Genomic DNA, 56,955 nt, shown 5'->3' with positions numbered 1-56,955 from the left:
GCTCGCCCTGCATCAGTACACCGACACCTGGCACTGGCGCGAGGCGCTCTCGGCCGCGGCCTGATCGCAAACTTTCGCGGCCACGCAGCTGGAGGATGGCCGTATGTCAACGGATCTCGCCGCATTCGTTCGTGGCCTGCCCGAGGCGGAGATCCGAATTCGCATGACCTATCGACCGGTTGGCGGCGACACGCCCGACTATGTCGACACCCGTTGAATGAACCGACTGGTCGGGCTGTTTGCTGGCGGCAAACATTCGGTTCGCAGCGCACCGAGGCCGTTCAACCGCGTGGTCATCGCGCCGCGGGACGGCGTCCGCGAGTACTAAATCGTCGTTAAATCGAAACCTGCGATGCGTGTGTCGCGCGCGGCGCGCCGCGACACAACCCAGCGACGGCAAATTGACAGTTTCGCTGGCAACGGTACATCGACTATGAATGTCTGGTGCCGTTCCCACGCGTGATCATTTGTCCGCCGTTGAATCTCTCCCGCGGGGAGTCGATTTGACCATCGAACATCCCATCGAGGACGAGGTCGGACAGCTCGCGCGGCGGGTCGAGCGGGCCCGAGGACGACTGGCCTATCAGTTCGATCCTGCGCTCACCGAGGCGCTGTCCGAGGACGAGCTGATCGCCGAACGTGAGCTCGCCGAGAAGATTCGCGGCGAGGATCGCGCGCAGCGATGGAAACAGGTTCAGGCCGCGGCCGCCGCGGCCGACCGCGCAAGGCATACCACCGAAGCGATCGAGAAGGCCGATATCAGAGATCTACTGGTAGCCCGCAAGGCAATTGCGGCGCAGCGGCGGGAGTCGAGCCCGCATGCCAAGCTGGCGTCGCTGTACCGGCATCGAGGATGGTCACTGCGCGCGCTGGCGGGTGTGGTGGCGGCGGGCATGCTGTGGTCCGCGGTCAATGTGCAGCACAACATCGCACCGGGCGGGCCGGGCGATCCGCTGTACTGGTTCAGCTATCTCATCGAGGCGATGATCAGCGTCTGCCTGATCATCATCATGGTCGGCACCAATAAGGTCGCCGAATGGGGTGTCATCGATAACCGCCGACAGGTCGCCGCGGCCGAAATCGCCCTGCTGACACTGACGGTCACCCTCAACACCTACCCGTACCTGCGCGACGGGGAATGGTATGAGACCGGTGTGCACGCGGTCGCGCCGGTCATGATCGGTGTCGCCCTACTCATCCATGATGCCGCGAGCGCCCGCTACGGCCTGGCCATCTACCGGGCCACCGAGCAGGTTCGCGAGTTACCCGATCCGGCCGAGCAGATCCGGGAAAAGCTCCCGACGATCACCACCTACCGCGCGAATGCGCTCGCGGCCCTGGTGGCGTCGGAATCGGGTAAGGAGTCCGCGGAGTCGGCCCAGGTGTCCCGAGCAGCCACCACGAACCAGGACGTGGAGCTGGAAGTCGAAGCGATCGTGGAGGCCGAAGAGGCCGAGGTCGAGGAGCCGGCCGAAACGGCTGAAGGGGAAGACGCTGCCGCACAGGGTGATCCGGCCACCGTGGCCGAGATCGATCCCGATACGCGCCGAGCGGCAAGCAACAGCAATGGCCGCGCCGGGGCCGAGAACGGCAGTGCGCCGGGCAATTCGGCGCCGACGGCACCGGAGCAGCGGGCGACGCCCGCCAAGCCCGAGAGCCGCCCCGTGGTCGCCAAGGAACCGGTCGCGCCGGTGGTCGCGAAGAACAACCCCTTCGCTCCGCCATCCGACCAATCGGGCGCCGCGGCCGAGACCGCGCCCGTGCCCAAGGTGGAGAGCCGCCCGGCGAGCCCGCAACCTGCCAAGGCAGCCGCCCGCAAGGCGGCGCCGGCCGTCGCCGAGTCCGCTCCCGTCTCGGATGGCAAGCCATCGGTGGTGTCGGCGTTGCGCAGGAACAGTTCGTCCTCGGCGGTATCGCGCAAGACCAGCTCGCTCGAGGGGCGCAAGGACAGCAGGTCGACCGAGAACACCCGGGGCAAGGGCAACGCGCCCGCCGATCCGGATCCGCACCTTCAGGTCGTTCGCACACCCGATATCCACGACACCGGACAGTTCCGCATCGCCGAGATGCTCGAACAAGAACTTGCCGAACTACAGGCGGAGCGCAGGCGGGCCAGGGCGAGCAGACAACGATGATCTCGGCGCTTGCGAGCCCGGGAGACTTCGGGGCATGATGCAGGCTCGGGTCATTAGGTACGTTAATAACTGGCGGCCGCTGCGTGTATCAGGTGTGGGAACGAAGGGATGGATCGGTCCAGTGATGAGGTCTTACCACTCAGCAGGATCCAGAACCATCAGTTCCGCGTCGGCGCTATCGCTTTCATAGCGAAGCGGTGCGAGACACCCGGAAGCTGGAGTTTCCGCGCACGGGCCCAGCGATATACATCCTCGCCGGGAGCGCCCTGCTGTCGGTGATCCTGCTGTTCACCACCATCGATCCCTTCCTGGACAAGGGCGGGTTCCTGGTCGGCGGGCTGGACGTGCACATCTATCGGGACGGTGCGTTCCGGATCGTGCACGATATCCCGCTGTATACCGAGCCGACCATGCGCGGGCTGCTGTACACCTACACGCCGTTCTCCACCATCGCGTTCGTGCCGATCTATTTGGTCCCGTGGGGGTACGTCACCAACACCTGGCTGGTGTTCAACCTGGGCGTGCTCATCGGCTGTGTGCTGCTCAGCTGGCGGCTGCTCGGGTACCGGATCACCACTCGGCTGGTCGTGATCAGTGTCCTGCTGGCGGTCACCTGCGTGTTCATCGAACCCGTCCGCCAAACGCTCTACTTCGGGCAGATCAACCTGGTGTTGATGCTGCTGATCCTGTTGGACGCGCTGCGCGACGACTACGGGAAGGTGCGCGGCATCGGCGTCGGACTCGCGGCGGGGATCAAACTCACCCCGATCTACTTCGTGGCGTACTTCGTGGCTCTGCGCCAATGGCGTTCGGCGATCACCGCATGCGTCACCTTCCTCGCCTCCATCGCCTTCGCCTGGGTCATCCTGCCCGCCGATTCGCGGGAGTACTGGACCTCGACGTTCTTCCAGTCCAATCGGATTGCGGTGGATACCCACCCGGCCAACCAATCCATTCGCGGTGTCATCGCGCATCTGCTGGATCGGCCGGCGCCGATGTGGCTGTGGCTGCTCGTCGCGGGGTCGATCGCGATCGCCAGCCTGGTCGTCACCACGGCGCTGTATCGGCGCGGTGAGCGGCTGCTGTCGATCACACTGGCCGGGCTGACCGCCTGTGCGGTATCGCCGTTCTCCTGGGGACACCATTGGGTGTGGTTCGTGCCGCTGCTGGTCTATCTGGTGCACAAGGCGCGGGACAGTTGGCGCTGGTGGGTCGCGGCGGCGGTGCTGTTCGCCGCGACCGCCGCCTGGACCTATCACTGGAGCAGAACCTGGGTGTCGATCGGGGTGTTCCTGCTGCCTCCGTGGTGGCCGATCACCAAGGTGCTGATCAACGGTTACGTCATCGCCTTCCTCGCGGTGCTGATCGGCGCCTGGATCCACCTACGCCGCGACGGCTGGTCGGCGCTCAGCGAGCGATCGGCCGAGCGCTCGATCCGGCTGCCACTGCTACGACGTCGCGACCCCGAATCCTCTTCCTGCCCAACTCCTTATCCGTGACCAGCACCGGAACCCGGTGCGGGAGGCCAGGTTTGCGGAACAAGCCGAAGCTATTGCTGTTCGCCCAGATTTACGCCGCGAGATCGCGACCGCCGAGCTGATGTGGCGCTGGGTCGACTACCTCGCCGACGGCTACGGTATCGACCCAGAGGCGACCTCGGTGCTCGACAGCACCGAGGTCTGGATCGTGCCGGTGGCCGATCCGGACGGTGTGGACATCGTCTCCGCCGCCGAGGGCCGTCCCGGATTCCGGCGCAAGAATGTCGACAACACCGGACCGACCTGCGCGACCGAGGACCCGGGCAACGGTCGCGGAGTGGATCTGGAACGGAACTTTTCCGGGCGGTGGAGTGCGGAGGGCGCCGATGCGGACCCGTGCGCGCAGGATTACCGGGGTGTCGCTGCGGCGTCCCCGACACTGCCACCGGACTGCTCATCGACCTGCACTCCTTCGGAAATTTCGGATCACGGCAGCGGAGACCGCACCCGAGGACGGTGTCCGGCTGCGGAATCTGGCCGCGAAGATTGCACCGGCGGGTTTCACCTCGGGCACCTCCCTGGACACCGTCGGCTATCCGATCTCGGGAACCAGCATCGACCAGGCCTACCGCGCGCTGGGGTGGCGGCGCTGGTCATGGAGATCGGCCCGGAGACGGCGGACTGTGCCGGATTCTTCCCGGAGTACTCATGTGTGGATCGGTTGCTGTGGCCACAGGTCGGGCAGGTGTTCACCGCAGCGGCAGGGGCGGCCGCCGCGCCATACCGCCAATAGGGCAAAGGCTTTGCGTTCTCTTTACCAGCGGATTCCCTTCGCTTTCAGCCTGAAATCGATCCTTGCCGGGCACGTCAAGCGGAGTTACCTTTAGCTCCTGCGCCGCGAAGCAATCCGGTTACCCGAAGATTGCTACACCCGCTCCACGGGAGGTTACTTCGATGTCGCACGAACATATTGCTCGGCCGGGCCGGAGGTATACCGCAATGACGAAGAAGAGGACGCAGCCCGCGCCCATGTTCAAGGTGACGGTGGTCAACGCCATTCACCAAGATGTCGATGGGTACGGCGACAGATGGGTCGCCACACTGGACCACGAGAATATGCGGGTCGACTGGATTGCCGCGGCGGTCGCCAAGGATGCGCGGACGGTCCGGGTCTGGTGCGATGACTGTGGGGCCAGCGTTCACCTGTGCCCCGAAATCCGCGAACACCTTCCGGCGGATGTGCGCAAAGCGCTCGCTGCCGCATGGGAGCACTACCACCCGACGTACCACGCCTAGACGAATTCGAGTACCTGACACAGCGGACGACGCACAGAGCGCGCCGTCGGCGGTCCCGCGTAGGCGAGCCGGAACAGCAGCACCTCGGCATGGTCCGGCCCGGTCTCGAACAGCCGTCGATAGCGGTCGCGCAGCTCCCGGAGTTCGGCCTGTTCGTGCCTGGACAGACCGTTGCCCCCGCCGCGCTCGAGTCGGGCGAAAAGATAGGGCAGCGCCGTCATCGGTTGCAGCGCAATGCCTTCCGCCGTCGCGGTGAGCCACATCCGCTGCATGGCGCGACCGCCACGCAGATAGCTTTCGCGTGACACACCGGGCACCGTCAGCAGCCCCACCGCGGCGGCGCTCGCCACCGTGCCGCGGGAAAGGTCTTCCAGTGCCCGTCCGCCACCGATGTCGGCGAGGCACTGCGCCACGCGCCACTGACTCAGCAGCCGCAGTGCCGCGCGTTCGGCCGCGGTGAGTTCCGCGGTGGCGATATCGAGCCCATAGGGTTTGGCCCGTACCTCCTCGGGCGTCCATCGGTAGCCGCCCATCGCGTCGCGATGCATGGCCCGGTTCAACAGGCCGATCCGGTCGCCCGCCCCGATCAGCGCGCCGATTTCGGCCAATTCCGTTCGCTCGCAGCGCAGTTGCAAGTGGCCGCCGGATTCGGCACAGACCGCAGCCAGCGATTGCGCCACCCCCGCACCGAGCGGGCGACGGGTATCGCGACGCCGATTGGTGATCCGCGCCGTGATCTGCGCGACGAGCGGCGAGGCCTCGAATTCCGGTGCGGCGGACAGTTCGACCGTGCCGACGAGGTGAGTGTCATTCGGCCGCGGCCAGGTTCGGATCTGCGTGCGCAGACCGAGATGTCCGGCCGCCAAGTCGATATTCTCGAATAGCGCGCCGAAGGCGACCCAGGTTGTGCCGTGTGCGAAGTCGAGGCTCGGCAGGTCGCGGGTCGGGTCGTGGCGGCATTCGAGGATGGCGTCGTCGCGATGCCAGGTCAGCGCCCACGGCTGGGCATTGTGCGCGGAGGGCGCCAGCGCGCCCATGGCCGCGATCCACCGCGCCGTCTCGTCGGACACAGTGCCGCGCTCGGCTGGTTCCGGTGGCAGCGGCGGGGCCGCCTGCGCCTCGTCGGCGATCGCGAATAGTGCTGTGGCGGAGACTGGTTCGTGATGGGTTCGGTGCCTCGCGTCGATCAGTTCGGCCGGATCGACGTAGTAGCGTCCCGATCCGACCGGCTCGCCGAGCAGCAGACGCCGCGCCGCATCCGCGACTATTGCGCCGCCGAGTGCCACCCCCGAGGCGAGCTGCGGCCAACTGCCGATCGTCTGCCCGACCTCGGGCAGCGATGCCGCCGCGCGGGTGCTGAGCCGGTCCGCGTCGAGGATTTCGAGGACGAACGGGACCTTGTCCGCCGCGCTGAGATCGCGAAGCTCTTCGGCCCGTACCGAACCGAGCAGACCATGGAAGATGGGCCGATCCGCCTCGACATCGAAGCGTTCGATATCGAGCAGGCCGCGATCGCCGGTCTGCATGATCACCGGAATGCCGTGGACGCGCGCCCGCTCCCGGAGCAGCACCTTGGTCGGCAGATCATCGCATTCCTCGACCAGCAGATCGAGACCACCGCCGCCGAGCAGGAAGTCATCGATGGCCTCCGGGCGAATTCCCCTCGGACACAGTTCTATTCGCAAATACGGATCGATCTCGAACAGCTGCCGGGCAGCGATGACGGTCTTCGCTATGCCGAGGTCGGCGACGCGGGCGCGGATGCGGTTCAGATTCGACAGGCTGAGGCGGTCGAAGTCCGCGATCTTGAACGAACCGCCGATCCCCTCCTGTGCCAGGGTGAGCACCGCGGCGTTGCCGACCGAAAGCCCGACCACACCGATCCGCATGCGTGCGAGCCGTTGCTGTTCCGCCGGAGTGATGCAGTAGCGGTTGCGATCCGTACGCACCTCCCGAAACTCCGTCTCGGGCAACACATGTACGAGATCGCCCGACCACGGATACCACACCCACACGCCGTACTCAGTGGATTCCTTGCCGTTCAGATGCCGATGCGCGCGCCGGTCCACTTCGGCACGCGAACAGGCGGGGTCTCGCGCGGAGATGAGCTGACGCAACTGTTCGCGAACCGTGTCATGTACCCGTTGCACGGTCGTGGCGGCCAAGAGCGCGGATAATGCCGACCGGTCCCGCTCCAGGGCGAGATCGAAATGAATTGGCCGCCATTCAGAAATGTCGCCATTCTTACTCGCGAGCTCACGGAGACCCCGGCCCAACTCGTTGCGCAAAACCCCTCCCGGTAGGTACGTGCGGATCCGTCCTACCAAGGTCTACACCCGACTTGTCGGTAACTAGTTATGTTTGAGCAAGCCGCAATCAGCCGAATGCCGCTGTCCCGAACCGTCACCGCCGATTGGCAGCCCGCCCTGCCCGCTATGCAGATCCCTGCTCGTCGCCACACGTCCAGCCGCGATTCCATCCGCCGTGCAGAGCATTTCCCTCGATCGGCCCAACCAGGACACCGGCCCGTCCGGCACACAGACCGCGATCACCGCATACGAGCAGTTCACACAAACTCTGCCGCCCATAGCGCCCGCTGGCATTGACGTCGCGGCAAGCCGTCTATTCTCCGCCGCAAACATCAGTCCTCCCTACTTGGCTCAGCCTCATGCAAACAGCTGAGCAATGAGCCGAGAATGCGCTGGTGCATGCGCACTCTCGGCGTCTACCTGCTCGAGCGCATGGTGATCGCTTGTCCAAGGAGCTTGTGCTCCGCTCCTGGGGCATCGGCTGGGTGCGGTGCGTCCTGCTGGAAGCCTGATCGCATTCCGGCCGAGGTCGAACCCGGCCCCGACGCATTCGTGGCGGACTGCGTGGGTTGCTCGGCTCAGGACACGCGGGTTGCCATGGTGTCGGCGGGATAGATCATCCGGTCGGGCGGATTGCTGGTGCGCCGGGCGAGGGGGTAGTAGATGGCGGCGGTGAAGGCGATGCCGACGATCCAGGAAATATCGGCGCCGCCGAGCATTTCGGTGACCGGGCCGGTGTAGAGCTTCTGGGCGAGGAATGGGATCTGGGCCAGAATGCCCAGTGTGTAGCAGGTCAGTGCGGCGACGTTCCAGCGTCCGTAGCGCCCGTCGGGATCGTAGAGCGCCGGGATGTCGATGCGCTCGCGTGAGATCAGGTAGTAGTCGATCAGATTGATCGCGCTCCATGGGGTGAACACCATGAGCAGCACCAGCACGAAATTCTTGAAATTGTTGAGGAAATCGGCGCTGGCCCCGACCGCGATCAGCATCGACACCGCGGTGAAGCCGACGATATAGGCGGCTCGGGCGGCCTGTGTGGTGTGCGAGCGACCGTTGAACGCGGTCACCGAGGTCAGGATGGACATGAACCCGCCATAGGCATTGAGACAGTTCACCGTCAGCTTGCCGACCACGATCACCAGGTAGATCAGCAGCGCGATCGCGGACGGGCCGGCGAGATCGCCGATGAACCCGACTTGATTGCCGAGGAACGCCTTTCCGGCCACCGCGGCCACCAGCGCGCCGAGCGTCATCGCCCATTGCGAGCCGAGTACGCTGCCCGCGAAGGTGGACCAGAAGGTGGTCCGCGCACTGGTCGAGCGGGGCAGATAGCGCGAATAGTCGGCGACGTACGGTCCGAAGGTGAGCTGCCAACCCGCGCCGAGGGAGATCGCGAGGACGAAGGTCACGATGTCGAAGGATTTGGCCCCGATATAGGCGCTGACGTCGTATTCGGCGAACAGGCGAATGGTCAGGTAGGTGAAGCCGATAATGCCGACCACGGTGGCGATCCGGCCGATGACGTGGATCAGCCGGTAGCCGGTCACCGCGACCACCGCGGTGAGTGCACCGAAGACGAGGATGCCGACCGTCGAATTGTCCACGTGCAGAATCTTGTTCACGGCCTGACCGGCCAGTACCGTGCCGGTCGCGGCGAAGCCGAGATACATCACGATCACCAGCAGCAGCGGCAGCACGGCGCCCAGGACACCGAATTGGGCTCGGCTGGAGATCATTTGCGGCAGACCGAGTCGCGGGCCCTGCGCGGAATGCAGGGCCATGACGATGCCGCCGAGGATATTGCCCAGGAGCAGGCCGATGATCGCCCAGAGCGCGTCGGCCCCGAAGACCACCGCGAGTGCACCGTCGACGATCGCGGTGATCTGCATATTCGCCCCGAACCACAGGGTGAACTGATTGCGCGGGGTGCCGTGGCGCTCGGCGTCCGGAATCACTTCGATGGTGCGGTGCTCGATCTGGAGTCCGGTGTCGAATTCGTCGTTGTGCGGCATGAATCCGCCTTCCATCAAGAGAAGGGGAGCAGCGGCGACAAGTGCGGTGCGGGGAGGACCCGGTGTGCGCGCTCGGTCTGTGCTCTGGGCCATAGAGGCTGCCCAGATGCATAGTCCTGTATATACAAGTGACTGTCAACCGGAACGGATAAGGTGGCGCGCAGACGCCGCGGTCCGAGCGACGGACCCGGCGGCGGTTTGCGTGACCACAGCGGACCCACGCGGCCGCCGATCAGAGACCGAGAGGTGGTGGCGATGAACCGCCCCGTGGGCGATGCAGACCTGGCGGTCTTGTTCGCGGCGTCCGGACCGGATTCGGCACCGGCGTACGAGCGGATCAAGAACCTCATCCGCACGCAGATCGCCGCCGGGCGCTGGGCCGCAGGCGATCTGCTGCCCTCGGAGCATCAATTGGTCGACGCACTCGGGATCTCGCGTATGACGGTCAACCGCGCGCTGCGCGAACTGGCCGCGGCGGGTGTGGTCGTTCGGATGATGGGCGTCGGCACCTTCGTCGCACCCGCGAAGGTGGCCTCGCCGCTGTTCGAGGTGCGCAATATTGCCGACGAGATCCAGCAGCGCGGCCACCGGCATCGCACCGAGGTGATCTTCCTGCGCAGCGAATCCGTTGATACCGACAATCCACTGCTCGACGACTGGCCAGCGGATACGGTATTCCATTCGCTGCTGGTGCATTTCGACGATGACGTACCGATCCAGTTGGAGGACCGCTACGTCAATCCGGCCGCGGCCCCCGGCTACCTCGACCAGAATTTCGCCGATATCACCCCGAACCGCTATCTCAGCGAGGTCGCGCCACTGGTCCGCGGCGAGCATGTGGTCGAAGCGGTGCAGGGCCGTCGCGAGGACTGCGAACTACTGCGGATCCGACGCACCGAACCCTGTCTACAGATCCGGCGGCGCACTTGGTCCGCCCATACGCTGGTAAGCGTTGCGCGGCTGGTGCACCCCGGCTCGCGCAGCCGTCTCGAGGGCGCATTCGGAGCCTGATCCGCTGGCGGTGAATGCCGCTGGGCCGAGGTTGTCTCAGGTGCCGAAGTTCCGCACGGCATGCGTCACGATCGCGTCGAGGCTCGCGTGATGTGCACCCTTCCAATAGGTTCGGCCGCAGTCGATGCACTGCGCGAAAGCTTCGTAGGTGCGTTCGGTGTCGTCGGGGAGTTGCCCGCGCAGGGTCTGTTTATCGGTCACGCGGAGCAGGCCGTTGCACGCCGTGCAGCGGGTCCATGGCGCGAGCGGTGGTGCGAAACGCGACAGCACATCGTCGAGCTGTTCGGTGGGGCGATGACTGTAAATGTATGCACCCGCGAAGATTTCGCGGCGCCGCAGCAGTCCGCGATCGCGGGAGAGCAGGATGCGGTGTTCGAGCGCCGAGCGCGTGGCCAGTGCCGCATCTCCGATATCCGGCTTCTCGTAGGCGGCGTCGATGCCCAGCAGGCGCAACCGTCGCGCGAGGGTCCCGAGGTGGATATCGAGCAGGAATCTCAGCGGTTCGGCGATGTGCTGGGGGCGGACCACGGCGCGCACCGAGACGGCCTCGCCGTCGGCAGGCAGATGTGCTGAATCGACCGGGCGACCGTCGACCAGCAGCGCTCCCACCTCGGTGAGCGGCACACCGAGCGACTCCACGATGTGCCCGAGGGTCGAGCTGCCATCGATCCGCACGGCCGAGCGACCCGCGCGCTGTGCTGCGGCGACGAACAGCCGCAGTTCGGGCGCGAAATCGACCGTGATCTGCGCAGTGGTCACGCGGTCAGCATGCCAGGGCACGCGGTCCGGCGACCACCTGGTTTCACAATGCCCAGGGTTGGGCGCGGCGGCGAACCGGCGGTTCCGCGTTGGCCATGGCCTCGAGGTCTTCGAGGAATTTGTCGATGCTGTCGGCCGCCACATGGGTGGAGCCGATTTCGTAGCGGACCTTCTCCTCGGTGCTGTCCAGCACCGTGTCGATGAGATCGGCCTTGAGATCGCGGATGAGCTGGGTGCGCATCTGGGCGATCTGGTCGCGGCCCTGGCTGCGAACCCGGGCCACCTCGGCATCGGCGAATTCGCGCATCTTGGCGACGATGCGCTCGGCATCGACGCGCGCGTCCTCGCGGATGTGTTCCAGTTCGGCCTGGGCGTCCGAGACGGCGTTGTCGTAGGCCCGCTTGGCCTCGACGAGACGCTTCGCCGCAGCATCGTTGTCGTCGAGCTGCTTCTGAATATTGTTCTGCGCCTTGGCCATCAGCCGCCCGATTGGCGGTGCGATGTATTTGACCCAGATGAAGACAATGACGGCGAAACCGAACAGCTGGCTGAAGAAGATCGGCCAGTCGAAGGTGATGTGGAAAATGCCGGAGTCTTCGGATGCCGCGGCGAGGATGCTAGTGGTGAGGTTCATTGTCTACGCTCGCTCTGACTGGTGGCCCGCGCTGGAACGGGCGTGCCGATCCTTGATGCCGAGCACGCGATCGGCCAATGTCTCGGCGAGCGGTTCGACAGTCTCACGCAGCTCCGCGGCCACCTGGTCCGCCTGGGCCCGCAGTTCCGTCGCGGACTCCGCGACGATCCTGTCGGCCTCTTCCTGCGCCTCACTTCGCAACTGCTCGAGGATAACTCGGCCCTCGGCCCGTGCTTGATTCCTGATCTCGACCGCTTCACTGCGCGCCTGCGCAACGGCCGCCTGATACTTCGCTTCGGCGTCGGCGAACAAGGCTTTGGCTTCCTTGTTGTCGACCGCGGTCTCCGCGACTCTTTCCTCGCGTTCCGCCAATACCTTGCGTATCGGCGGAACGACGAACAGCCACATGACCCCGAGCACGATCAGGAAGATCAAAAGCTCGACGAAGAATGTGCCGTTGGGAATGAGGAAATTCCCCTCGGCAACAACATCCGTTCGCGGAGTCATACTGCGTTACTTACCGGGAGTAGCGAATACGAAGAGCGCCATGAAGGCCAGATTGATGAAGTACGCCGCCTCGACCAGACCGACGGTCAGGAAGAAGTTACCGCGGAGGCGACCCTCCGCTTCCGGCTGACGGGCAACGCCGTTGATCAGCGCGGCACCGGCAAGGCCGTCACCGATACCCGCGCCGATGGCGCCGCCGCCCATAATGATGCCGCCGCCGATGAGGGCGCCCTGGACGATGGCCGCCGTTGTTGCGTCTGCCATTTTTCACTTCCTGTTCTGTTACCTGAGCTCGATCGGCGGCGCCGATCCGTTGTGTTGTTTCGAGCGACCAGCAAAGCAGTCGCTGGTGGTTAGTGTTCGTTCTCCAGCGACATCGACTGACTGAAGTACAGGACGGTCAGCAGGGAGAAGATGAATGCCTGGATGGCTCCGACGAACAGGTCGAAGAGTTTCCAGATGGCATTCGGACCCCAGCTGATCCAGAACGGGAACAATGCGATCACCGAGACCATAACGCCACCCGCGAACATGTTGCCGAACAATCGCAGCGACAGCGAGAGCGGTTTGGCGACTTCCTCGATGACATTGATGAAGACCATCGGCCCCCAGCCGGTGTGGCCCTTCAGCAACTGCTTGGCATGCCCGCCGATACCGCGGCGGTACACGCCCGCGCCCTGATACATGATGAATACGAACAGGGCGAGCGCGTAGACGAAATTGACATCCGATGCGGGCGGTGCGATCAGTTCGCCGTGTCCGTACTGCACCGGCAGCACCGACAGCCAGTTGGACAGCAGGATGTAGATGAACAGGGTGACGGCCAATGGCAGCGCGAACGGCGCGACCTTCATGCCGATGGCGCTCTCCACCTGGTTGCGCATCCCGACCGTCACGGTCTCGAAGAACAACTGCACGCCGTTGGGCACGCCCGAGGTCAGCTTGGCCCGCAGGTAGAACGCCAAGCCGAGCACGATCGCCGCGGCGAGCGTGGTCGAGATGATTGTGTCGACATTGAAGTCCATGCCCCACAGATGTGCGACCGCGTGTTCGCCGACCTTGATCTTCGGCTCTTCGGCGGGCTGCTCCTGTGCGAGCACCGGAACGGCCGACCGGGCGATGAAGGCGAGTTGATCCGTCATGATTGCTGGCGAAGCTCCTTCACTTCAGGCAAGACGGTGACCAACACCAGAATCACTTGAAAGGCAGCCAAGCCGAAGAAGATTCCGATGCCATGGGGTCTTGCCAGGAAACCCACTACGAGCGAACCGCCGGTTATTCCGGCCAGTCGAACCGCCGAGGAGAGATACAACCCCTGTTTCCTCGGTTTTTCGGCGTCGGCGACCCGGTTGACGGTCAACCGGGTGAGTTGCGCATTCAACCAACCGAGTCCGAGTCCGAGACAGATGAACAGTCCGAGCAGCAACCCATCGAGCAGCCCGGCTGCCGCCAGAGTCAGTACGCCGACGCCTATTGCGAAGACAGTCGCACGGCGCATTCGGAGTGCATTCACATCCACTTCGATACCGTCCTCGGTCATCATCCCACCTCGTAGTGGGGTCGTGATTGATCGATAGCATACACATCAACAACGCCTTTGTGAGGCAACGTTTTTGATCTTTCTCCGGAGGATTTTCGGACCGTGTCCGTTCGGCGACAGTGTCACCCCAGAGTCATCAAGATCAACTAATTACCCTCCTTCACGACAAGATCAACAAGACCGTCCGTTCGGTACTTCTGTCATCCGCTAATTCGCAGCATATTTGGCCGAATGGGCGCGAGGGCGGATACGGGCAGCGTGGGTGTGTCAGGCCGGTGCACCGACCCAGACGGTGAGGGCCTCGGGCAATCCTGCGGCGGCGGGTTCCTCGCTCGCCCATGCGACGTAACCGTCGGGTCGCAGCAGGACGGCGGCCGGGGTCGGGATTTCGCCGACACCGGGCACGGTCCAGTGCGCGCCGCGGCTGTCGGCGCGGACGATGTCGATTCGGTCGTGCCATTGCGGTACCGCGGGAACGTCGTTTCCGTCGAGTACGAGCAGCGCCGGGCGGCCCCCGCGCAGCAGTTCGTGCACTCGGGTCGCGCCCGCCGCGGTCGTGAGATCGGCATCGGGGATGCGGCGGCCGGTAAGCGGGTGCTCGCCCTTGATGTCATAGCGGATATCGAGTGCGGTGATCATGAGGCCGAGGCGATGGCGCACCTGCTCCATATCGATCAGATCGCTCATGATGTCGCGCAGCGCGTCGGTGTGCGGGCCGGGACGGCCGAGCGCGGTTTGGGCGCGGGTGTTGTGCAGGACCCGGGCCGCGATGGGGTGGCGCTCGGTCTCATAGGTGTCGAGCAATTCGTCGGATGCGTTGCCGTGCAAGGTGGCGGCGAGCTTCCAGCCGAGGTTCACCGCGTCCTGGATGCCGAGGTTCTGTCCCTGGCCGCCCGCCGGGTAGTGGATGTGCGCGGCATCCCCGGCCACGAAGACTCGCCCGACGCGGTAGCGGTCGGCCTGGCGGGCGGCGTCGCCGTAGTGCGAGACCCAGCGCGGGCTGTGCATGCCGAAGTCGGTGCCCGCGACCTCGACGAAGCTGGTGCGGAAGTCCTCGAAGCTCAGCTCGGTGCCGCGCTCGAAGACGTGGTCGTGACGCTGCACGACGAGTCGGTACCAGCCGGGCTCGAATTGCACCGCGGAGAAGTCGCCGGCACCGCGTCGATGTCCGAAGAAGGGCTGCGCGGGCGGATCGGCCAGTTCGACATCGGCGAGCATGCCGATCGCGGTCGCATCGGTGCCGACATAGTCGATGCCGGCGAGTTTGCGCACCGCGCTGCGGCCGCCATCGCAACCGACCAGGTAGGCGGCGCGGATCCGGCGCGGATTCGGGCCACCGATCTCCACCTCGACACCCGCCGCATCCTGCCAGAAGTCGACGACCGGTGAGGCCCACTGCACGACCGCGCCGAGTTCGGTTGTGCGCCGGTCGAGTTCGCGTTCGATCACCGACTGCAGCACGGCGAGCATGAAGGGGTAGCGGGTGTTGAAATCGCTGAAGTCCAGGGGTAGGCCGGCGAAGTGTCCGGCCTGCATGATGCGGCCGAGCGGGAGTAGATCGTCGAGCAGGCCGCGCTGATCGAGGATCTCCAAGGTGCGGGCGTGGATGCCGCCCGCCCTGGATTCGCCGGTCCGCGCCGGGAGTCCGTCGACCAGCGTCACATCCACTCCGGCCAAGCGCAGTTCATAGGCCAGCATCAGGCCGGTCGGTCCGGCGCCGGCGATCACTACCTCGGTGGTTTCCATGGCGGTCTCCTTAACAACGTTAAGCGATTTAACGTTGTTAAGGAGACCAGAACATTGTTAAGCTGTCAAGGGATTCGACAGTGGAGGTGACAGTGAAGATCGATGCCAAGGTGATCGCCGAGGCCGCACTCGGGCTGCTCGATGAGGTCGGTCTCGATGGGCTGACCATGCGCAAGGTGGCCGCCGCACTGGATGTGCAGGCGCCCGCGCTGTACTGGCATGTCAAGAACAAGCGCGAACTGCTCGACGCGATGGCGCAGCGGGTCTTCATATCCGCGGTCGACGGCGTCGAGGCGCCGCGACAGGGGGAGGACTGGCAGGACTGGGTGGTGGCGCTGGCCGGACGGATGCGCCGGTCGATGCTGCGCTATCGGGACGGGGCGAAGGTGCTGGCCGGTACCTACGTCAGTGATGAAGCCATGTGGCGCACCGTGGAATTGACACTGCGCACACTCGAGGATGCGGGATTCTCGGTGGTCGACGCCGAGCGGGTCTTCCCGATCCTGCTGCACTATACGGTCGGGTTCGTAATAGAGGAGCAGGCCCAGTCCGGTGCGGAATACGCCGACGGCAATCCCTACGATCTCGCCCGGCTGGCGCACGCCGTCGATACCGACCGCTACCCCCGAACCGCCCGCATGGTCGCCGACCTCTTCGGGGCCGATACCGATGCCGAATTCGACCACGGGCTACGCGTCATCCTGGCCGGAATCCTCGCCACCCGAACCGTTTCCGAAACTTCCTGACCTCGGTCAGCGACCGAATCCCAGCAGACCGTCGGCCAGAGTCGAGATCTGCAAGGCGTCGAGAACCTGTAGCCGGACGTCCGGGCATTCGGTGACGGTGATGTGATCGACGACGGCGCGATCCCGGATGACGGTGTCGTTGAGGCCGCCGTTGCGGGCGGCCCAATCGTGCACGGTGCCATTGAAGCTGATCTTGCCGAGCTGTCTGCCCTGGGTGCGCCACTTGTCGACCTCGGGTCCGATCATCTCGCACAGCTGCCTTGCCGCCGTCGGCGTGATCTCGTCCGTATTCGGCACCTGCGCCGAGCTGCCCGGGGGCGAGAACGTAATGGTGATGTTCGGATGTGCGGTGGGGGTGCCGGGCAGCGGATTGATATCGCCGTCGCCGTCGCAGCCGACGAGCAGGACCGCGGCCAGTATCGCCGCGGCCACCGTGGCGGTGGATCCGAGTGCGGGCATCGGTACTCCTTATTATTTCGCTTCGGGCGTCAGCTCGTAGACGACGTAGGCGGTGCGCACCACCGGCAGTGCGACATTGCGCACGCGAATGCCGCCGGGGGTGGTGCCGCGTTCGATGCCCGCATGCGCGTGCCCGTGGATCGCGAGGTCGGCGCCCCGGTCGTCGATGGTCTCGCCGAGTAGGTAGGAGCCGAGGAACGGGTAGATTTCGCGCGGTTCGCCGTGCAGGGTGTCGCTGATCGGGGAGTAGTGGGTCATGGCCACGGTGATGTCGGTGTGCAGGCCGGCCAGTGCCTCGCCCAGTGTCTCGGCGAGATCGACAGTGTGGGAGGCGAATTCGCGCATGACCCGCTCACCGAAGACGCTCGCGCACTTACCGGCGAAACCACCGCCGAAGCCCTTCGTCCCGGCAATGCCGAGGGTTTGTCCGTCGACCGTGAATTCGGCTGCGGTTCCTTCCAATACGGTGATGCCGTAATCGGTGAGCGTCGCGGTGATCTCATCCTGTGCGTCGCTGTGGTGGTCGTGATTGCCGAGGACCGCGACCACCGGGATACCGAGATCGGCGAATTCCGCGGCGACGACCCGGCCTTCGGCAACGGTGCCGTGCCGGGTGAGATCACCCGCCAGCAGCAGCACATCGGCGCGGTCGGGCAATTGCGCCAGTGCGGGGCGGAATTCGCCGCGCGATTCGACGCCGAGATGTACGTCGCCGATTGCCGCGATCCGCATGCGCCACTCTCCTTTCCGGTCTCAGTCCGCCAGCGCCTCGGTGTCCCGTGGGGCGGCGGGCGGCGTGACGTGCACGTCGTTGTGGATGCGTGCCTGCGGAAGCTGTTCGCGCACCACGGTTTCCATCTGCTGCTTGCGTTCGATGCTGCTCACCTCGCCCACGAGAACGATCACATCGCCGCGGATCGTCACCTGGACGCCGAGTTCGGCGGTGCGCGGATCCTCGGCCAGCGCCCGGCGCAGGTGCGCGACCAGATATTGCGGCCGATCCATCTACTGCCCCTCCTTCGGCTCGATCAGGCCGAGGTCGTCCACCAGTCCGAGAAAGGCTCGGGCGTAGGGCGAACCACCGGTTTCCGCACGCACCCGGTCCCAATCCACCTGCTCGCGCAGATCGCGCGCGACATGCAGCAGCGGGCTCAGATCCAGTCGGTGCGCGTCGAAGACCAGTAATTTGTCGATCATCAGATCGGTCGCACTGATCACCGGCGCTACGGCCGGACCGACACGCATTACGGTGGCCCGATCGAGCAGTTCGTCGGTGACGTCGCGGTTGTTCGGCCGGTATATCAGGTCGATGAGGACGCCGTCGTCATAGACCTTGGTCAGCCAGTCCTCGGGCGGATCCGCGACCCGCAGTCCGCCACGGGCCAATGCGCTGCGGGCGCGGGCGAGATCGGCGGGTTTGATGAGGATATCCACATCGTGTTCCGAGGCGGGCCCGCCGCGCGCGTACACCGCGCACCCGCCCGCGACCGCGAAGCGGATATCGGTATCCGCCAGCGTGTTCACGGCGCGGGTCAGCGCGTGCAGTAGCTCATCGATGGTCGGGACCATATATGCGCCATACCCGCGGTTCGCCCTGCTAATCGCCGCCGCGAGGGCGCTGTCGGGGTGTGCGCGCGATCAGGGTTTGCGCGCTATGGCGCCGACCATCAGGCGCTCGATAGTGGTCAACTTGTCACGCACGATGCGGGTCGGACGCCACCGGGGCAGGTAGACCAGGCCGGGCTCGACCAGGTCATAGCCGAGGAACAGGTCGAGGATCTCGTCCTTGGTGCGGAAGCGGCCGCGGCCGAGGAATTCCAGGAAGGATTTCTCGGTTCGCTTGGCTTGCGGGCCCGAGTCGCAGAAGTGCGTGATGAACAGGTGGCTGCCCGAGGGCACGGCGTTCATATATCCATCGACGACGCCCGCCGGATCTTCGTCATCGCGCAGATAGTGCAGCAAGCCGACGAGCATGACGGCCACCGGCCGGTCGAAGTCGATCATTCGCTGCACATCGGGATGCTCGAGCACGTTATCGGGATTGCGGAGGTCGGCGGTGACGACGACGGTTTGGTCGTTCTCCTGCAGCAGTGCGCGTCCGTGCGCCAGCACGATCGGATCGTTGTCGGCGTAGACGACGTGTGCCCCGGGCTGCAGCGATTGGGCGATCTGGTGGGTGTTCTCCGCGGTCGGCAGGCCAGCGCCGAGGTCGAGGTACTGCTTCAATCCGGCCTCGCGCGCGAGGTAGCGCACGCCGCGACCCAGGATTTCGCGATTCAGTTTCGCCAGATCATCGATATGCGGCGTGGTCGCACGCAGGTGCTCGCAGACTCTTTCGTCGACGGAGTAGTTGTCCTTCCCACCGAGCAGCGCATCGTAGACGCGCGAAATGCTCGGCTTGGTCTGGTCGATCTCGACCGTCGACCGGGAAGCTGTCATATCCACCCCTCCGCGATACCGGATTGCCTTGCGTGCCTCGAAAAGCGTAGTCACACAAGCAGATGCCGTGCGGACAATTCCCGATTCGATACGAATTCGGTCGGCTCAGTGAACCGGTAGTTTGCTGGCCGAAGCGTTCAGTGCGGAGGGCAGGTGGACGCGGCCTGCGCGCATGGCCGACCATGGGGAAATGTCGCTCAGTACGTACGAAGCCGATCTGTTCGAGGGGTTCAGGGGCCGCTTGGAGGCGATCGCCTATCGGCTGCTGGGGTCGGCCAGTGATGCCGAGGACGCGGTGCAGGATGTGTTTCTGCGGTGGCATGCGGCCGACCGGGAACTGATCGAGACGCCTGAGGCGTGGCTGACGAAGGTACTCACCAATATCTGCCTCAATCAGCTCGGCTCCGCCCGGGCGAGGCGGGAAACCTATGTGGGGCAATGGCTTCCGGAACCGGTCCTGGCCGGGGACCGGATGCTCGGTCCGGCCGATACCGTCGAACAGCGCGAGTCGGTTTCCATGGCAATGCTCACCCTCATGGAGCGGCTCTCGCCCAATGAGCGCGTCGTGTATGTGCTGCGCGAGGCGTTCGGGTACGCGCACCGCGAGATCGCGGAGATCCTCGACGTCACCGAGTCGAACTGCCAGCAGATCTACCGGCGTGCCAAGCAGCATGTCAGCACCGGACGGGCCCGCACCGAGGTCGATGCGGTCGCCGCGCGGGAGCTCGTCGAGAAATTTCTCGCCGCGGGTCTCAGCGGTGACACCGAGCCACTGATCCGGCTGCTGACCATTGACGCGGTCAGCATCGCCGACGGCGGTGGTCGGATTCCGGCCCGCAAGGTCCCGATCATCGGTGCGCTCGGTATCGCGCGGTACCTGCGTGATGTGTTCCGGCCGACCGCTGCCAAGCGCGCCTATGTCGCTGGCCGTCCCGTCTTCTATGCCGTCGTCGTCAACGGCGGTCCCGCGGTGCTGGTCGAGGTCGACGGGCGGGTCTTCGGCATCTTCTGCATCGACCCGACCCCGGACGGCGTCGCGGCAATCCATCTCCAGGTCAATCCCGACAAGCTGGAACGCATTGCGCGCCAGTGGGCAGCCAGCGGGCCCCATCGCCCGCTCGCGGCCGAGTGGTGACTCACATCACAAGCTTTTCCTGTCAGGGATCGTGCGGCTGTCCGGTTCAGGTGGTGAGTGCAACCCGATAGGAGCAAGCCATGAAGCACCGCATTGTCGTTCTCGGAGCCGGGTACGGCGGAGCCATCACTGCCAGTCGCCTGGCCAAGCGGCTGCACCGCGACGATATCGAGATCACCTTGGTCAATGCCGACGCCGAATTCGTCGAACGGGTGCGCATGCACCAACTCGCGAGCGGGCAGGAACTGCCGCGTCGCACACTGCGCGACATCTATGCGGGCACCGGCGTGCAGGCCCGGCTGGCACGGGTCACCGCCGTCGATGTCGACCGCAAGACTGTTGATCTGATCACTGAAAACGGCGCTCAGACCATCGGCTACGACACCCTCGTGTACGCGCTCGGAAGCGCCGCCGCCGACGTCGACGTCCCCGGTGCCGCCGAGTACGCCTACAACGTGGCGGGGAAGCAGGCCGCGCTGCGGCTGCGGGAGCGCCTCAGCGAGTTGGCGCCGGGTGCGACGGTGCTGATCGTGGGCGGCGGCCTGACCGCTATCGAAGCGGCCGCCGAGATCGCCGACGCCCACCCGGACCTCGAGGTCGCGATCGCGGCCCGCGGCGGCGTCGGCGACTGGCTCAACGAGAAGGCCCAGCGCTATCTGCGCAGTGCCTTCAACCGGCTCGGTATTGCGATCCATGAGCAGGCCGACATCGCGCGCGTCGAAGCGAACGGCGTGGTGACCGCGGCAGGCGGCGAGATACCGACCCAGGTGACCGTGTGGACTGCGGGTTTCGCCGCGCATCCCATCGCGGCCACCACCACCCTGGAGGTGTCCGATACCGGGCGGATCGTCGTCGACGGCACCATGCGCTCGGTCTCGCATCCAGATGTGTACGCCGTCGGCGACGCCGCGATGGCGGAAGGAGCGGGCGGTCGGGCACTGCGGATGGGCTGTGCCACGGCGACCCCGATGGCGTGGCAGGCCGCTGACGCCCTCGCCGCGCGCTTGACCGGTCGCAAGGTTCCCGAGACCACGATCGGCTATAACTTGCAGTGCATCAGCCTCGGCCGCCGCGACGGAATCATCCAGCGCGTGACCCACGAAGACCAGCCCACATCCACCGTCTTCACAGGCCGTACCGCCGCCCGCATCAAGGAAATGGTCTGCGCGAGCGCCGCCTGGACCGTTTCCCACCCGACCATGCTGGTGCCGAGCCGCCGTCACCACCTCGCGGCGACCGACAAAGTGGGGACCGACTCGGTCACCGCGTGATACGGACCGGCGGCCCCGGCCTCCCTGAGGCCGGCATGTCGGGCACGCGATACGCGAGTGTCGATGGTCGCGGCGTCCGGTGCTCGGAAGTGGGATGAGGACGGGTGATGCCATCCCTCATTCGTCTCGGAGCCACTGGTTGACCAAGGTTATGCAATGACGAAGCACAATGTGCGCCAACGGTTCCCGCTCGCAGGCCGTCAGGTGGCGTCGAACCAGTGGTCGGCGGGGGCGAGGCGGCCGAATGTATCGGAGATTTGGGCGACCAGGGCCCAGGGGCGTTGGGTGTCGGTGGTGGCCTTGCCGTTCGTGAGGATGGCGCCGGACAGGCCGCGTGCCGGGTCGGCCCAGCCGTATTGGGTGGTCAGGCCGCTGCGGCCGAAGTGAGACTGGGTGTTTCGTCCGAATTTGGATCGGCGGGCACCCAGTTCGTAACCCGCGCGGCTTACCCGTCCGGCCAGGCCGGGTAGCCGCGGCGCGGGTTGGATCGCCGCGCGGAGGGTTTCCGGCTTCATGATCCGGATTCCGTCGAGTTCGCCACCGCGGGTGAGGATTTCGTAGAAGCGGGACAGTTCGCAGGCCGTGGTCACGAGGTTGCCCGAGGGCAGTTCGGCGGTCAGGAAGGCCTGGTTCGCGGATTTGGCGGTTGCGCCGTCCACTCGGCCGCCGAGTGCCTTGCGCGCCAAGAAGGTCGACATTCGCGACGGCGCGGGGCCGGTCTTCACGCTGGGCACGACCTTGTCGACATCCTCGGGGCGGACACCGAAGTTGGTCCAGCGGAAGCCGAACGGCTCGAGTACCTGCTCGGCCAGGTGCTCGCGCATCCGCTTGCCGGTGGCCCGCTGCACCAGCAGGCGTTGGATCAGACCGCTGGTCAATGCGTGGTAGACCCGGAACCGGCCCGGGCGCCAACTCGGCACCAGATCGGCGAGCCCCCGCACGGCCAACTCCTCGTCGAGCACCAGCTCGACCCCCTTGTACGGCGGCGTGACAAAGGGCACCCCGGCCGAATGCGACAGCACATCGCCGATCGTGATCGCCTCCTTGCCATGGGCCGCGAACTCCGGAATGTACTTGCACACAGGATCATTCAGCTCGAAGGCGCCCTGCTCGATGAGCATGAACATCAGCGCGGCGGACACCCCTTTGGCGGTGGAGAAGCCGCAGAACGGTGTCTCCGGCGTAGCGAGCACCTGCTGCGCATCAGGGCTGTCTCTCGGCGCATTACCCCAGCCGTGCCCGATGGTCCGGTTCAACAGGATCTTGCCGTTGCGCCGCACACATGTCTGGATCGCGGGCGTCGTGCCTAACCGGTACCACGCCTGCACCGACGCCCACAGCGACTCGACCTCGCCGCTGGTCGATCCGGCATCCGCCGGATCGTCCTCGTGCCCAACCATCGTCACCGCGTCCAGATCATCGGCGACGGTCACCAACGTGGCAGGAAGTACCTTCACGCGGCCAGCATATCGACGGCGATCGTTCGGCTGGTCACGTGCGCGATTACATCGATTCCCGATCATTGGAGGTCCCGACATCGATTCGGAAGAAACCTTGCAATCGGTGCGCAAACACCGACCGGAGTGGTTTCGCGGCCGAAGCGCGGGTACCCGACAGGCAGGAGGTGTTCGACATGCCCAAGGAATGGAGCAATAAGCAGGAACGCCAGTACGAACACATCAGGGATTCGGCGCGGGAACGCGGCGCGACCCCGCAGCGCGCCGAGGAAATCGCCGCCCGCACGGTCAACAAGAATCGTGCGCAAGCCGGGCAGACCAGGACCGCGAGCCGCACCTCGATCCAGGACAAATCGCCCCAGCAGCGCGGCGGGCAGCGCTCGGGCCGCCGCGGTCCGAAGGGCCCGACCCGCGACCAGCTCTATAACGAGGCCAGGCAGCGAAATATCAAAGGCCGTTCGAAGATGACCAAGGGACAGCTCGCGAGGGCATTGGGCAAGGCCTGATCGGGTCACACGATCAGCCCGAAGCGCGAGCCCCGGTCATCAACGTCTGCCGACGGGAAGGTGCTGGCCCACACGCAGGTGTGAGTGAAACCGGCCCGAATGAAGCGGAAACCGACATCCACGCCACCTCGGTGGCCGTAGGTTAGGACACCCGAGAAGGGTGGTGTCATCCAATAAATCGATTGGGAGATGCGCTGTAGCCTCGGGTTATGTGCCGAAATATCACCGCGCTGCGCGGGCTGGAGCCCGCGGCGACGCCGGAAGAAGTGCATGCGGCTGCTCTGCAGTTCGTTCGCAAGGTAGGCGGGCTGTCCAGCATTTCCGCCACTACCCGTCCGGCGGTCGATGCCGCGGTTGCCGATATCGCGGCCGCCACGATGCGGCTGCTCGAGCAATTGCCGGAGCGCAAGGTCCCGCCGAAGACCGTGCCGCCGCTGCGCCGCCCCGAAGTGCAGGCTCGCATCCACGCTCACACGCACGACTGAGTCCGGGCTGCCTGAGTTCGGGCTGCTCTGAGCAGATCTGCTGAGGGCAGCGCGGCGAGATTTTCGCGGTGCGCGCGGGGCACGGTGGAGTCATGGCTCACGATGACAAGACACCGTTGTTCAGTTGGCGCGCCAGGGAGCAGCTGCTCAACAGGCGAATATTGGTGCTGGACGGCCCCCTCGACGACGATAACGGGACCCTGCTGATGACTCAGCTGCTGACGTTGGCGGCCGAGGACGCCGAGGCGGGGATCTCATTGTGGATCCACTCCCCGGGAGGTTCGGTTCCCGCGATGCTCGCCATTCGCGATGTGATGCGCCTGATACCGTGCGAGGTATCCACATTGGCGCTCGGATTGGCTTGCAGCGCAGGGCAATTCCTGTTGTCCGCGGGTACGCCGGGGCGGCGCTTCGCGCTGCCGCACGCGCGGGTGCTGATGCATCAGGGGTCGGCCGGAATCGGCGGCAGCGCCGTCGATGTCGAGGTGCAGGCCGATGATCTGCGCTACACCGTGGAGACCGTGCTCGGCATCATTTCCGGCGATACCGGACAGCCCTATGACCGGATCTACGAGGATTCGCTGCACGACCGCTGGTTCAGCGCGACGCAGGCCAAGGAGTACGGCTTCATCGACCACATTGTCGACTCGTTCGGGCAGATCGTGCCCCAGCGCCAGCGGATCGGAATCTCGGCATGACCTACACCATTCCCAATGTGATCGCCCAGCATCCGCGCGGCGGCGAGCGCATCACCGATATCTACTCGCACCTGCTGGCCGAGCGGATCGTCTACCTGGGCACTCCGATCGACGCCGGGGTGGCCAATGCGCTCATCGCGCAACTGCTGCACCTGGAGTCGGAGAGTTCGGAACAGGACATCAACCTCTACATCAACTGCGAGGGCGGTGATCTGTCCGCGATGCTCGCGATCTACGACACCATGCAGTTCATCAAGGCTCCGGTGCTCACCACCTGCGTCGGCCAGGCCATCGCGGTCGGCGCGGTCCTGCTCGCCGGTGGCGCCCCCGGTCGCCGATCCCTGCTGCCGCACGGGCGCGTGGTCCTGCATCAGCCAGCCGCCCGCGGCCAGGGCGCGATTCCGGATCTGATCCTGCAGGCCGATGAGTTGGTGCGGATGCGCGGCGAGATCGAGTCGATCCTGGCTCGGCATACCGGGCAGTCGGTGGAGCGGCTGCGTCACGATACCGACCGCGATCGCGTATTCACCGCCCAAGCGGCGGTCGACTACGGTCTCGTCGACAACGTGCTCGGTTCCTAACGCCGCGCCCAGACAGCTTGCCGTATCGCCCCTGCGTCCAAGGTGCGGTCGAAGGTACTCGAATGGTGGTCGCCCAGGCCCGCATTCGACCGCCGTACGACTACGCCCGGCGAGCAGCCGGAGTTACCCCAAACAGACCCCCAAAAATATTGGACAAGCGATCACCATGCGCTGACGCAGGCAAACGCCGAGAGCGCCCCTGCACCAGCGCATTCTCAACCGATTGGATTGGGGGTTTGCTGGTTCGCGGTGGAGTTGGTGTGGGTGGTGGGGCGGGTGGGTGGTGGGGCGGTCTATGGGTGTGGGATTTGGGTGATGGTCGGGCGTGCGCGGCGGGCCGCGCAGGTGACGGCGGCGCCGATGGGCGTGCCGAGCAGCCAGCCGACAAGGACATCGGTCGGCCAGTGCGCGCCGAGATACACCATGCATCCGCCGATGAAGACCACCGCCGCGGCCAGTGCCGTCCCCGCCATGCGGCGGGTACGGGGCGATTCCCAGTTCACCGCCAGGAAGACGGCCATCGCCAGTGCCGAGGTGGCGGCGGCATGGGTCGATGGCATTGCCCAGCCCTGGATCTCGGGCCACACCGTCAGATCTCCGCTCGGGCGCGGCCGCCCGATCACCTGCTTCAGGTTGTGCGCGATCAGGTCGGCGAGCAGCAGACTCGCCGCTGCGGCAGCGCCGACCCGCCAACTTCTGGTCACGACCACGGCCGCCACCCCGGCGAGCGCGAGCAGCCCGAGCACTTCGATACCGACCCCGGCATCGCCGATCGCCCGCACCGCCCGTGTTACCGCATCCTGTCGCGTCTCGGCGACGACGTGCATGATGCCCTCGTCGAATCCCACTATCCGCGAGTCACGCAGCGGCAGGCTATGCCGCAAGCACCATGAGCGTGGGCGTTGCGCTGGCACGCGGTGCGGACTGCCGGGTGAAGGCGGGCCGACGGAGTGCGCGCAAGTCGTCGGTCACCTGTTCGGTCAGACCGAAGAGGGTGGTGCCGAGTGCACCCGCCAACGCCGCGATCATCTCGCTCGACGGTTCCTTGCGCCCGCGCTCCACCTCGGAAAGGTATTGCGGCGAAATGCCCGCTCGCCCAGCGGTTTCGACCAATGTCTCGCGCTGCTCGCGCCGCAGCGTGCGCAACCGTTCGCCGAGCACCTCACGCCACAGTGGCTCGGCCTGCCTCGGCTGGTCGGCGCGTCCGCCCGGGATCGAGTGCAGTCTCGGATGCTCGGTCATATCCAGAGCGTACGACCGCGACCACCGATCCGGTCGATCATTACGCTCTGGGCGTACAAACCGCGAAGGCCCCATGTCCAACGGACACAGGGCCTTTCGCGTCGCGTCGAGATCAGGGCAGCGGAATCCACATCCACGTTCCTCCTGTTGTCGGGCCTCGATCCGAGACCGTCGACCCGTTCGAACCGGACCGACACGACAATGCTCGGGGCTCGGCATTTGCGCCCCTTAGGCCGTGGCTGTGAGTTAGCTGTATGAACCAAAGCTAGGAGTACGCTCATCCATCGGCGGCATGCCCGATCAGCTCACCCAGATCGTCGCCGGATTCTTCGCGGCCTTCGGCGACCCCGATGATGTCACGGGGCGAACTTCGCCTCGCGGAGGAAGGAGAAGGCAATGACCATCCGGAAGGTGACCGTCCTCGGGACCGGGGTGCTCGGTTCGCAGATCGCGTTCCAGACCGCATTCCACGGTTTCGACGTCACCGCCTACGACATCAGCGACGATGCGCTGGCCGGTGCCCGCGACCGCATTGCGAACCTGGCGGCGACCTATCGCGACGAGGTGTCCGGCGCGGATGGCGGCAAGGCCGAAGCGACCGCGGCGGGCATCGCGCTGACCACCGATCTCGCCGCGGCGGTGCGCGATGCCGATCTGGTGATCGAAGCTGTGCCGGAGGTCCGCACCATCAAGGAGCAGACCTATCAGCAGCTCGGCGAGCTCGCGCCGGAGCACACGATCTTCGCCACCAACTCCTCCACCCTGCTGCCCAGCGATATGAAGGACTTCACCGGTCGCCCGGACCGGTTCCTCGCCTTGCATTTCGCGAACCAGGTGTGGAAGTACAACACCGCCGAGGTGATGGGCACACCCGAGACCGATCCGAAGGTGTACCAGGCGGTGGTCGAATTCGCTGCGGCAATCGGCATGGTGCCGATCGAATTGCACAGGGAAAAGGCGGGTTACGTCCTCAATACGCTGCTCGTGCCGCTGCTCAACGCCGCCATGTCCCTGAGCGCGGGCGGCTTCGCCGAACCGGACGCGGTCGACAAGACCTGGCGGATCGGCACCGGTGCACCCTACGGGCCATTCCAGATTCTCGATGTCATCGGCCTCACCACCCCCTACAACATCCTCGCCAATAGCGACGAGGACGGGCAGCGGCTCGCGGCCTGGCTCAAGACCAACTACATCGACAAGGGCAAGCTCGGCATCGCCACCGGCGAGGGCTTCTACAAGTACACCCCGTAGTTCGCAGACCTGAAGTACCGGAGCTGTTCCCGCCGCGCGAACCGGGGTGCGCGCGGTGTAATCGGGGTTGATTCGGCCGCCGCTGGCGCCCAATGGGTTTCGGCTCAGCGGCGATCGCCGAAAGCGGAGTCCGATGCCGGGTGGCGAACTAGAATCGGTTCGGTGGGGCAGGACTCGTCGACGAAAGATAATGCAGCGCGGTCGAAGCTGGTGCGCGTTGCGGTAATCGGTGGCGCTGCGGTGGTGACCGTGCTGGTTGTGATCATGGCGTTCGTGATCGGCTCTGACGACAGCGGCTCCGGCGGTGGCGTCGCCACTCCGGTCGCACGCCCGGACGATACAACTCCGGTGGCCGCGGTGTGGGCGGTGCCGAAAGTGTTTCTGGGCGAATGGAAGGGCGTCGCCAGCGACGGTAGCGCCGCACACGACATCGTGCTGACCATCAAGTCCGGTAAGAATGCCGAGGAGGTCGCCACCTCATCGGATACCGATGAGAGTTCCGGTAACCGCTGCGATCGGATCGGACGCATGGTCAGCGGCACCGAGACCGAGCTCGTCTTCGCTGCGCGCCTGACCGGCGGTATCGACTGCGAACTGGGCATATCAACGGTCGAGCTGCGGCCGGATGGCACCGTCACCTACCGCGCGGGTCAGGGCGGTGCCATTACCGGCACACTGCGCAAGAGCTAGCGGCTCGAGACCTTTTCGCGGATATCCGCTCCGGCGAACCAGGTTCGGTAGAAGGTGTACGCCAGTGCGGCGAAGACACCGAGGAGTGCGACGCCGAACGGGAACGGGTAGTTCGCCATTGGCAGCGCGAGATAGCGTACGCACAGGAGTACGCCCGCGAATGTCGCGATACCGAAGGCCACCACCCGCGCCCGCCCGCGGTCCCAACCCCGGTCGGGATCGCGCAGAACCGATTCCACGGTCAGGCACAGTGTCGCGCCCGCCACCAGATCGACGCCGTAGTGCGCGCCGAGGCCGAGCGTCGCGATCAAGGTGCAGACCAGCCAGAACCCACCGCCCCAGCGCAACCAGCGCGGTCCGCGCCGGGAATGAATGAACAGCGATAGCGCCCACGCGGTATGCAGTGACGGCATGCAATTTCGCGGGGTGATCCCGTCGAACGGCATCGATTCGACCGAGGACGGCAGTGCCGGAACGATATTCGGCCACACATCGGCGAGTTCGAAACCATGTCCCTCCGGCCCGAATGCGAGCACCGGTCCCACCACCGGGAAGACCACGTAGAACAGCGGACCGACCACCCCGAGGGTGAGGAATGTGCGCACCAGGTAGTGCCGCGGCCAGATACCGGTCGTCACATTGCGCAGCTGCCAGGCGGCGACCACGATCGCCGCGACCGGCAACTCGAAGTACACCCACCGCACCACACCGAGCGGCACCGGCCCCGCCGCATCCAGTACCTGCCCGACCAGCCACGACGGATTCCCGAGCGCGTGATCGGCCAGTTCCGCATAGGGATCGAGCACCATCGGGCAGGCCCATGCGGTGATGTCCAACCAGATCTCGCCGACCTTCGTCGCCAGGATCAGCAGCGCACCGAGCGCGATGGTCCGCAGCGCCGTTTCGCGCCGCGCCCCGGTCCAGCGCACCGCGGCGATCACGGCCAGCGCGGTCAACACAATGGTCGGACCATTGCCGATGGTGAACGACCGCCCCTCGATCGCTCGAATGATCACAAAGATCACGTCGATGCCGACCGCGGCCGCCAAGGCGCGCACCCGAACCGGTGCCGAAACCCCGATCAGCGCCAGCAGAAATCCGGCCCACGGCGTGGTCGCGGACTTGGGCCGCCCGACGTAATCCCAGGAAAGGCTGGTAAGCGGTCCCAACGCATCGATATGCACGGCCATGAGCTGACCAGCGACGAGCACCAGAACCGCGCCCGCGATGCTGCCCCAGATCACCCAGGATCGAAACCGACGCGCAACGCCCACTCTCTCGCCAGGTGGGCTGGAACTGTCTTGCGCGTCGTAAATAAGCATTCCGACATCGTAAACACGACGTGAACACCACTGTGCGCGACGATTAACGGAGCCTGTGAGTTCCGGTGGGGGCGCGGTCGTTCGCAGCCGCGCCCCCACGCGGAGCCGAGTTCACTCATGGCTATTGGCAATACGGTGCCATTGCACCCGTCAGCCGACGGATGCTTGCTTGCCGGTCACGATCGGATGGCCGAACCGCGTCGGAGTCAGGGACGGGCGATGATGACGGGGCAGTCGGTGCCGTGCAGGACGGCTTGGCTGACCGAGCCGAGTGTCATGCCCGCGAAGCCGCCGCGACCGTGGCTGCCGACGACGATCAGTTGGGCGTCTTCGGATTCGGCGAGTAGGCGTCGGGCGGGCCGGTCCTCGGCGACCACCCGCTGCACCTCGAGGTCGGGGTACTGCTCCGCGTAACCGGCCAGGTTCTCGGAGAGCAGCTGCTCGGCCTCTTTCTGCATATCGGCGCGGGAGATGTAGCGGTTGAATTCGGACCAGGCGAGCACGGCGCGCACGGTGGTTTCGCGATGCGCGGCCTCATCGAAGGCGATCTCGATGGCGCGGACGCTGACGGGTGAACCGTCGACACCGACCAGTACGGGACCGAGTAGCCGATCCGGTAGGTAGTTCTCGGGTTCGGGGATGACCGCGACCGGGCAGTGCGCGTGCCGGGCCACGGCGGTGCTCACCGAGCCGAGGAGGCCGCGGCGGAAGGCGCCCAGACCGCGGGTTCCGACGACCAGCAGGCGGGCGTCCTTCGAGCGGTCGAGCAGCACCGGGATCGGCGGCGCTTCGACCACGAAGGTGCTGATGTCGAGCTCGCCGACCGGCGCGGCTGCGGCGGTGGCGAATTCGCTTGCGGCGGCAACGGCCGAGGCGCCGGCGGCTCGGTAGGCGTCGTAATCGATCTGGTTGAAAGCGATTCCGGGACCGAAGTCCATCGGGGCGCCGATGCCGTACACGATGTGCAGGGGTGCGCGGTGGCGGACGGCGTCGACGGCGGCCCAGCGCACGGCCTCGGCCGCGACCTCGGAGCCATCGATACCGACGAGCACAGGTGGATTGATGGTGTTGGCGGACATATGATTTCGCCCTTCTGCGGGACCGGTAGTGCCTACTGTGGGTGAACGACCATGACCGGGCAATACGCGGTCTGTACGAGCGCATTGCTGGTGGAGCCGAGCAGCAGCCCGCCGAAACCGCCGCGTCCTCGGCTGCCGAGCACGAGCAGCTGTGCCGACTGCGACCACTCCAGCAGTGCCTGCCGCGCCCCCGACAGGTAGACCTTGCGGATGACCTGCACATCCGGATACTTCTCATGCCAGCCCGCGAGCTGTTCGGCGAGCAGCGTCTGTCCGGCGGTCTCGACGTCGCGGTCGGGGATGGTGTAGGGGAGTCCGGCGAAGCGGTCGTAGTACGGATCGCTCCAGGCATGCACCGCGACGAGCTGGGTATTGCGCTCGCTGGCCTCTTCGAACGCGGCCGCAACAGCGGCCGTGCTGACCGGTCCGCCATCGGCGCCGACCACGACCGGGCCGCTGTGCCGGATCTGCCGTCCGGTGTCGCTATCACGGATCACCACGATCGTGCCGCGGCCATGGCTGGCGACCGCGAGCAGGGTCGACCCGAGATGACTCAGGGTGCCGCCCGCGCCCGCCGCGCCGATCGCGACCAGATGTGCGGTTTCCGATCGCTCGATCAACAGGTGCGCCGGATTGTCCTCGGAGACTTCGGTTTCCACGATCAGGGTCGGATCTACCTTTTGGGCGAGTTGGCGTGCCCGCTCGACCAGCTCCGCGCCTGCGCGGCGGATCGCGTTGATCACCGGGGGCATGACGACGTCATATATCCCATAGACGGACCCGGCCGCGGCGAGGTCGAGGCCGTACACGATGCGCAGTCGGCGGCCCCGCTGCGACGCGGTCTCGGCGGCCCATCGAACGGCGAGGTCGGCGGCTTCGGAGCCGTCGACACCGACCACTATTTCGGCCGACGCCAGCCGGTGCGGATCAGTGTGGTGCTGGATGGTCATGGGCGCGTCCCTTCGGATCCCGATAAGCGGCTATCCGAAGATTAGGAATTCGAGGCGGTCCGGCACGCCTGGCGTTGGTCATGAACCGCAAGGCCCAAAGGCCGCTCCTGGGGTATCCGCGTGGCCCTATGCGGTCGTCGTTCGAGCCGGATCGCGCATAACTACCCGGGCAACGGTGCCGACCACCGCAGCACCGTGCCCCCTCTCTCGCCTTTGGTCACGCTGAAGCTGCCGCCCGCCTGCTCGGCGCGCGTCGCCAGATTCGCCAGCCCGCTCATCCGCTGCAGGTCATCGGGTACGCCGATGCCGTCGTCGGTCACCTCGATGGTGACATCGTCGCGCACCCGGAGCTGGACCGAGAGCGTTGTCGCATGCGCGTGCCGCACCACATTGCTCACCGCCTCGCGCAGCACCGCCTCGACATCGTCCGACATCGGCGACTCCAGCACCGATACCGGCCCCGCGAGCCGGATCGTGGTGCGCAGCCCGCTTTCGCCGACCATATCCGCGATGACGCCGTGCAGTCGCTTGCGCAGCGTCGGTGCGTCCGCGGTGGTGGTGCTGTGCAGATCGAAGATCGAGTGGCGGATGTCCTGCACGATCGTCTGGATGTCCTGAATGGTGTCGGCGAGCCGGGATCTGACCTCGGGGGCGCGCGCCCGCTGCGCGGTGCCCTGCAGCGAAAGGCCGACCGCGAACAGTCGCTGGATGACATGGTCGTGCAGGTCACGGGCGATCCGGTCGCGGTCGGAGAGCACATCGAGTTCACGCATCCGGCGCTGCGTGTTCGCCTGCTGCAAGGCCAGTGCGGCCTGGTCGGAAAAGGCGGCCATCATCGACTGTCCGGCCGCGTCGAGCTGGTGTGTGCCGCTCGGCCGCACGGTGGCGAGCACACCGATGACCGCGTCCTCGGCGCGTAGCGGCAGGATCAGTGCCGGGCCGTATCGTTCCGGCACATCGAAGATCGGGCTGAACTTCAATTCGTCGACCGCGACCACCCGTCCGTTGCGGAACACCTCCGCAGAATGCGATTCGCCCATCGGAATTCGGTGTCCGAGCAGTTCATCGGCGCCGATTCCGGCAGCGGCGACCACCACCAGCTCGGTGACATCTTCGGCGGGGATGTCGGCATCTTCGGGGAGCGCGAGGAACGTGCACGCCGACTGAGTGAGGGTCAGGGCCCGATCGGCAACCAGTTCGAGGGCGGCGCCCGGTTCGCCGCCCGCGAGCAGTTCGGTGGCCACATCGCGGTTGGCCTCCAGCCACTGCTGGCGAATTCGGGACTGTTCGTAGAGGCGGGCGTTGGCGATGGCGATACCCGCGGCGGCCGCCAGCGCCTGCACCACGACCTCATCGTCCTCGGTGAATTCCTGGCCGCCGGACTTCTCGGTGAGGTACAGATTGCCGAACACCTCGTCGCGGACCTTCACTGGAACGCCGAGGAAGGTGCGCATCGGTGGATGGTGGGCCGGGAAGCCGACCGATGACGGATGCTTCGAAAGGTCGGTCAGCCGAATGGGCTTCGGTTCTTCGATCAGCAGGCCGAGCACACCGTGACCGCGCGGCAGATCACCGATCATGACCCGGGTCCGATCGTCGATGCCCTCGTAGACGAATTCGGCGAGCTGGCTGCTGGTCTTATCGGTTTCGCGCACGCCGAGCGCGCCGTATCGGGCGTCGACCAGTTCGATGGCGGTGTGCACGATCGAGCGCAGGGTGTTGTCGAGGTCGAGCCCGGCGGTCACCACCAGCATCGCCTCTAGCAACCGGTCCATCTGATCGCGGACGCCGACGATCTGCGCGATCCGATCCTGGACCTCGCCGAGTAGCTCACGCAGCCGCAGCTGCGAGAGGGTTTCGGTCACCGGTGTCCGGTCGGACAGCTCCGACTCGTCTTCCATAACCTGCATTTTCGCACGTGCGGCGTGCGGTGCGGCGGTGGAGACTCGACTCAGCGTTGATCATTCCGGTTTCGTCGGCGTGTTGAGTTTCGAGGCCAGCACCGCGGCCTGGGTGCGTCGCTCGACCCCCAGTTTGGTCAGCAGTCGGGAGACGTAGTTCTTCACCGTCTTCTCGGCCAGGAACATCCGATTGGCGATCTGCCGATTCGTCAGCCCCTCTCCCAGCAGATCGAGCAGCGTCCGTTCCTGGTCGCTGAGGTTCGCAAACGGCCCGTTCCTGGCCCCGGCCTCCTCGCGCAGTTTCGCCATCAGGGCGGCGGCCGCACGGTTGTCGAGCAGTGATCTGCCCGCGCCGACCTCGCGAATGGCCTCGACCAGTTCCGTGGTGCCGATGTCCTTGACCACATATCCGCTGGCCCCGGCGAGGATGGCGTCGAGCATGGCCTGCTCGTCGGTGAACGAGGTGAGAATCAGACAGCGCAACGTGGGGTGTTGGTTCAGCAGTTCGCGGCACAGTTCGATGCCATTGCCGTCGGGGAGCCGAACGTCGAGAACGACGACCTCGGGACGCAGCGCGGGAATGCGTGCCATGGCCTGGGCGACGGTACCCGCTTCACCGACCACATCGAGATCGGGTTCGGCCTCGATCAGATCCTTCACACCGCGCCGCACGATCTGGTGGTCGTCGACCAAGAAGACACTGGTCATCACGGAGCACCTTCCTCCACTACTACTTCAGCGTACTGACGAGGCCGGTACGGCGTGTCGGAGTTGGTCCCCGGATCGGTGACAAAAGTCCCTTGGTCCCGGTTGGGATCTGCGGAGTGCGGCGTGACTAACGCTCGGCCGTTTCGTCGCTCATCGTGAGGATGTCGGCGATCGGGCGGCGCGGTGTCGGCTCTGGCGGCGGTTCCTCATCGGGTGCGGTGCCGACGCGGATCACGACCTGGGGGACACCCGGGCGGGTGAGCATCCCAGCGATGGCCGTTCGGCCAGTGGGTGTCTCGGTGATGTGGGTCAATGCGCAAGTGGCCGAACCGGTCGCCGCGCATTCCAACAGCACAGCGGAGAGGGCTTCACCGGTGTGCAGCCACGTTGTGATGGATTCGCTGGACGAGCTGAGCACCAGCAGGCGCGCTCGGTCCTCCGTCAGGTTGGCGCGGCGCGCGGAATGCGGTGCGGACGGGAAGGATCGCCCGACGCCGACGCGGGCGAATTCGGCGTCGGAGACCAGCGACTCCCGCGGAACGCCCTCCTGATCGCCGGAATGCCCACTCCACCAATGTAATTCGGTCTGGTAGGGCATATCGTAGCGGCGGGTTGCGGTGGCCTGCGCCGAGGCCGCCGCGATTTCGGTCGTCGCGTTCTCGTCGAGGACGTCGAGCTCGAGGTCGTGCGGGGTGACCAGCATCCGTGCGGTGTGCACGAGCTGAGACCAGTTGGTCGGCGGGTAGAACGGCAGCCGATCGGTGTGCCGGTGATCGATGGCGCGGGCGCGGGCCAATACGCCGATCGGGGGATCCGGCCAGTGGCGGAACTCGATCACCGCCAGATAGTCGGAGCGTCCGGCATCGGGCAGCCGCGTCGTATCGGTGTGCCACCCCACCGCGGCGAAGGCCGTGCGGACGTGGTGCAACATCGCGCCGCAGCTGATCACCAGCTGCCTGCCCATGGGGTCGGCCGAGGTCAACAGCCGGTCATTGTCGCGGTACAGGTGCAGCCGAGTGCCGTCGAATACCCAGTGCCACGGCTGTGTGTTGTGCACCGACGGCGCCCGGCTGGCCTGGCGCATGACCGCCAGCACTGTCGCGCCGTTCGGCACGGAACCTACGGAGGAGGAGCCGCTCTCGGTCATACGGTCGAGTGTCGTCCGGCACTGTGGCGTTCGATATGGGCTTTGCGCCCGTTCTCGAAGGCCCATGGTCATCCCGGCCGATATGTGACCGAGCAAAGTCGCGACGAAACCAAGGTCCTCGATTCGCGTGCCCTTCGGCCCTGTTCGGCGTGCTCGCCCCGCGGCGACACTGCCAGCGTTGGGTGCGTTGGGGCGGAAGAAGGATTACCGAGTGAGTACATCCGAACTGTGGTCGACCGGAACGACTTCGAACGGGGTCTGCACCACGCAGGGCGCGGTGGACCCCGTGCAGATCTCGCGCACGATGCGCGCGATCGACCAGGTACTGAGCTGCCACCGTGTCGATGCACCGGCGCGGGTCCGGCTCATCGGCTCGCCGTTTGTGGCTGGCGCGCTGCTGGCGCAGGCGAATGTGGTGTTCCGGGATCTCATTGTGCGCGCGCAGGTTCCCGGGCCCGGTGGATTCGTCGCGACCTTTCTCGCCGACCGTCTCGACCGGCAGCTCGCACGGCTGAACTCCGGTGATATCCCGAGGTACTGGCCCGATCCGGCACGCCCACCATTGGCGGTGAGCACCGAGGAACGGCCGATCGTGCGCCAAAAGTCCTGCGCCCTGCTGGTCGGGGCACCGGCCGATGCGGTGCGGGTGATGGAGACCATGGACTACGACGTCTACCTGTACACCGATGCGGAGACCGGCGAGGATGCCGCTGTCTACTGGGCGGGCCCGCTCGGCGTGCGTATGGCGCGCCAGTATCGACGGCAGCCACCCGTGTCGACGCCGGGGCTGTCGCTCACCATGAATCCGCACCCGACGCCGCGGCTGACCCGAGCCGAGGCCGCGGCCCGGCTGTGCCGGTACGGATTGCCGTTCCTGTTCTTCACCGAGCCGCGCAGCGGACGGGGACAGCTGCTGTATCGCCGCTACGACGGCGCGCTGGCACTGGTCCTACCCGAGGCGGCTGCGCGATGATGACCGAGTTCGCCGCGAGCGACGATACCGGGCGTGCCGTTGTGGAACTCGATCGCACCACGGCATTGAGCCTGCTCGCGACGGTTCAGCTCGGTCGAGTGGTGTTCAGCCGCAATGCATTACCGGCGATCCGCCCGGTCAACCACCTGGTCGAGCCGGACGGCCGGATCATCGTGCGCACCCGCGTCGCGTCCAGGCTCACCTCGGCCGTGCGCGGTAACTCCGATGTGGTGGTCGCCTACGAGGCCGACGATATCGACCCGCAGCTGCACACCGGGTGGTCGGTCGTGGTGACCGGTTTCGCCCGCCCCGTCACCGATCCGATTCGCATCGCCCGCTATGAGCGCCTACTGCACTCCTGGGTCGACCGGGTCATGGACGCCGTCATCGAGATCGAACCGTCCATCGTCACCGGCATCCGCCTCGTCGAACAGGTCGCCTGAGCACGCTGGGACCGGCAGCTGTCGACGGCGGTGCCGATCCGGGCGGCCCGGTGACTATTGCGGGCGCAGGACCACGATGCCGGGCGTCGAGCGGACGTAGTCGGTGAAGGGTGAGTCGACGACCTTGTTGTTGGCGGCCAAGGAAGAAGCATTGCGGAAGACCGGGCCGTCGGGTGTCATGACGAAGATACCGACATGGGTTACGTCCAGGCCCGGCTGGTCGGCGTAGGCGCCGATGTAGTCGCCGGTGCGGAGTCGGGCGATGACGGTGTCGTCGACGGCACCGCCCGGGATATACGTGATGTCGCGATCGACGACCGGTAGGCCGGGAAGGTACTGCCCGCCATCGGCTTTCGCATTGAGGTGCTTGGTGACGGTCATCGCGGCGGGGCCGAGCGACGCGGTGATATCGGTGGCGGCGATGCGCGCGGTATGCGACCAATCGCTGAAGAAGTGTTTGCGCTGCTGGAATTCGATGCGTCCGTCGGTGTAGCGGGTCTCGATCAGGTTCGCCACGAACTGATCCCGATCGGTGGACCTGCTGAGCGCTTCGACATAGTCCAGGTAGGTGAAGCAATCCACCCGCCGCATATCGATGACCAGCTGTTCGGGCCGACTCGCCGAGCCGATGAGCATATCGGCGCCGTACGGCGTGCCGAGGAACCGACTCGACAGCAGGTTGATCAACTCGCCCTTGCCCGCGCCCGGCGTGGCCGCCCGCAGTGCCAGCAGCTCATCGATCTTGCGCGCGGTGACGTCATCGATGGCGGCGCTCGGTGTACCGACCGCCGCGGGCAGCGCCGGCAAGGCGATGCCGACGAGTGCCAGCACGACGAGCAGTATGCGAGCGATGGTGCGCAAGAAGCCTCCAGCAAGGGGAACGGTCGCGAGCACTGCTGCCACGGTAGCCGGGATGCCGCGGGCAACCGGCACTGAACTCGAAAATCCCACGGGCTCTTGATGATCGCGCCGTGGCTAGCGAAGCGAGTCGGACGTTCCGAGTCGAACAGTTCGGTCACGGACATGTCTCGATGTTGCCATTTCGTTATCCGAGCGCGGCCCCGATCGATAGGTCACGCCTGAACGAGCGCCGTGCATGCGGTCGTACAGATGCACACGCATGACCGACGGCGGTATCGGGCGCACTCGGCGCGCTGAATCCCGGCAGATGTGGCAGGCTCACTCATCGAGGCCGGGGTGCAGAGGATTCGACTCGCACAACGGTCGGCGCGACCACGGGAGACCCCAGCTCCGGCTGGGGTCTTCGTGTGTTCATGGCGCCTTCGAGATCGACGCGCATGACGTGGATTACATTTCGGGTTCCCCGGCTCTGTTAAGTATCAGTTACCCGCGATGGCTATTGCGGTGAAGCCTTCGTTAAGGTTCGTTACGGCGTGCGTTCTGGATTTGTGACGCCGGAATCGGCGTGTGAGGATATTTTTCGATAGCGCACGAACAAAACATCCCGAAGCGTTTACCAAGGGCAGGATCCGGATTCCACCGTCGCACCGGATGCTGTCTCCTTCGGTGTGTTCGGATGCGGGTCGAATCGCCACTTCTGGCTGTCTTGCGCATATCCGCGCGCGAAAAATATCTGAGGAATGGTGTACGTGAGTGGGTTTTGGAGCTCGAGCTCGACGGCGGCCTGTGTCAGCGTCGGTATCTCATTGTATGGGGTCATCGCATATCTGGCCGGAATTCTGGACGGCGGTACGCGACCACGCATGGCGTCCTGGGTGGCGTGGTGTACGGCAAATACCGTATTCACGGCGGTCGCATATCTTGCGGGTGCCTATCTCGCCGCCGGTATCAACGCCGCGTCGGCAACTATGAACGCCGCGGTGATCGCCCTCGGTCTGCGGCGTGGGGTGAGTCTGCGACCGGGGGACAACATAGATTGGGCGTGTCTGCTCTCATCCATTGCATGTGTGCTGGTCACCGTGGAGATTTCGGATAAGACGTTCGGTGCGATGCTGGCTATCTGCGCCAACCTCATTGCCACCGTCCCCACGTTGCGACACGCCTGGTCGAAGCCCCAGGAAGAAACCTGGCAAATGTTCGCGGCGAATGCCTTCGCCGGGGCGCTCGGAGTGTCCGGAGTATTGCTGGCGAGTGGATATCAATTCGCCACCGTCGCCGGTCCATTGATCACCACCATCGGCAATATCGTCTTGGTGACGCTCACCGTCGGCCGCGGCCGATTCGCCGAAGATGCCGTCGTGCCGGTACGAGTTGGCTAGCCGAAATGCGATCGATCATCTCGAACCTGGGCGATTGCTTTTCATATCCGGGCGAACTCACGCCCGGGCAGGCGCAGCGTGCACTCGCCGTTCATCGATTGTGTTCGCCGAATTGTCTCATTCTTCAGCAGGCCGAACAAGCGCTCGGTATCGAAGGTCGAGGCGGACCGTCGGCCGAGCTGGCACCATCGGATCAAATCGGTAAATATCCGTCCATTGAATTGATCGGATACGGTGAGGTCAGTACCGGATATCTAGGCTGATTGTTCCAGCAATAGTCCGGTTTCCGGGTCGTACCAGCGGCAGGCCAGCGGTGGCAGATGCAGCTTCAGTGCACTGCCCCGGTCGGCTCGGAAACCCGGCCGCGCCTGGACCTTCACCGCCTGACCGCTGACATCGGTGGTCAACAGGGTCGACGAGCCGAGCGGTTCCAGCACCTGGAGTTCCCCGACGAGGGCATTGTCGTCGGGGTGCTCCGTACCGACGACGATGGCCTCGGGCCGGATGCCGAGGTTGAGCTTGTGGCCGCGCAACGATGCGAGCGCCGCGGGTACGGGCAGCGACTGCCCACCCAGGTCGATGCGGGGTCCGGCATCGTCCACCTCGACGGTCCCGGTGAGGAAGTTCATCGGCGGGCTGCCGAGGAAGCCGCCGACGAATTCGGTTGCGGGGCCGTCGTATACCGCTGTCGGCGGGCCACATTGGACGATCACGCCGTCGCGCATCACCGCGACACGGTCGCCCAGGGATAGCGCCTCCACTTGGTCATGGGTGACGTAGATCGTGGTGGTACCCAGTTGGTCGACCAGTTTCTTCAGCTCGGCGCGGAACGAAAGCCGCAGCAGTGCATCGAGATTGGACAGCGGCTCATCCATGAGCAGCACATCGGCGTCCATCACGATCGCCCGTGCCACCGCGACGCGCTGGCGCTGGCCGCCGGACAACTTCGCCGGATACCGGTCGAGGTAGGGCGTCAGCTGTAGCAGATCCGCCGCCCACGCGACCTTGCGACGGATCTCATCGGTGGGCACGCCGTGCACACGCAGGCCGAAGCCGATATTGTCGGCGACCTTCTTATTCGGGAATACGGCATAGGACTGGAACACCATCGAGAGGTTGCGCCGCCGCGGCTCCAGGTAGGTGACGTCCTTGCCGCCGATCACGACCTGCCCCGAATCCGGCAGTTCCAACCCGGCGATCATGCGCAACAGCGTCGTCTTACCGCAGCCGGACGGTCCGAGCAGCACCATGAATTCACCGTCGGACACCTCGAGTGAGACCTGGTCGGTGGCGCGCGTCGAGCCGCCGGGATAGGTCTTCACCAGATCCCGCAGAATCACTTCCGCCATGAGCACACCTCTGTCATCTCCGAAGTCCTGTCATCCCGGAAACTTCTGTCATCGCAGCGTGGTCCCCCACATATTCACCAGGTAGCGCCGCATCACGAAGATGAACGCCAGCGCCGGAATGATCAGTGCGAAGCCGCCGGCGAACCGGTACGGGGTCGACGCCTCGCCGAGCGTGGTGAGCACCTGCGCGGGCAGCGTGCGATGGCCGAGCGTCACGATGGTCGCACCGAGAATCTCGTTCCACGACAGCACGAAGGTGAAGATCGACGATGCCGCGAGTCCGGGAAGTGCCAGCGGCACAACGACTTTGCGTGCGGCCTGCCAACGCGTGCAGCCGAATACCCGCGCGGCCTCCTCGAGGTCGGCGGGTACCGCGACGAAGATGCTGGCCGTTATGAGCACGGTGGTCGGGAGGGCGAGGGTGGTGTGCACCAGCGTTACCGCGAAGACGGTGTCGTACCTGTCCAACCGCAGAAACATCGTGGCCAGCGGCACCGAGAGCACCACGATCGGCAGCGCGCGCACGAACAGGATGAATACCTGATAGGTGTCCTTACCGCGGAAGGCATTGCGGGCCAGCGCGTATCCGGCGGGTGCGCCGATGAGCAGGGACCAGAACACCGTGTACAGACCGACGAGCAGTGAGTTGCCGAGCGCTGGCATGGTTCCGGTGGCCCGGAAGAACGAATGCAGTGTCTCGGTGGAGAATTCGCTGGGCAGCAAGGGCTTCGGGAACTCGTTCAGCGCATCGCGCGAGGACACCGCGGCGAGTCCGATGAGCACGATCGGCAGCGCCATGAACAGCGTCACCGCAGTGCACGCGACCTGTACGCCAATGGCACGCCACCGCCGTCTGCGCAGGGGTGCGCGGTCGATCGGCGGCAGTGTGGTCGGTGTCGCGGTCGGCTCGGTCATCGCGACCCCTCCGGTGCCCGCACGGTGCGCAGATAGAACACCGCGGTACCGAGCGAGATCGCGAGCACCACAAGGGAAACGGCGCTCGCGACGGCCGGGTTCTGCAGGTTGGAGTACCACTCGTAGGTCTCACCGACCAGCAGCGGAAAGTCGCGTCCGGTGAGCGCCTGCGCCACGGCGAACGCCTGTAGTGCCAGGATCGTGCGCAGGATCAGCGCCACCTGCAGACTCGGCCCGAGCTGCGGCAGTGTCACATGCCGCAGCCGCTGCCAGAAACTGGCGCCGAATACCTGTGCGGCCTCGTCGTAGTCGCGCGGGATCAGCTGCACCCCGGCCACCACGATGACGAATACCAGTGACGTCGCGCGCCAGATCTCGGCGATCACCACCGCGAGCAGCATCGTGCCGGTGTGCTGATAGTTGAGCCACTGCACGCCGTCCTGCGACAGGCCGAGCCAGACCAGCAGGGAGTTCAGATAGCCGCGATTGCCGAAGATCGACAGCCACACCAGACCGGCGGCCAGTTCGGAGATCGCCAGCGGTACACACCACAGGTAGAAGTGCCCGCCAGCGAATCGTGGCCGCGCCTGCATCAGCAATGCCATACCGACCGCGAGCACCAGCTGGATCGGCACCACGATAACGATCAGCAACAGCGTATTGCGCAGTGCCGTCAGGAAATACGGGTCATCGAACAAGCGCCGCCAGTGCTCGAAGGTGAATCCGCTGTCGTCGCTGAAGGCGTCGACGACGGCCCGTACCAGCGGCCAGCCGAACAGCGCGGCCAGCAACACGATCGAGGGGAGCAGCAAGATCCAGGGGGAGCCGAGTCGAGCGCGCATGTCTACTCCACCCCGCAGCTGTCGGCGGCGGGATCGGGCGCCCAGCACGGGACCTTCAGCTCGTCGAGGATGCCCTGCAGCACCCGCGCCTGCTGGTCGAGTGTGGCTCGAATATCGGCTCCGTCCAACACAATCGAGCGGAAGCTGTCCTTGAACACCTTGCTCACCTCACCCTCGCGCTGGCCGAGGCCGACCGGCGGCAGCGACAGGATCGCGCCCGGCGCCTGCTGCTGCCGGTGCACGGCATCGGCCTCGAGTTTCACCGCCGGTGGCAGATCGTCCGGGATGGCGGTATCGACGGACGGAAAGAAGCCATTGGATCGCAATAGCTCGATCTGTGTTTCCGGCTTGGTGAGCGCGCTGATCGTGCGCTGGGCGAGTTCGGCATCGGTGCTGCCCTTGGGAATCGCGAGTCCGGCGACCACCGCCATATAGCCGAGGCCGTGCGCACCGCGCGGTGCGGGCAGCATGCGCCAGTCCCGCGGATCGCGCTCGGGCGCGTGGACCAGGCGTACGACGTGATCCCATGCCATCCGTACCTCGCCGCTGGCCAGCGGTTCCTGCATGAAGTCGTAGTTCGTACTCGCTTGGGCGCAGTTGGCCCACAGTTCGCGGAAGTATCGCCACGCCGTGACGGCCGCCTCCGAACGGAAGGTGGTGATCTGGCCGCCGGTGAACGAGGGCAGCAGATAGCCCTGGGTGAACCGGTGCAGCAGACCCTTCGGACCGGCGGGCAGGCCGAGCATCGGCCGGTTGCCATTGGCGCGGCGAGCCGCGATGGCCCAGTCGAGGAACTGGTCGTAGGTCAGCGCCGTGGCATCCGCACCGGAGGGCAGGTGTTCGAGCGCGTCGGCATGCGCGGCGAGGACGTAACTGGCGGTGGCCCACGGGATATACCAGGTCCGGTCGGTACCGGCCGTCGCGAGTTGCAGGTAGGCGGCGGGCCAGCCGCGGTTGCCGAGGTCGGCGAGCAAGCCGGTGAGGTCCTGGAGATAGCCGTCGGCCAGCGGCGCGATATCGCCGTGCAGACCGCCGAGCAGACCGACCTGCGTCGAACCCGCGCCGACCTGACTGCGCACCTGGCTGGCGAACGGGCTTTCCTCGATGGTCACATAGCTGACGCCGGGCGCGGTCTTGCCGAGCAGGCTGCGGAAACGTTCGGCCTCATCGGCGGGCCGGAATTGAGTGGAGAGGAACAGCATGCCGCCGCTGCCGGTGGTGGCGAAGCCGGTGCAGGCGCCGGTGAGCGCGACCGCACCGAGACCGGTCGCGCCGAGGAACGATCGGCGCGTCAGGCCTGATGTCGGCACAGGTGGCTCCCGGCGCGGAAATGAACCCGGGTGAGCCGACACGAATCCATCATGCCCCGATACAAACAGATGTCCACGACGAGCCGATTGCGCAACTTCCCGTCACTGAGAATAAAAACCCGAGTTACGTTGCGGCGCAAATAAAAAGGAAGTCGCACCTCTCAAAAAGTTATGAACTTCTTTGGATAACGAATTCTTTACGCACGGCCACGCCGGGCGGTCGGCACACCTATGCTCAAAGCCCGCACGAGTGAGTAACGCTGGGATATATGAAGAAACGAGTAGCCGTATGACCGCCAGGTCCGACCTCGAACACGAACTACGCGGGCCGTTGGCGGCAGCCGGGTTCCTCACCGAACAAGAGGCCGCCGATTTGCTGGAGATGTTCCGCGCGGCCAAGCAGTTGGAGACGGCCGCACTGATCGAGGCCATCGATGAGATGGTCGGTGCCCTGCCCCGACCGTTTCGCGCGGTGACGAAGAAGATCATGTTCGGGAGTCGGCTCGGCTGATGGGTGATCTGGTAACCGGTGCCCAGATCGTGCTGCTGTCACGAACTTTGCACACCCCGGTGGAGCGATTGGCGCATCTGGAGCGGTTGGGCAGCGAGAATCTGCACCAACTCCAGGAACGGCTGGCCGGCCTGATCTTCGATCAGCACAACGAGACCTTCGAGCGGATCAGCAAACTGGTGCCGGTCATTCCGCTGCGCATCTCGATGCCGCTGGTGCAGCGCCTGGTGCCACCGATGATGACGGGCCGGGCCGCGGGCGCGGTCGGTGTGGACCACCCGAAGAAGGCGGCCGAGACGGTTGCCATGCTCGCGCCCGGGTATGTGGCCGACTGTGCGCCGTATATGGATCCGCGTACCGTCGGCCAACTCGCCGATGTGGCGCCTGCGGAACCGATCGTGCGCATCCTCAACGAAATGCTGGCGCGCAAGGACTACATCACCGCCGGACCATTCCTCGATGCCTTCGCGACACCGGAATTGGTCCTGGCCATCGAACAGGGCGTGCTCGATGACGAGGGCCTGATCTTCTCCGCCGCCTATGCCTATTCCGTCAATGGCGTGAGCGCCATCCTGCGCCAGCTGCTGGCCGGGCCGCGGCAGCGGGCGCCGCGGATGTTGCATACCGTGCTCACCGGGTCTACGGGTCTGCAACTGGCCGCGCTGTCGGCGTTCGCGCGCTGCGACCCGGATCTGATCGCGGCGATCGGCGATGTGCTGTTCAGCATCGGATCCGTCGAATTGATCGGCAATCTCATCGCGACCTATCTGCGGGCTGGTGCGGTGCCGGAGTTGCTGACGTTCATCGGACACCTCAGCCCGTGGGGGCTGGGTAACCTGGCCGTGAATCCGATCCTGGCGAACGATGCCGCGCTGGCCGGACTCATCGGCGGCCTCGAGGGCCGGATCGAATCCGAGCTGTGGCGTGGACTGTTCAACCTGGTCGAAAATGCCAACGCCGGGATCCAGCACCGAGTGGTGGCCCTGCTCGCGCAGCTGAGCGACGCAATGGTCGCCGCATTGCCCGGTATCGCCACCGACGCCCACTTCTGGCACTTGCTGCTGCGCCTGATCGCGGCCACCGACGTCAACGTGCGCGCCCGCTTCGAAGCGATGTGGTCCGCCTTGCCCCCGGAACGCCGCATCGATCTGGAACACCGCATCGGCGACCTCGGGCTGAACATCCATCTGGCACCGATCGCCACCGCGACGACGCTATCGGTTGACGAGGTGTTCTACCGGCGACGTCAGATGCGCCGCCGGTACGATACCGCGCAGACCTGGGACTGATCTCGCGCTCAGCTCTTCCTTGCCACGTAGTAGCTGTTGAGGATGTCGGCTTCGACGTGCTCGATATCGATGGACGCGAAGCCCGCTTCGCGGAGCATGCGGGTCGCGAGCTGTTCGCCCCACATGGTGCCGAGGCCATCGCCGTCGAGTGCCAGCGACACCGTCATGCAGTGCATCGTGGAGATGGCGTATAAGCCGGGCCCCATCGGGTGGTCCAGGTTCTCCTCCAGGTTGCTGGAGGCCTGAACGTCCACCATCAGGAAGGTGCCGTCGTCCTTCAATGCCTCGGCGATGCCGCGCAGCACCTCTTTCGGATGGGCCTGGTCATGGATCGTATCGAAGGCGGTGATCAGGTCGAATCGGTTGGATTCGGCCAGATATGTGACATCGCGCAATTCGAAACCGGTATTGGCCAGGCCCATCGCCCGTGCCTGCGCGCGGCCCGCCGCGATCCCTTCCTCCGAGAAGTCGTAGCCCACGAAGTGGCTGTTGGGAAATTCCCTGCCCAACAGGTTGACGGCATGCCCGCTGCCGCAGCCGATATCGGCGACCGCGATGCCCTGGCGGAGCCGCTCGGGCAGTCCCGGCGCCAGCGTGATGGTGACGTCGATCAGCGCGACGTCATGAACCGCGGCGCTGTGCTCCGCCGCGAGCTGCTGAAATCGGCCGTACTCGGCGTACGCGACGCCGCCGCCGTGGCGGAAACAGTCGATGATCTCGGGCTCGACGCTCGCGGTCAGCGGCACGAACTGCGTGAAGGAGGCGACATTGTCCGGGCCAGCCGCCCTGGTCAGCGCGGTGGCGTGCGCCGGAGGCAACACGTATGTGCGATCCGCGGGTTGGTAGTCGACAATCCGTCCGGCGGTGAGTGCGGCGAGCCATTCGCGCACATATCGCTCGTTCAGCTTCGCGGCCTCGGCGATTTGCGCGCTCGTCGCGGGCGGCATCGTGCTCATGGTGTCGAAGAGGCCGGTCTGGTGGCCGATGCTGATCATCAGGGCCAAGAATCCGTCATTGACGATGTCCAGCATCCGGGTGCCGAAGGCCTCGGCGCGCGTGGCGAATTCCGGATCCGCCTCGGGGGTCCGGCCATTGGCCGCCAGCGTTCGTGCCTTGTCCGACATGGCATTTCACGGTTCGGCGTAGTCGGCCACGCCCCGACGGTCGAGCATGACACGCGGTCGGTGCACCAGTCCGGACATGATCGTTCTCCTCGGTCCTGCGATCCGCGCCCCACTCTCGATGCGCATCCACCCACCCGCGGTGTTGTCGGAGACCCTGCGCCAATTGATTGTGACGCGCATCACAGTCTATTCAGGGGGTTGCCCAGCTGCAAGGTAGGCCCCGCGCGGCGCTGGCAGTCGATGTCGGGCGCTGGGCCGTGGCCTGGAGCGGCCGGACGCGTTTGTGATCTTGCCGAACGATTGCACTGCGTGGCGTGCCGCGGATCGGGCTACCGGGCCGACATCGGTGCAGGTGGTCCGACCCGCAGGCCGCCTCGGTCGGGGCCGATCGGGTCAGTGACTGACGAAACCCGCTGTGTCTATGACCGATCCCGCCGGGCCTACCGACAGCCGCTGATTTCCGGCGTTCAATTCGACCCATGTCGCGCACGCCGCGACCGATCGAAATCGCTTGGAAGGTAAGCAAATGACCGAGTTCGTGACTTTCGCGGAAGGGCGCCTGGCCTGTGATGTCGTCGGTGACGGGCCGCTGGTGGTGCTCTCACACGGCATCGGCACCTCGCGGCACGACTATCGCCATCTCGTACCACCACTGGTCGCCGCGGGATACCGCGTGGTGAACGCGGACCTGCGTGGGCACGGCGAATCCAGCCTCGGCTGGCCCTCGGTCACCAGGAAGGCGGCCATCAGCCGGACCGATGTCGCCAGTGACCTGCTCAGTGTGATCCGGTACTTCGGCGGTCCCGCGGCGATCGTCGGGCACTCGCTGTCCGGCGGCGCGGCGACCATCGCGGCGGCCGAGGCACCGGAATTGGTCGCGGCCATTATCGAGATCAACCCGTTCACCAAGACCCAGCACCTGGACATGGGTGCCCTGTTCACCGTGCCGCGGTATCGGCGTGGGCTGATGCGTTTGATGGGCACGCTGCTGCTCGGGTCGCCGAGACTGTGGCGCAGATACCTCGACTTCGCCTATCCGACCAAGCCGGACGATTACACCGACTACCTCGACGGCCTGATGCGGACCCTGCGGAAACCCGGCCGGTGGGCCGAATTCATGAAGACCGGCAGGACCACTGCGGCCGATGCCGAGGCCGCGCTGTCCGGCGTCCACCGTCCTGCGCTGGTCATCATGGGCGCCGCGGATCCGGACTACCCGGATCCGAAGGCCGAAGGGATGGCGATCGTCGCGGCGATGCCCATGGGCATCGGGAAGGTTGCCGTCGTCGACGGCGGCGGGCACTATCCGCACGCCCAGTTCGGCGACCGAGTCGCTGAACTGATCATTCCGTTCCTGCGCCAGCATGCCGCCGGTCTGCTCGAGCCCGTCCGGCACGTGGTGTGATCGGCTGGCACATTGCCGTGACAGCCATGGGTGCATGCGGTGATGATAGGGACGTGTCGACGTCCCGAACCGTTGTCCTCGTGGTCTACGACGGGATCCAGCTGATCGAATTGGCCGGTCCCATGGACATTTTCGGCGCCGCGAACGCCGTCTCCGGATCGCCGGTCTACCGGTTGGTGACGGCGGCGCCGCGGGCCGGCGCCATCGCGGTGGAGGGCGGTGTGACGATGAATGTCGGACATTCCCTGGCGGAGATCGCCGCGGGTGACGACGAGATCGACACGATGATCGTCATCGGGGGCAATGGCGCCTTCGCGCCGGCGGTATCGGCCGAGGTGGTGCGCGACCTTCCGGCCATTGCCCGGCGGTCGCGACGGGTCGCAGCGGTATGCGCCGGTTCGCTGCTGCTGGCTGCGGGCGGGCTGCTCGATGGTTATCACGCGACAACGCATTGGGGTGCGTGCGCCATGATGGCCGAGCGTTATCCTCGGGTGACCGTCGAGCCGGACCGCATCTATGTCAACGACGGAAACCGGTGGACCTCGGCGGGGGTCACCGCCAGTATCGATCTCGCGCTGGCCCTGGTCGAGGCAGATCACGGCACCGAGGTGGCGCAGCTGATCGCCCGGTGGTTCGTCGTCTTCGCCCGGCGGCCCGGCGGCCAAGCGCAATTCAGCGCCCAGCTGCGTGCACAACCGGCGCGCACCCCGGCGATCCGAGCCGTACAGCAGTGGTTGCCAGACCATTTGGACGAGGACCTGAGCGTGGCTGCACTGGCAGCACGGGCGGGGCTGAGCGAGCGCGCATTCGCCCGTGCTTTCCGCACCGAAACTGGAAGCACCCCAGCCGCTTTCGTGGAGAACCTGCGTGTGGAAGCGGCCCGCGGCCTCCTGGAGACCACCGATATGACCGTATCCGCCATCGCCAAAGCGGTCGGCTACAAACACGGTGAAACACTGCACCGGGTCTTCTCCCGGCAGTTGGCCACCACGCCGGATCGCTACCGACAGCATTTCTCGATCGCCCATTCGGCTACGGACACAAACCATTTCAGCTCCCAGGAAAGCCCGGCGGCAGCGGCTGGAAATCGGCCTTGAGCCTCGGTTCGGGTGCCAGGCCGCGCAGCACGGCGCTGGTCCAGGCGACCGCGGGCGGCCAGCCGGTGACGGCGTCGACGACGTGTTCGGGTATGGGAACGGTGTAGCAGCGATGCAGAGCCTGGACCCCGGACTTTGTGCACATGCACAGAAGCGGCGGTCCGGGGCACGGTGGTAGCGCCGAGTCGGCTCGTATCGACGCTACGATTTAGAGTGTGCTCGAAGTCGAACCGCAGCCGGTATCCGAGTCCATGCGTTCCGCACCCGAGGCGGGCGTGACCATCGCCGAAGCCGCTCGCCGCACCGGGGTCAGCGCCCACACCCTGCGCTACTACGAACGCGCGGGCCTGGTCATCACCTCCGTCGAACGCACCAATGGCGGGCGCAGACGCTATCGGCCGGTGGACCTGACCTGGATTACCGTGTGCACCCGGCTGCGGGCCACCGGCATGCCCATCAAAACCATCCGGCGCTATGCCCAACTGGTCTCCGCCGGGCACGGCAACGAACAGGAACGGCTTGCCCTCATGGTGGCCCACCGCGCCGATGTGGCTGCCAAAATCGCTGAGCTGCAGGACAATCTGGAACTCATCGACCACAAGATCGACGTCTACCGCGGCCGACTCGACGCCGGTGACGCCGACGAACTGTGGGCGCCGCACAGCTTCCGGTCCGGTCTGCGATGACCGCGCGCAGGCTGCCGCGCCCGCGCGAACTCGCGCCGTTGGTCAAGTTCGAACGACCGTTCGGCGGCAAGGCGCGCAAACTCGAACGCGCCCAGACGATTTGGGATCTGCGCGCGATGGCCCGTAAGCGCACCCCCAAGGTCGCCTTCGACTACACCGACGGTGCGGCCGATGCCGAAATCAGTCTGAACCGGGCCCGAGAGGCGTTCTCCGATATCGAGTTCCGCCCCGCGATCCTGCGCGATGTGGCGGCGACCGACACTACCGCGACCGTGCTCGGCAAGTCCGTCCAACTGCCGTTCGGCATCGCGCCCACCGGATTCACCAGGATGATGCATACTGCCGGGGAGTTGGCCGGAGCTCGCGCTGCCGAACGAGCGGGCATACCGTTCACGCTCTCGACCATGGGCACCACCGCCATCGAGGATGTCGCGGCGGCCACCGGGCCCAATGCGCGCAATTGGTTTCAGCTCTACATGATGACCGATCGTGACCGATCCCTAGCCCTCGTGGACCGCGCCGCGGCGGCCGGATTCGACACCCTTGTGGTCACCGTCGACGTCCCCGTCTCCGGTGCCCGGCTGCGCGATGCCCGCAATGGCATGACCGTACCGCCCTCGATCACCTTCGGCGGCGCCATCGACGCCGTGGGCAAGCCCGCCTGGTGGTGGGACTTCCTGACCACCGAACCGCTGGCCTTCGCCTCCCTCGACCGCTGGTCCGGTACGGTGGCCGAACTGCTCGATGCCATGTTCGACCCCACCGTCGGATTCGACGATCTGGCCTTGATCCGCGAGCACTGGCCCGGTCGGATGCTGGTGAAGGGTGTGCAAACCGTCGAGGATGCGCGACGTCTGGCCGCGCTCGGCACCGATGGCATCGTGCTGTCGAATCACGGTGGACGCCAACTGGATCGAGCACCGGTGCCACTGCATCTACTGCCCGCGGTCGTGCGCGAAGTCGGAGCGGATATCGAAATCCACCTGGACACCGGCATCATGCACGGCGCCGACATAGTCGCCGCGCTGGCTATCGGCGCGCGATTCACACTCATCGGCCGCGCCTACCTCTACGGCCTGATGGCGGGTGGCGAACCCGGTGTGGATCGCACCATCGACATCCTGCGCGCCCAGATCGTTCGTACGATGAAACTGCTCGGCGTTCGGAGCATCGACGAACTCGAACCGCGGCACGTGCAGCTACTCGGACGCTATCGACCGATCGGCTGAGCTTCTTTGGATTGCAATCGATTTCGCAGGGCGGCGGTCTAGAGTACCCATCGAAACCAAATGTGAAACGTTGTTGAATGTGCCGTTAACTAACGGTACATTGCTTCGCGACATGATATCCCGCACTGGAAGGCTGGGTCATGATCGCAGGTCGAGGACCAGTAGAACTCTCGACGTTCGCCGATGCGCTGCATGCCGAAGATGTCGGTTATCGCAGAGCGTTGCGCGCGCGCCAAGTACAGATGATCGCGATCGGTGGTGTTATCGGCACCGGTCTATTTCTCGGAGCAGGCGGGCGCCTGGCCGGTGCCGGTCCAGGATTGTTCCTGGTGTACGCGGTATGCGGGGTATTCGTATTCTTCATCTTGCGCGCGCTCGGCGAACTGGTGCTGCATCGGCCCTCCTCCGGATCGTTCGTCTCCTACGCCCGCGAGTTCTACGGGGAGAAGCTGGCATTCGCCGTCGGGTGGACCTACTTCTTCCACTGGTGCATGACCGGGATCGTCGATATCACCGCCATCGCCGCCTATGTCCGCTACTGGGGCGCGTTCGCAGTCGTCCCGCAGTGGGTGATCGCGCTCATCGCCCTGGTCGTGGTCGTCTGTACCAACCTGATCTCGGTGCGCTGGTTCGGTGAACTCGAGTTCTGGGTCGCATTGATCAAAGTCGTTGCGCTGGTCGGCTTTCTGATCGTCGGCACGATTTTCCTCGCTGGTCGCTTTACGATTCGAGGCGCGCCGACCGGTGTCGGTGTGATCGCGCACCACGGTGGACTGTTCCCGACCGGTCTGCTACCGCTGGTAACCGTCCTGACCGGCGTCGTATTCGCCTATGCCGCAGTCGAACTGGTCGGTATCGCGGCCGGTGAGGCGGAGCATCCGGAGGCGATCATGCCGCGGTCGATCAACTCCGTCATCTCGCGCATCGCGGTGTTCTACGTCGGCTCGCTGATACTGCTCGGACTGCTATTGCCCTACACAGTCTTCCGTGCCGGTGAGAGTCCGTTCGTCACGTTCTTCGCGAGAATCGGTGTGCCAGCGGCCGGTTCGATCATGAACCTGATCGTGATCACCGCGGCCTTCTCCAGCCTCAACGCCGGGCTGTACTCGACCGGCCGGATTCTGCGCTCGATGTCGATGAACGGCAGCGCACCCGCCGCGGCCGCGCGAATGTCACCGACGGGTGTGCCATATGTCGGCATCCTGGCCACCGGTGCCATCGCATTGGTCGGTGTCGGTCTCGATGCGGTGGTGCCGGAGAAGGCATTCGAGATCGTCTTGAACGTATCGGCGCTGGGCACCATTGCGTCGTGGACCACGGTGCTGCTCTGTCATCTGCGCCTGTGGCAGCAGTGGCGACTCGGACTGGCCTGGCGTCCGCACTCCCGGCTGCCCGGCACGCCCTATACGACGGTGGCGACGCTGCTGTTCCTGGCAACTGTGGTCGTCCTGATGGCCTGCAGCGGCGATATGGTTCAACGCGCCGCGGTGATCGCCATGCTGGTCGGACTGGCGCCGGCCCTGGTCTGCGGTTGGTTCCTGGCCCGCCGAAAAGTATTGCGAATCGCGAAGATTCGCCAATTTCACACCGCCCAGTTCCCGGTGATGGCCGAACGTCCGCACCCGGGCCTGCCCACCGAACCGATCGTGATCGTCGAGCAGCCGACGACCCGGTATCCGGACGCGGGAAATTCGTCGAACTGATCAATGATCTGCTCAGCCATAAGGCCGTCACGCTGGCCGCGACCATTCAACCCCTCGGGACCGGGCGCCGTGTCGCGCGATCGACGGCCGAGGTGCCGCGTACCCTGCGCGAGCTCCACGAGGTTCGCCGCTGCCAGGACCAGCTCCGAGCCGGATTCCCCGAACTCGCCCACCGCGCCGAACAACCGACCCGTATCCGCCGAATGGCCTTGCCCCCGACACTAATTCAGTGCCTGGCCGACGGGATCCAGCGCCCTGGCCCAGCCGGGCCGCTGTGGGCTGTTCTGTGCCGGTGGCGTCGGTGTGTTGGTCGATGTTCGCTTGGCTCCGCTCAATGCTTGGTCGGTGATGGTCGCGTCGGAGATGTGGCCACGGGCCACGCGGAGCAACTGCTGGTCCGTTGGATTAGCCAGTACGTCATTGACGCTGTTCAGGACAAGGTCCGCTTGCCTACTTCCGATCGCTCCCATCATGCGCCGGGCGGCGAGGTGGTCATTCTCGAAAACCGTGCCGAGCAACGGGCCCGTGGGCGCAACGCCACTGGCGACCCGTTGGAGATCGAGGATCGCTTCCGACGTCGGCGCGGCCAGGTAGGCACTGACGAATTGCTCCTCCGGCCCGTTCGCGACGCCGCCGTCGAGAGTGACGCCAGCGGGGACCGAACGCCGGTACCGGAATGCGGCCGCTTGCAAGTTAGCGAGATCTGCCGCGACCTCTCCGGGGTCACTATTGCCCGCGATGAGGCGAAGCGACGAGTCCTGGACGCGCTGGACCCCGGCGACCACGTGGCCGAGATGGGTGTTGGCGAGCGTCCAATCCTTGGTGTTGCCATCGACGATCTCCCACGACCGAATGGCGTTGTACCTTATTCGCTCGTCGCTGAATCCGACAACGTCCATCGCGACCCACGCATCAGTTGACTTTCCGCCGACATCCGCGACAGCTTGCATCGCTGCGGCCGCGCCGCGGACGGTGTTGATGCCGCCATTCGCCTCAGCGGCCTCCCGCGCGGCCATCTCGAACAACGGCCGGTGCAAATATGACTGGGCGTAGTAGCCCCTGGGGCCGCCGACCCCCCGCGAGCTCCAGAATCCCCACTGAGCCAACTGCGACTGTCGCTCCATTCTGGAGAAGGGCCGCAACGGTGATCGGGTTCTGCCCCAGAGCCATTCGGTCGCCGGTGAATTGCTGATGGTACTGACCGCGCCGAGTGCCGTCAGCATCGGCATTTTTGACATGGAGTGCCCTGCACCCATGGTGCCCATACCCAGTGCGGTCCCGCCACCGCTGCCCGACGCTCGCCCACCGCCGCTGCCCTGGATGGCAAGGGCGAACCTGTTCGCGACCCATTCGTTGCCCTTGTCCAGGCTTTTGCTGAGCTTCTTGAGCTGGAGGATCGCGATGATCATCACGATTGCTCCGATAACGAACACCACCATGACCTGGTCCCCGGCCAGCCGGAACAGATCTCCCAGGATCAAGACGTACACGCCCAGAAATATGGTGAACGCCGTCATCCGCGCGGCCGCGATCACGCCGTCGACCATATTGCGCACCAGGAAAGTCTGCGTCGGCCCATATACAAAGCCGCCCGCGGCGAAGCCGAAGATCGACATCAAGCCGTGGTAGATAGTGTCGAGCGCCGCCCTGATGACCTTGATCGCGAGCACGGCCCCGAAGGCGAGTAATACCGTTCCGGCCAGCAGCAATAGCAGTCCGGTCGCGATCTGCTCGAAGTTCGGATTGTCGACCGACTCCTTTGCCACGCGGTCCCCGCAACTGCTGATGCTGTTCTTCACGCGGTCTTCGTTACCTGCCGACATACCCGCCGACCATGCCGACTTGCACGCTGGCTGCTCGTCGACCACATGCCCGTAGTTCCACACCTGGAGCGGGCGTCGCGCAAAGTTATCGGCCAGGGTGGCTTGCATGGTCGCCACCGAATGGGACGGGTCGGCATTGCCATTGCCGTTGAGCCCCGCCGCGACCGAGATGCCGAGATCGCGCCCCTCCGCGAGCAAGCCATCCGAGGACAACACATCCGCCAACGGCTCGGCCAGGAATATCGGACCCAAAATCGCGACTCCCACCATCGTCACCACCTGCATGGTCGCCTTGGCGTAGAAGCCACGGGTGACAAACCAGGCCACGAAGAACGCGCCGATCGTCGCGGCGGTCACCAACATGATCGGTGTCGCGATCTGCCCGGTCAGGCTGTGCGCCACGCCCTGCAACGGCTTCGAGACGATATTCAGCCACTGGAAGCTCAAGGCGTACCCGATGAGCCAGATCGCCGTTGTCACAAGGATTTTCCAGCCCGCGAACTCCAGGCCGAGCACGAGTGAGACGGCGGTGTTTCCCGGGTGCAGCACACTGCCGTGGTCGGTGGCGAACATATAGCTCGAAAGTTCGACCCCCGACGAATCCTTGACGTGTGTCCAGCCGAGCGCGCTGCCCACCGACGATCCGGTGGTCCTGGTACCCGTTTCAGCGCTGGCCACCGCACCCAGCAGGATGGGGCAGACGAACAGCAAGAACAGACCCAGCAGGATCCGGGTTGCCCAGCGCCGGGGACGTGATGCGCGTAGCCGGTCCCGAAATCGCCGCAGCATCGCGGGCATTTGCCGCAGGACCTGATCGCAGGGTCCCGTTTTCCAGTTATACACCGCCACAACCTGATTCGTATGCCGTAGTGCCGCAGATAGACGGCGCTACGGTGAGACGAGTATCGGAGCTGGTAGATCCTCGGGGCTGCTCAACAGTCCCCGGCAACGACTTTCGACGTTAACGGCGCAGCGTGAACGACCACCGTCCGGTCTGTGAACAACGCGCCGCGAAATAGCAAGAACGCGTTGATAATTCGTCTCAACCGCGACTTCGGGAGTTCACTTTGCGTTCGCGACGATCTGACAGGTGACCCCGACCTCGGGATGTGGCGGGTGAGTCACGTCCGCCGCCACCGGCATCGGCAAACGGGCGGACCCGTGCCGAACGTGCGCCGTCCAGTGCTCGATGTGAACGTGCCCTGCTGGCTCAGCTATCGGATGTCCTGCTGCTCGATGAACCGGCTATCAGTCTCGATCCATCTGCACAGCAAGAGATTTCGCGTGTCAGCGTGATCTTGCAGCGCGGTGCGACGGTGGTGCGGGCGACGCATGACGTGAACGAAGCCATGAACGCCGATCACTTGACGTGGACGAAGCCATGAACGCCGATCACTGCCCAGTCCTGCGTGACGTCCATATGATCGCCCATCGACCCTCGCGCCGTTCTGTGTGAAACCGTGCGTCCGCGAGTCGGGAGCTCGGCCGCAACTACGCGGACTTCCCAGTCTCGGGAGTTTTGCGACCTGAGCGAAAATTAGGTGGGCCACTGTCCGTCTTCGGTTCGGTGGCGTCGAAACGTGGTTACAGGTCAGCACACCCGCCAGCACCTGACCGCGCTAGGACGAGCAGGAGAGCGCGGTGAGCCAGCGATCGCGGATCGACCTCAGCGAACTCCGCGCGATGGTCGCAAGCCTGGAACACCTCATCACCCAAGCCACTCGCGCCGTCACCGACCTGAAAACCGCCATCGCAGCCGCAGAAGCCGATTCCGCCACCACCACGACGTGTGTTCCCGCCGATCCGGTCACGGCCGCATCCGATATCCGCGTCTCCGCGCAAGTCGCGCAAGTCGCGCAAGTCGCGCAAGTCGCGCAAGTCGCGCAAGTCGCACCACCCGCGGAAGTCGCACCACCCGCGGAAGTCGCACCACCCGCGGAAGTCGCACCACCCGCGGAAGTCGCGCAACCCGCGGAAGTCGCGCAACCCGCGGAAGTCGCGCAATCCGCGGAAGTCGCGCAACCCGCGGAAGTCGCGCAATCCGCGGAAGTCGCGCAATCCGCGCAATCCGCGCAACCTCAGCCCTCTGTCTCCGCCCGCAAGCCGCAGCCAACCCCATGGTCTCGTCGAAAAGCAGAGACACCCTGGACACAACGCACCGTGCGCCTACGCCCACAACCTTCCGCCGCATCCATCCGAGTGCCCACACCCGTTGCGGCCGAAGCGAACCCACTCGTGGCAGCACGCTCGTCAGTGATCCGCCAGCCCCCACCGCGCCCCACCGTGACCCGCATGGGGGGCGAAGCCAGCAGCCCAGCGGCGGCTTCGGTGGAAGATGCCAGCGGATCAGCAGCGGCTCGCCCACTGGTCGATGCGGCGGGATCCGCAGCAACTCGCCCGCCGGGCGCGGGATCGGCAGCGGTTCTTCCGCCGGGCGCGGGATCGGCAGCGGTTCTTCCGCCGGGCGCGGGATCGGCAGCGGTTCTTCCGCCGGGCGCGGGATCGGCAGCGGTTCTTCCGCC

General features: G+C 65.6%; 57 protein-coding genes (1 of these 57 running past the window's edge). 27 read left to right on the top strand and 30 right to left on the bottom strand.

The annotated features are described in order from the left end of the window. The 5 genes from ACWEO2_RS16285 to ACWEO2_RS16265 all read left to right on the top strand — a co-directional run. Positions 1–64: the end of a nuclear transport factor 2 family protein gene (locus tag ACWEO2_RS16285; RefSeq protein ID WP_452406020.1), read on the top strand. The gene continues 338 nt to the left of window position 1, outside the view; 64 of the gene's 402 nt are visible here — the last part of the coding sequence; the start codon falls outside the window, past its left edge; it ends in the stop codon at positions 62–64. A gap of 439 nt (positions 65–503) precedes the next feature. Continuing rightward, positions 504–2,135 carry a hypothetical protein gene (locus tag ACWEO2_RS16280; protein WP_452406019.1) on the top strand — a complete coding sequence of 544 codons (1,632 nt, stop codon included), beginning with the start codon at positions 504–506 and terminating at the stop codon, positions 2,133–2,135. 197 nt (positions 2,136–2,332) lie between these two features. After that, a complete protein-coding gene (locus ACWEO2_RS16275) occupies positions 2,333–3,634 on the top strand; it encodes a glycosyltransferase 87 family protein (RefSeq protein ID WP_452406018.1) in 1,302 nt (433 codons plus the stop codon). Between the two features lie 16 nt (positions 3,635–3,650). Continuing rightward, the gene (locus ACWEO2_RS16270; protein ID WP_452406017.1) at positions 3,651–4,406 is read left to right on the top strand and encodes a M14 family zinc carboxypeptidase; all 756 of its coding nucleotides are present in this window, start codon (positions 3,651–3,653) and stop codon (positions 4,404–4,406) included. A 206-nt stretch (positions 4,407–4,612) separates the two neighbouring features. Then, positions 4,613–4,909, top strand: a complete 297-nt coding sequence (locus tag ACWEO2_RS16265; protein WP_354958695.1) for a hypothetical protein — start codon at positions 4,613–4,615, stop codon at positions 4,907–4,909. On the opposite strand, the gene ACWEO2_RS16260 is transcribed toward ACWEO2_RS16265, so the two are convergent. Further along, a complete protein-coding gene (locus ACWEO2_RS16260; protein ID WP_452406187.1) occupies positions 4,906–7,185 on the bottom strand; it encodes an Rv1355c family protein in 2,280 nt (759 codons plus the stop codon). The genes ACWEO2_RS16265 and ACWEO2_RS16260 overlap by 4 nt on opposite strands. Before the next feature lie 611 nt (positions 7,186–7,796). After that, positions 7,797–9,230, bottom strand: coding sequence for a purine-cytosine permease family protein (locus tag ACWEO2_RS16255; protein ID WP_452406016.1), 1,434 nt, complete (start codon positions 9,228–9,230; stop codon positions 7,797–7,799). 255 nt (positions 9,231–9,485) lie between these two features. Here ACWEO2_RS16255 and hutC point away from each other — a divergent pair, with 255 nt between their 5' ends. Beyond that, positions 9,486–10,241: a histidine utilization repressor gene (hutC, locus tag ACWEO2_RS16250; protein ID WP_452406015.1), complete on the top strand. Its 756-nt coding sequence runs from the start codon at positions 9,486–9,488 to the stop codon at positions 10,239–10,241. A 36-nt stretch (positions 10,242–10,277) separates the two neighbouring features. Here hutC and ACWEO2_RS16245 read toward each other — a convergent pair whose 3' ends face one another. The 7 genes from ACWEO2_RS16245 to ACWEO2_RS16215 all read right to left on the bottom strand — a co-directional run bounded on the left by ACWEO2_RS16245 (position 10,278) and on the right by ACWEO2_RS16215 (position 15,427). Next, the gene (locus tag ACWEO2_RS16245) at positions 10,278–11,000 is read right to left on the bottom strand and encodes a Mut7-C RNAse domain-containing protein (RefSeq protein ID WP_452406014.1); all 723 of its coding nucleotides are present in this window, start codon (positions 10,998–11,000) and stop codon (positions 10,278–10,280) included. 43 nt (positions 11,001–11,043) lie between these two features. Further along, the gene (locus ACWEO2_RS16240; RefSeq protein ID WP_452406013.1) at positions 11,044–11,634 is read right to left on the bottom strand and encodes a F0F1 ATP synthase subunit B family protein; all 591 of its coding nucleotides are present in this window, start codon (positions 11,632–11,634) and stop codon (positions 11,044–11,046) included. Positions 11,635–11,637: 3 nt separating this feature from the next. Beyond that, a complete protein-coding gene (locus tag ACWEO2_RS16235) occupies positions 11,638–12,141 on the bottom strand; it encodes a F0F1 ATP synthase subunit B (RefSeq protein ID WP_452406012.1) in 504 nt (167 codons plus the stop codon). Positions 12,142–12,147: 6 nt separating this feature from the next. Beyond that, complete coding sequence (locus ACWEO2_RS16230) at positions 12,148–12,405, bottom strand: F0F1 ATP synthase subunit C (protein ID WP_040687366.1); 258 nt, start codon at positions 12,403–12,405, stop codon at positions 12,148–12,150. A gap of 89 nt (positions 12,406–12,494) precedes the next feature. Then, a complete protein-coding gene (gene atpB / locus ACWEO2_RS16225) occupies positions 12,495–13,283 on the bottom strand; it encodes a F0F1 ATP synthase subunit A (RefSeq protein WP_452406011.1) in 789 nt (262 codons plus the stop codon). After that, positions 13,280–13,681: an ATP synthase subunit I gene (locus ACWEO2_RS16220; RefSeq protein ID WP_452406010.1), complete on the bottom strand. Its 402-nt coding sequence runs from the start codon at positions 13,679–13,681 to the stop codon at positions 13,280–13,282. Before ACWEO2_RS16220 ends, atpB begins: the two co-directional genes overlap by 4 nt. Before the next feature lie 267 nt (positions 13,682–13,948). After that, entirely contained in the window at positions 13,949–15,427 is a 1,479-nt protein-coding gene (locus ACWEO2_RS16215; RefSeq protein WP_452406009.1) for an FAD-dependent monooxygenase, read from the bottom strand. An 80-nt stretch (positions 15,428–15,507) separates the two neighbouring features. Between ACWEO2_RS16215 and ACWEO2_RS16210 the strand changes: the two genes are divergently transcribed. Continuing rightward, positions 15,508–16,173, top strand: coding sequence for a TetR/AcrR family transcriptional regulator C-terminal domain-containing protein (locus ACWEO2_RS16210; RefSeq protein ID WP_452406008.1), 666 nt, complete (start codon positions 15,508–15,510; stop codon positions 16,171–16,173). Positions 16,174–16,179: 6 nt separating this feature from the next. On the opposite strand, the gene ACWEO2_RS16205 is transcribed toward ACWEO2_RS16210, so the two are convergent. The 5 genes from ACWEO2_RS16205 to ACWEO2_RS16185 all read right to left on the bottom strand — a co-directional run bounded on the left by ACWEO2_RS16205 (position 16,180) and on the right by ACWEO2_RS16185 (position 19,071). Further along, positions 16,180–16,632: a hypothetical protein gene (locus ACWEO2_RS16205; RefSeq protein ID WP_452406007.1), complete on the bottom strand. Its 453-nt coding sequence runs from the start codon at positions 16,630–16,632 to the stop codon at positions 16,180–16,182. 12 nt (positions 16,633–16,644) lie between these two features. Next, positions 16,645–17,364: a metallophosphoesterase family protein gene (locus ACWEO2_RS16200; RefSeq protein ID WP_452406006.1), complete on the bottom strand. Its 720-nt coding sequence runs from the start codon at positions 17,362–17,364 to the stop codon at positions 16,645–16,647. 21 nt (positions 17,365–17,385) lie between these two features. Continuing rightward, positions 17,386–17,637 (bottom strand): BON domain-containing protein, encoded by a 252-nt coding sequence (locus tag ACWEO2_RS16195; protein ID WP_355182651.1) that lies wholly within the window; start codon positions 17,635–17,637, stop codon positions 17,386–17,388. Next, positions 17,638–18,201, bottom strand: coding sequence for a nucleotidyltransferase family protein (locus ACWEO2_RS16190; RefSeq protein WP_452406005.1), 564 nt, complete (start codon positions 18,199–18,201; stop codon positions 17,638–17,640). It lies immediately after the preceding gene. 69 nt (positions 18,202–18,270) lie between these two features. Then, entirely contained in the window at positions 18,271–19,071 is an 801-nt protein-coding gene (locus ACWEO2_RS16185; protein WP_452406004.1) for an SAM-dependent methyltransferase, read from the bottom strand. A 190-nt stretch (positions 19,072–19,261) separates the two neighbouring features. Between ACWEO2_RS16185 and sigJ the strand changes: the two genes are divergently transcribed. Continuing rightward, a complete protein-coding gene (gene sigJ, locus ACWEO2_RS16180; protein ID WP_452406003.1) occupies positions 19,262–20,206 on the top strand; it encodes an RNA polymerase sigma factor SigJ in 945 nt (314 codons plus the stop codon). Positions 20,207–20,286: 80 nt separating this feature from the next. Continuing rightward, positions 20,287–21,477 carry an NAD(P)/FAD-dependent oxidoreductase gene (locus ACWEO2_RS16175; protein WP_452406002.1) on the top strand — a complete coding sequence of 397 codons (1,191 nt, stop codon included), beginning with the start codon at positions 20,287–20,289 and terminating at the stop codon, positions 21,475–21,477. A 200-nt stretch (positions 21,478–21,677) separates the two neighbouring features. On the opposite strand, the gene ACWEO2_RS16170 is transcribed toward ACWEO2_RS16175, so the two are convergent. Further along, a complete protein-coding gene (locus ACWEO2_RS16170; RefSeq protein ID WP_452406001.1) occupies positions 21,678–22,934 on the bottom strand; it encodes a serine hydrolase in 1,257 nt (418 codons plus the stop codon). Between the two features lie 176 nt (positions 22,935–23,110). Here ACWEO2_RS16170 and ACWEO2_RS16165 point away from each other — a divergent pair, with 176 nt between their 5' ends. The 4 genes from ACWEO2_RS16165 to ACWEO2_RS16150 all read left to right on the top strand — a co-directional run bounded on the left by ACWEO2_RS16165 (position 23,111) and on the right by ACWEO2_RS16150 (position 25,204). Then, positions 23,111–23,440 (top strand): plasmid stabilization protein, encoded by a 330-nt coding sequence (locus tag ACWEO2_RS16165; protein WP_452406000.1) that lies wholly within the window; start codon positions 23,111–23,113, stop codon positions 23,438–23,440. Between the two features lie 209 nt (positions 23,441–23,649). Next, on the top strand, positions 23,650–23,925 hold the full coding sequence (locus ACWEO2_RS16160) for a DUF2277 domain-containing protein (RefSeq protein ID WP_452405999.1): 276 nt from the start codon (positions 23,650–23,652) through the stop codon (positions 23,923–23,925). Positions 23,926–24,017: 92 nt separating this feature from the next. Further along, positions 24,018–24,623 carry a ClpP family protease gene (locus tag ACWEO2_RS16155; protein WP_452405998.1) on the top strand — a complete coding sequence of 202 codons (606 nt, stop codon included), beginning with the start codon at positions 24,018–24,020 and terminating at the stop codon, positions 24,621–24,623. Then, complete coding sequence (locus tag ACWEO2_RS16150) at positions 24,620–25,204, top strand: ClpP family protease (RefSeq protein WP_354960632.1); 585 nt, start codon at positions 24,620–24,622, stop codon at positions 25,202–25,204. The genes ACWEO2_RS16155 and ACWEO2_RS16150 overlap by 4 nt, the downstream gene beginning before the upstream one ends. Positions 25,205–25,497: 293 nt before the next feature. On the opposite strand, the gene ACWEO2_RS16145 is transcribed toward ACWEO2_RS16150, so the two are convergent. Beyond that, entirely contained in the window at positions 25,498–26,088 is a 591-nt protein-coding gene (locus ACWEO2_RS16145) for a phosphatase PAP2 family protein (RefSeq protein ID WP_452405997.1), read from the bottom strand. After that, positions 26,078–26,446 carry a helix-turn-helix domain-containing protein gene (locus ACWEO2_RS16140; protein WP_452405996.1) on the bottom strand — a complete coding sequence of 123 codons (369 nt, stop codon included), beginning with the start codon at positions 26,444–26,446 and terminating at the stop codon, positions 26,078–26,080. Before ACWEO2_RS16140 ends, ACWEO2_RS16145 begins: the two co-directional genes overlap by 11 nt. 396 nt (positions 26,447–26,842) lie before the next feature. Here ACWEO2_RS16140 and ACWEO2_RS16135 point away from each other — a divergent pair, with 396 nt between their 5' ends. Then, positions 26,843–27,697, top strand: a complete 855-nt coding sequence (locus ACWEO2_RS16135; RefSeq protein WP_452405995.1) for a 3-hydroxyacyl-CoA dehydrogenase — start codon at positions 26,843–26,845, stop codon at positions 27,695–27,697. 162 nt (positions 27,698–27,859) lie between these two features. After that, positions 27,860–28,387: a hypothetical protein gene (locus tag ACWEO2_RS16130; RefSeq protein ID WP_452405994.1), complete on the top strand. Its 528-nt coding sequence runs from the start codon at positions 27,860–27,862 to the stop codon at positions 28,385–28,387. Here ACWEO2_RS16130 and ACWEO2_RS16125 read toward each other — a convergent pair. The 6 genes from ACWEO2_RS16125 to ACWEO2_RS16100 form a co-directional block, all read right to left on the bottom strand. After that, entirely contained in the window at positions 28,384–29,709 is a 1,326-nt protein-coding gene (locus ACWEO2_RS16125) for a DUF5933 domain-containing protein (protein ID WP_452405993.1), read from the bottom strand. The two genes, ACWEO2_RS16130 and ACWEO2_RS16125, sit on opposite strands and share 4 nt — an antisense overlap. Before the next feature lie 206 nt (positions 29,710–29,915). Next, positions 29,916–30,788: a universal stress protein gene (locus ACWEO2_RS16120; RefSeq protein WP_452405992.1), complete on the bottom strand. Its 873-nt coding sequence runs from the start codon at positions 30,786–30,788 to the stop codon at positions 29,916–29,918. Positions 30,789–30,820: 32 nt separating this feature from the next. Continuing rightward, positions 30,821–31,738, bottom strand: a complete 918-nt coding sequence (locus tag ACWEO2_RS16115; protein WP_452405991.1) for a universal stress protein — start codon at positions 31,736–31,738, stop codon at positions 30,821–30,823. A 161-nt stretch (positions 31,739–31,899) separates the two neighbouring features. After that, entirely contained in the window at positions 31,900–33,639 is a 1,740-nt protein-coding gene (locus ACWEO2_RS16110) for a GAF domain-containing sensor histidine kinase (protein ID WP_452405990.1), read from the bottom strand. Positions 33,640–33,699: 60 nt separating this feature from the next. Beyond that, positions 33,700–34,347 carry a response regulator gene (locus ACWEO2_RS16105; RefSeq protein WP_452405989.1) on the bottom strand — a complete coding sequence of 216 codons (648 nt, stop codon included), beginning with the start codon at positions 34,345–34,347 and terminating at the stop codon, positions 33,700–33,702. A 127-nt stretch (positions 34,348–34,474) separates the two neighbouring features. After that, positions 34,475–35,494 carry an Acg family FMN-binding oxidoreductase gene (locus tag ACWEO2_RS16100; RefSeq protein ID WP_452405988.1) on the bottom strand — a complete coding sequence of 340 codons (1,020 nt, stop codon included), beginning with the start codon at positions 35,492–35,494 and terminating at the stop codon, positions 34,475–34,477. Between the two features lie 211 nt (positions 35,495–35,705). Here ACWEO2_RS16100 and ACWEO2_RS16095 point away from each other — a divergent pair, with 211 nt between their 5' ends. Beyond that, positions 35,706–36,467 (top strand): sigma 54 modulation/S30EA ribosomal C-terminal domain-containing protein, encoded by a 762-nt coding sequence (locus ACWEO2_RS16095; protein ID WP_452405987.1) that lies wholly within the window; start codon positions 35,706–35,708, stop codon positions 36,465–36,467. Beyond that, positions 36,464–36,910, top strand: coding sequence for a pyridoxamine 5'-phosphate oxidase family protein (locus tag ACWEO2_RS16090; protein WP_452405986.1), 447 nt, complete (start codon positions 36,464–36,466; stop codon positions 36,908–36,910). Before ACWEO2_RS16095 ends, ACWEO2_RS16090 begins: the two co-directional genes overlap by 4 nt. 54 nt (positions 36,911–36,964) lie before the next feature. Here ACWEO2_RS16090 and ACWEO2_RS16085 read toward each other — a convergent pair whose 3' ends face one another. Then, on the bottom strand, positions 36,965–37,804 hold the full coding sequence (locus ACWEO2_RS16085; protein WP_452405985.1) for a DUF1460 domain-containing protein: 840 nt from the start codon (positions 37,802–37,804) through the stop codon (positions 36,965–36,967). A gap of 716 nt (positions 37,805–38,520) precedes the next feature. On the opposite strand from ACWEO2_RS16085, the gene ACWEO2_RS16080 reads away from it, so the two are divergent. Together ACWEO2_RS16080 and ACWEO2_RS16075 are read left to right on the top strand one after the other, a co-directional pair. Beyond that, entirely contained in the window at positions 38,521–39,150 is a 630-nt protein-coding gene (locus ACWEO2_RS16080; RefSeq protein WP_452405984.1) for a hypothetical protein, read from the top strand. Positions 39,151–39,155: 5 nt separating this feature from the next. Then, on the top strand, positions 39,156–39,413 hold the full coding sequence (locus ACWEO2_RS16075; protein WP_452405983.1) for a hypothetical protein: 258 nt from the start codon (positions 39,156–39,158) through the stop codon (positions 39,411–39,413). On the opposite strand, the gene ACWEO2_RS16070 is transcribed toward ACWEO2_RS16075, so the two are convergent. Genes ACWEO2_RS16070 through ACWEO2_RS16055 form a run of 4 tightly spaced genes read right to left on the bottom strand, consistent with a single transcriptional unit; the run spans position 39,405 to position 43,566 of the window. After that, positions 39,405–40,499, bottom strand: a complete 1,095-nt coding sequence (locus tag ACWEO2_RS16070; RefSeq protein WP_452405982.1) for an ABC transporter ATP-binding protein — start codon at positions 40,497–40,499, stop codon at positions 39,405–39,407. The two genes, ACWEO2_RS16075 and ACWEO2_RS16070, sit on opposite strands and share 9 nt — an antisense overlap. A 48-nt stretch (positions 40,500–40,547) precedes the next feature. Continuing rightward, positions 40,548–41,414: a carbohydrate ABC transporter permease gene (locus ACWEO2_RS16065; protein WP_452405981.1), complete on the bottom strand. Its 867-nt coding sequence runs from the start codon at positions 41,412–41,414 to the stop codon at positions 40,548–40,550. Next, complete coding sequence (locus tag ACWEO2_RS16060; protein WP_452405980.1) at positions 41,411–42,256, bottom strand: carbohydrate ABC transporter permease; 846 nt, start codon at positions 42,254–42,256, stop codon at positions 41,411–41,413. Before ACWEO2_RS16060 ends, ACWEO2_RS16065 begins: the two co-directional genes overlap by 4 nt. 2 nt (positions 42,257–42,258) lie before the next feature. Next, positions 42,259–43,566: an ABC transporter substrate-binding protein gene (locus ACWEO2_RS16055; RefSeq protein ID WP_452405979.1), complete on the bottom strand. Its 1,308-nt coding sequence runs from the start codon at positions 43,564–43,566 to the stop codon at positions 42,259–42,261. Positions 43,567–43,855: 289 nt separating this feature from the next. Here ACWEO2_RS16055 and ACWEO2_RS16050 point away from each other — a divergent pair, with 289 nt between their 5' ends. Next, positions 43,856–44,077: a hypothetical protein gene (locus tag ACWEO2_RS16050; protein ID WP_452405978.1), complete on the top strand. Its 222-nt coding sequence runs from the start codon at positions 43,856–43,858 to the stop codon at positions 44,075–44,077. Beyond that, positions 44,077–45,366: a hypothetical protein gene (locus ACWEO2_RS16045; protein ID WP_452405977.1), complete on the top strand. Its 1,290-nt coding sequence runs from the start codon at positions 44,077–44,079 to the stop codon at positions 45,364–45,366. The genes ACWEO2_RS16050 and ACWEO2_RS16045 overlap by 1 nt, the downstream gene beginning before the upstream one ends. Positions 45,367–45,374: 8 nt before the next feature. On the opposite strand, the gene ACWEO2_RS16040 is transcribed toward ACWEO2_RS16045, so the two are convergent. Further along, on the bottom strand, positions 45,375–46,397 hold the full coding sequence (locus ACWEO2_RS16040) for a class I SAM-dependent methyltransferase (protein WP_452406186.1): 1,023 nt from the start codon (positions 46,395–46,397) through the stop codon (positions 45,375–45,377). Positions 46,398–47,016: 619 nt separating this feature from the next. Here ACWEO2_RS16040 and ACWEO2_RS16035 point away from each other — a divergent pair. The 5 genes from ACWEO2_RS16035 to ACWEO2_RS16015 all read left to right on the top strand — a co-directional run bounded on the left by ACWEO2_RS16035 (position 47,017) and on the right by ACWEO2_RS16015 (position 52,610). Next, complete coding sequence (locus tag ACWEO2_RS16035; protein ID WP_452405976.1) at positions 47,017–47,895, top strand: alpha/beta fold hydrolase; 879 nt, start codon at positions 47,017–47,019, stop codon at positions 47,893–47,895. Between the two features lie 53 nt (positions 47,896–47,948). Next, positions 47,949–48,992: a GlxA family transcriptional regulator gene (locus ACWEO2_RS16030; RefSeq protein ID WP_452405975.1), complete on the top strand. Its 1,044-nt coding sequence runs from the start codon at positions 47,949–47,951 to the stop codon at positions 48,990–48,992. A gap of 215 nt (positions 48,993–49,207) precedes the next feature. Then, positions 49,208–49,678: a MerR family transcriptional regulator gene (locus tag ACWEO2_RS16025; protein WP_452405974.1), complete on the top strand. Its 471-nt coding sequence runs from the start codon at positions 49,208–49,210 to the stop codon at positions 49,676–49,678. After that, on the top strand, positions 49,675–50,907 hold the full coding sequence (locus ACWEO2_RS16020) for an alpha-hydroxy acid oxidase (RefSeq protein ID WP_452405973.1): 1,233 nt from the start codon (positions 49,675–49,677) through the stop codon (positions 50,905–50,907). The genes ACWEO2_RS16025 and ACWEO2_RS16020 overlap by 4 nt, the downstream gene beginning before the upstream one ends. 140 nt (positions 50,908–51,047) lie before the next feature. After that, on the top strand, positions 51,048–52,610 hold the full coding sequence (locus ACWEO2_RS16015; protein WP_452405972.1) for an amino acid permease: 1,563 nt from the start codon (positions 51,048–51,050) through the stop codon (positions 52,608–52,610). Positions 52,611–52,831: 221 nt separating this feature from the next. On the opposite strand, the gene ACWEO2_RS16010 is transcribed toward ACWEO2_RS16015, so the two are convergent. Beyond that, positions 52,832–55,222 (bottom strand): hypothetical protein, encoded by a 2,391-nt coding sequence (locus ACWEO2_RS16010; protein WP_452405971.1) that lies wholly within the window; start codon positions 55,220–55,222, stop codon positions 52,832–52,834. A gap of 1,546 nt (positions 55,223–56,768) precedes the next feature. On the opposite strand from ACWEO2_RS16010, the gene ACWEO2_RS16005 reads away from it, so the two are divergent. Then, positions 56,769–56,955 (top strand): hypothetical protein (locus tag ACWEO2_RS16005; RefSeq protein ID WP_452405970.1); only part of this gene is annotated, 187 nt, incomplete at its 3' end.

This window comes from Nocardia sp. NPDC004278 (assembly GCF_053602975.1).
The sequence above is the reverse complement of the archived record's forward strand: the minus strand, read 5'-3'. Positions and strand labels throughout refer to the sequence as shown.

Coding starts and splice junctions, on each gene's coding strand:
- ACWEO2_RS16265 (WP_354958695.1), top strand. CDS start 4,613: ATGACGAAGAAGAGGACGCAGCCCGCGCCCATGTTCAAGGTGACGGTG.
- ACWEO2_RS16255 (WP_452406016.1), bottom strand. CDS start 9,230: ATGCCGCACAACGACGAATTCGACACCGGACTCCAGATCGAGCACCGC.
- hutC (WP_452406015.1), top strand. CDS start 9,486: ATGAACCGCCCCGTGGGCGATGCAGACCTGGCGGTCTTGTTCGCGGCG.
- ACWEO2_RS16240 (WP_452406013.1), bottom strand. CDS start 11,634: ATGAACCTCACCACTAGCATCCTCGCCGCGGCATCCGAAGACTCCGGC.
- ACWEO2_RS16235 (WP_452406012.1), bottom strand. CDS start 12,141: ATGACTCCGCGAACGGATGTTGTTGCCGAGGGGAATTTCCTCATTCCC.
- ACWEO2_RS16230 (WP_040687366.1), bottom strand. CDS start 12,405: ATGGCAGACGCAACAACGGCGGCCATCGTCCAGGGCGCCCTCATCGGC.
- atpB (WP_452406011.1), bottom strand. CDS start 13,283: ATGACGGATCAACTCGCCTTCATCGCCCGGTCGGCCGTTCCGGTGCTC.
- ACWEO2_RS16220 (WP_452406010.1), bottom strand. CDS start 13,681: ATGACCGAGGACGGTATCGAAGTGGATGTGAATGCACTCCGAATGCGC.
- ACWEO2_RS16215 (WP_452406009.1), bottom strand. CDS start 15,427: ATGGAAACCACCGAGGTAGTGATCGCCGGCGCCGGACCGACCGGCCTG.
- ACWEO2_RS16205 (WP_452406007.1), bottom strand. CDS start 16,632: ATGCCCGCACTCGGATCCACCGCCACGGTGGCCGCGGCGATACTGGCC.
- ACWEO2_RS16200 (WP_452406006.1), bottom strand. CDS start 17,364: ATGCGGATCGCGGCAATCGGCGACGTACATCTCGGCGTCGAATCGCGC.
- ACWEO2_RS16195 (WP_355182651.1), bottom strand. CDS start 17,637: ATGGATCGGCCGCAATATCTGGTCGCGCACCTGCGCCGGGCGCTGGCC.
- ACWEO2_RS16190 (WP_452406005.1), bottom strand. CDS start 18,201: ATGGTCCCGACCATCGATGAGCTACTGCACGCGCTGACCCGCGCCGTG.
- ACWEO2_RS16185 (WP_452406004.1), bottom strand. CDS start 19,071: ATGACAGCTTCCCGGTCGACGGTCGAGATCGACCAGACCAAGCCGAGC.
- sigJ (WP_452406003.1), top strand. CDS start 19,262: ATGTCGCTCAGTACGTACGAAGCCGATCTGTTCGAGGGGTTCAGGGGC.
- ACWEO2_RS16175 (WP_452406002.1), top strand. CDS start 20,287: ATGAAGCACCGCATTGTCGTTCTCGGAGCCGGGTACGGCGGAGCCATC.
- ACWEO2_RS16165 (WP_452406000.1), top strand. CDS start 23,111: ATGCCCAAGGAATGGAGCAATAAGCAGGAACGCCAGTACGAACACATC.
- ACWEO2_RS16160 (WP_452405999.1), top strand. CDS start 23,650: ATGTGCCGAAATATCACCGCGCTGCGCGGGCTGGAGCCCGCGGCGACG.
- ACWEO2_RS16155 (WP_452405998.1), top strand. CDS start 24,018: ATGGCTCACGATGACAAGACACCGTTGTTCAGTTGGCGCGCCAGGGAG.
- ACWEO2_RS16150 (WP_354960632.1), top strand. CDS start 24,620: ATGACCTACACCATTCCCAATGTGATCGCCCAGCATCCGCGCGGCGGC.
- ACWEO2_RS16140 (WP_452405996.1), bottom strand. CDS start 26,446: ATGACCGAGCATCCGAGACTGCACTCGATCCCGGGCGGACGCGCCGAC.
- ACWEO2_RS16135 (WP_452405995.1), top strand. CDS start 26,843: ATGACCATCCGGAAGGTGACCGTCCTCGGGACCGGGGTGCTCGGTTCG.
- ACWEO2_RS16125 (WP_452405993.1), bottom strand. CDS start 29,709: ATGCTTATTTACGACGCGCAAGACAGTTCCAGCCCACCTGGCGAGAGA.
- ACWEO2_RS16120 (WP_452405992.1), bottom strand. CDS start 30,788: ATGTCCGCCAACACCATCAATCCACCTGTGCTCGTCGGTATCGATGGC.
- ACWEO2_RS16115 (WP_452405991.1), bottom strand. CDS start 31,738: ATGACCATCCAGCACCACACTGATCCGCACCGGCTGGCGTCGGCCGAA.
- ACWEO2_RS16110 (WP_452405990.1), bottom strand. CDS start 33,639: ATGGAAGACGAGTCGGAGCTGTCCGACCGGACACCGGTGACCGAAACC.
- ACWEO2_RS16105 (WP_452405989.1), bottom strand. CDS start 34,347: ATGACCAGTGTCTTCTTGGTCGACGACCACCAGATCGTGCGGCGCGGT.
- ACWEO2_RS16100 (WP_452405988.1), bottom strand. CDS start 35,494: ATGACCGAGAGCGGCTCCTCCTCCGTAGGTTCCGTGCCGAACGGCGCG.
- ACWEO2_RS16090 (WP_452405986.1), top strand. CDS start 36,464: ATGATGACCGAGTTCGCCGCGAGCGACGATACCGGGCGTGCCGTTGTG.
- ACWEO2_RS16075 (WP_452405983.1), top strand. CDS start 39,156: ATGCGATCGATCATCTCGAACCTGGGCGATTGCTTTTCATATCCGGGC.
- ACWEO2_RS16070 (WP_452405982.1), bottom strand. CDS start 40,499: ATGGCGGAAGTGATTCTGCGGGATCTGGTGAAGACCTATCCCGGCGGC.
- ACWEO2_RS16065 (WP_452405981.1), bottom strand. CDS start 41,414: ATGACCGAGCCGACCGCGACACCGACCACACTGCCGCCGATCGACCGC.
- ACWEO2_RS16060 (WP_452405980.1), bottom strand. CDS start 42,256: ATGCGCGCTCGACTCGGCTCCCCCTGGATCTTGCTGCTCCCCTCGATC.
- ACWEO2_RS16050 (WP_452405978.1), top strand. CDS start 43,856: ATGACCGCCAGGTCCGACCTCGAACACGAACTACGCGGGCCGTTGGCG.
- ACWEO2_RS16045 (WP_452405977.1), top strand. CDS start 44,077: ATGGGTGATCTGGTAACCGGTGCCCAGATCGTGCTGCTGTCACGAACT.
- ACWEO2_RS16040 (WP_452406186.1), bottom strand. CDS start 46,397: ATGCTGGACATCGTCAATGACGGATTCTTGGCCCTGATGATCAGCATC.
- ACWEO2_RS16035 (WP_452405976.1), top strand. CDS start 47,017: ATGACCGAGTTCGTGACTTTCGCGGAAGGGCGCCTGGCCTGTGATGTC.
- ACWEO2_RS16020 (WP_452405973.1), top strand. CDS start 49,675: ATGACCGCGCGCAGGCTGCCGCGCCCGCGCGAACTCGCGCCGTTGGTC.
- ACWEO2_RS16015 (WP_452405972.1), top strand. CDS start 51,048: ATGATCGCAGGTCGAGGACCAGTAGAACTCTCGACGTTCGCCGATGCG.
- ACWEO2_RS16010 (WP_452405971.1), bottom strand. CDS start 55,222: ATGCTGCGGCGATTTCGGGACCGGCTACGCGCATCACGTCCCCGGCGC.